The 50,336-nt window shown below is 45.8% G+C and carries 46 protein-coding genes and 1 pseudogene (1 of these 47 only partly in view); 44 read left to right on the top strand and 3 right to left on the bottom strand.

Annotated features, from left to right (window positions below):
* Nucleotides 1-134: 134 nt before the first annotated feature.
* Both DXC01_RS09325 and DXC01_RS09320 read left to right on the top strand, forming a co-directional pair.
* Nucleotides 135-1,046, top strand: coding sequence for an ABC transporter permease (locus DXC01_RS09325; RefSeq protein WP_118252424.1), 912 nt, complete (start codon nt 135-137; stop codon nt 1,044-1,046).
* Between the two features lie 2 nt (nt 1,047-1,048).
* A complete protein-coding gene (locus tag DXC01_RS09320; protein WP_118698786.1) occupies nt 1,049-1,837 on the top strand; it encodes an ABC transporter ATP-binding protein in 789 nt (262 codons plus the stop codon).
* Nucleotides 1,838-1,854: 17 nt separating this feature from the next.
* Here DXC01_RS09320 and DXC01_RS09315 read toward each other — a convergent pair whose 3' ends face one another.
* The gene (locus DXC01_RS09315; protein ID WP_118698785.1) at nt 1,855-3,183 is read right to left on the bottom strand and encodes a tRNA(Met) cytidine acetate ligase; all 1,329 of its coding nucleotides are present in this window, start codon (nt 3,181-3,183) and stop codon (nt 1,855-1,857) included.
* A 263-nt stretch (nt 3,184-3,446) separates the two neighbouring features.
* Here DXC01_RS09315 and pta point away from each other — a divergent pair, with 263 nt between their 5' ends.
* From pta to DXC01_RS09115, 42 genes and pseudogenes are all read left to right on the top strand, one after another.
* Entirely contained in the window at nt 3,447-4,454 is a 1,008-nt protein-coding gene (pta, locus tag DXC01_RS09310) for a phosphate acetyltransferase (RefSeq protein WP_118252388.1), read from the top strand.
* A 59-nt stretch (nt 4,455-4,513) separates the two neighbouring features.
* Nucleotides 4,514-5,704, top strand: coding sequence for an acetate kinase (locus DXC01_RS09305; RefSeq protein WP_022215450.1), 1,191 nt, complete (start codon nt 4,514-4,516; stop codon nt 5,702-5,704).
* A gap of 196 nt (nt 5,705-5,900) precedes the next feature.
* Nucleotides 5,901-6,428: a YceD family protein gene (locus tag DXC01_RS09300; RefSeq protein WP_022215449.1), complete on the top strand. Its 528-nt coding sequence runs from the start codon at nt 5,901-5,903 to the stop codon at nt 6,426-6,428.
* Nucleotides 6,429-6,431: 3 nt separating this feature from the next.
* Nucleotides 6,432-6,614: a 50S ribosomal protein L32 gene (rpmF, locus tag DXC01_RS09295; protein WP_005425421.1), complete on the top strand. Its 183-nt coding sequence runs from the start codon at nt 6,432-6,434 to the stop codon at nt 6,612-6,614.
* 105 nt (nt 6,615-6,719) lie between these two features.
* A complete protein-coding gene (locus DXC01_RS09290) occupies nt 6,720-8,141 on the top strand; it encodes a hypothetical protein (protein ID WP_118698784.1) in 1,422 nt (473 codons plus the stop codon).
* Between the two features lie 79 nt (nt 8,142-8,220).
* On the top strand, nt 8,221-8,901 hold the full coding sequence (locus DXC01_RS09285; RefSeq protein WP_022215447.1) for a hypothetical protein: 681 nt from the start codon (nt 8,221-8,223) through the stop codon (nt 8,899-8,901).
* Between the two features lie 2 nt (nt 8,902-8,903).
* Complete coding sequence (locus tag DXC01_RS09280; RefSeq protein WP_022215446.1) at nt 8,904-11,084, top strand: serine/threonine protein kinase; 2,181 nt, start codon at nt 8,904-8,906, stop codon at nt 11,082-11,084.
* A gap of 3 nt (nt 11,085-11,087) precedes the next feature.
* Nucleotides 11,088-12,788 (top strand): serine/threonine protein kinase, encoded by a 1,701-nt coding sequence (locus DXC01_RS09275; RefSeq protein WP_118698783.1) that lies wholly within the window; start codon nt 11,088-11,090, stop codon nt 12,786-12,788.
* A gap of 11 nt (nt 12,789-12,799) precedes the next feature.
* Nucleotides 12,800-14,413, top strand: coding sequence for a serine/threonine protein kinase (locus DXC01_RS09270; RefSeq protein ID WP_158583626.1), 1,614 nt, complete (start codon nt 12,800-12,802; stop codon nt 14,411-14,413).
* Nucleotides 14,414-14,421: 8 nt separating this feature from the next.
* Complete coding sequence (locus tag DXC01_RS09265) at nt 14,422-14,862, top strand: hypothetical protein (RefSeq protein WP_118698782.1); 441 nt, start codon at nt 14,422-14,424, stop codon at nt 14,860-14,862.
* A 2-nt stretch (nt 14,863-14,864) separates the two neighbouring features.
* Nucleotides 14,865-15,746: a hypothetical protein gene (locus DXC01_RS09260; protein ID WP_022215442.1), complete on the top strand. Its 882-nt coding sequence runs from the start codon at nt 14,865-14,867 to the stop codon at nt 15,744-15,746.
* 99 nt (nt 15,747-15,845) lie between these two features.
* Nucleotides 15,846-17,192, top strand: coding sequence for an MATE family efflux transporter (locus tag DXC01_RS09255; RefSeq protein WP_022215441.1), 1,347 nt, complete (start codon nt 15,846-15,848; stop codon nt 17,190-17,192).
* Nucleotides 17,193-17,201: 9 nt separating this feature from the next.
* Nucleotides 17,202-19,040: an ABC-F family ATP-binding cassette domain-containing protein gene (locus DXC01_RS09250; protein WP_118698781.1), complete on the top strand. Its 1,839-nt coding sequence runs from the start codon at nt 17,202-17,204 to the stop codon at nt 19,038-19,040.
* A 193-nt stretch (nt 19,041-19,233) separates the two neighbouring features.
* Nucleotides 19,234-19,644, top strand: a complete 411-nt coding sequence (gene tnpA / locus DXC01_RS09245) for an IS200/IS605 family transposase (RefSeq protein WP_022215439.1) — start codon at nt 19,234-19,236, stop codon at nt 19,642-19,644.
* Nucleotides 19,645-19,662: 18 nt separating this feature from the next.
* On the top strand, nt 19,663-19,806 hold the full coding sequence (locus DXC01_RS20595) for a hypothetical protein (RefSeq protein WP_243111586.1): 144 nt from the start codon (nt 19,663-19,665) through the stop codon (nt 19,804-19,806).
* 156 nt (nt 19,807-19,962) lie between these two features.
* Nucleotides 19,963-20,295 carry a zinc ribbon domain-containing protein gene (locus DXC01_RS20590; protein ID WP_243111585.1) on the top strand — a complete coding sequence of 111 codons (333 nt, stop codon included), beginning with the start codon at nt 19,963-19,965 and terminating at the stop codon, nt 20,293-20,295.
* Nucleotides 20,296-20,411: 116 nt separating this feature from the next.
* Nucleotides 20,412-21,470, top strand: a complete 1,059-nt coding sequence (gene plsX, locus DXC01_RS09235; RefSeq protein WP_022215436.1) for a phosphate acyltransferase PlsX — start codon at nt 20,412-20,414, stop codon at nt 21,468-21,470.
* 1 nt (nt 21,471) lies between these two features.
* Nucleotides 21,472-22,161, top strand: a complete 690-nt coding sequence (gene rnc / locus DXC01_RS09230) for a ribonuclease III (RefSeq protein WP_227222598.1) — start codon at nt 21,472-21,474, stop codon at nt 22,159-22,161.
* Between the two features lie 19 nt (nt 22,162-22,180).
* On the top strand, nt 22,181-25,741 hold the full coding sequence (gene smc / locus DXC01_RS09225) for a chromosome segregation protein SMC (RefSeq protein ID WP_118698779.1): 3,561 nt from the start codon (nt 22,181-22,183) through the stop codon (nt 25,739-25,741).
* 15 nt (nt 25,742-25,756) lie between these two features.
* Entirely contained in the window at nt 25,757-26,710 is a 954-nt protein-coding gene (ftsY, locus tag DXC01_RS09220; protein ID WP_173906901.1) for a signal recognition particle-docking protein FtsY, read from the top strand.
* Between the two features lie 39 nt (nt 26,711-26,749).
* Nucleotides 26,750-27,961, top strand: a complete 1,212-nt coding sequence (gene ilvA / locus DXC01_RS09215) for a threonine ammonia-lyase (protein ID WP_118252402.1) — start codon at nt 26,750-26,752, stop codon at nt 27,959-27,961.
* A 105-nt stretch (nt 27,962-28,066) separates the two neighbouring features.
* Nucleotides 28,067-29,980, top strand: a complete 1,914-nt coding sequence (locus DXC01_RS09210) for a BMP family ABC transporter substrate-binding protein (protein WP_118698777.1) — start codon at nt 28,067-28,069, stop codon at nt 29,978-29,980.
* A gap of 17 nt (nt 29,981-29,997) precedes the next feature.
* Nucleotides 29,998-30,618, top strand: coding sequence for a metallophosphoesterase family protein (locus tag DXC01_RS09205; protein ID WP_118252404.1), 621 nt, complete (start codon nt 29,998-30,000; stop codon nt 30,616-30,618).
* A 516-nt stretch (nt 30,619-31,134) separates the two neighbouring features.
* Nucleotides 31,135-31,386 carry a type II toxin-antitoxin system Phd/YefM family antitoxin gene (locus DXC01_RS09200; RefSeq protein ID WP_118252405.1) on the top strand — a complete coding sequence of 84 codons (252 nt, stop codon included), beginning with the start codon at nt 31,135-31,137 and terminating at the stop codon, nt 31,384-31,386.
* Nucleotides 31,387-31,531: 145 nt separating this feature from the next.
* A pseudogene (locus DXC01_RS21455) lies at nt 31,532-31,627 on the top strand (DUF7724 family protein); the annotation flags it as partial.
* Nucleotides 31,617-31,838 carry a DUF7723 family protein gene (locus tag DXC01_RS09195; protein ID WP_118252406.1) on the top strand — a complete coding sequence of 74 codons (222 nt, stop codon included), beginning with the start codon at nt 31,617-31,619 and terminating at the stop codon, nt 31,836-31,838. The pseudogene DXC01_RS21455 and the gene DXC01_RS09195, both read left to right, overlap by 11 nt.
* A 31-nt stretch (nt 31,839-31,869) precedes the next feature.
* Nucleotides 31,870-32,085, top strand: coding sequence for a DUF4160 domain-containing protein (locus tag DXC01_RS09190; RefSeq protein WP_243002381.1), 216 nt, complete (start codon nt 31,870-31,872; stop codon nt 32,083-32,085).
* 130 nt (nt 32,086-32,215) lie between these two features.
* Complete coding sequence (gene ylxM / locus DXC01_RS09185) at nt 32,216-32,539, top strand: YlxM family DNA-binding protein (protein ID WP_022215428.1); 324 nt, start codon at nt 32,216-32,218, stop codon at nt 32,537-32,539.
* Nucleotides 32,540-32,542: 3 nt separating this feature from the next.
* Nucleotides 32,543-33,889: a signal recognition particle protein gene (ffh, locus tag DXC01_RS09180; protein ID WP_022215427.1), complete on the top strand. Its 1,347-nt coding sequence runs from the start codon at nt 32,543-32,545 to the stop codon at nt 33,887-33,889.
* A gap of 50 nt (nt 33,890-33,939) precedes the next feature.
* On the top strand, nt 33,940-34,185 hold the full coding sequence (gene rpsP, locus DXC01_RS09175) for a 30S ribosomal protein S16 (RefSeq protein ID WP_005424344.1): 246 nt from the start codon (nt 33,940-33,942) through the stop codon (nt 34,183-34,185).
* Between the two features lie 60 nt (nt 34,186-34,245).
* On the top strand, nt 34,246-34,476 hold the full coding sequence (locus tag DXC01_RS09170) for a KH domain-containing protein (RefSeq protein ID WP_005424345.1): 231 nt from the start codon (nt 34,246-34,248) through the stop codon (nt 34,474-34,476).
* A 58-nt stretch (nt 34,477-34,534) separates the two neighbouring features.
* A complete protein-coding gene (gene rimM / locus DXC01_RS09165; RefSeq protein ID WP_022215426.1) occupies nt 34,535-35,041 on the top strand; it encodes a ribosome maturation factor RimM in 507 nt (168 codons plus the stop codon).
* Nucleotides 35,042-35,806, top strand: a complete 765-nt coding sequence (gene trmD, locus DXC01_RS09160; protein ID WP_022215425.1) for a tRNA (guanosine(37)-N1)-methyltransferase TrmD — start codon at nt 35,042-35,044, stop codon at nt 35,804-35,806.
* Nucleotides 35,807-35,808: 2 nt separating this feature from the next.
* Nucleotides 35,809-36,834: a tRNA preQ1(34) S-adenosylmethionine ribosyltransferase-isomerase QueA gene (gene queA, locus DXC01_RS09155; RefSeq protein WP_022215424.1), complete on the top strand. Its 1,026-nt coding sequence runs from the start codon at nt 35,809-35,811 to the stop codon at nt 36,832-36,834.
* Between the two features lie 154 nt (nt 36,835-36,988).
* Nucleotides 36,989-37,570: a DUF6553 family protein gene (locus tag DXC01_RS09150; protein ID WP_118698776.1), complete on the top strand. Its 582-nt coding sequence runs from the start codon at nt 36,989-36,991 to the stop codon at nt 37,568-37,570.
* 45 nt (nt 37,571-37,615) lie between these two features.
* Nucleotides 37,616-40,540: an insulinase family protein gene (locus tag DXC01_RS09145; RefSeq protein ID WP_118698775.1), complete on the top strand. Its 2,925-nt coding sequence runs from the start codon at nt 37,616-37,618 to the stop codon at nt 40,538-40,540.
* A 25-nt stretch (nt 40,541-40,565) separates the two neighbouring features.
* Nucleotides 40,566-41,474, top strand: a complete 909-nt coding sequence (gene era, locus DXC01_RS09140; RefSeq protein WP_022215421.1) for a GTPase Era — start codon at nt 40,566-40,568, stop codon at nt 41,472-41,474.
* 3 nt (nt 41,475-41,477) lie between these two features.
* Nucleotides 41,478-42,230 carry a DNA repair protein RecO gene (recO, locus tag DXC01_RS09135; protein WP_118698774.1) on the top strand — a complete coding sequence of 251 codons (753 nt, stop codon included), beginning with the start codon at nt 41,478-41,480 and terminating at the stop codon, nt 42,228-42,230.
* Between the two features lie 78 nt (nt 42,231-42,308).
* Nucleotides 42,309-43,703: a glycine--tRNA ligase gene (locus DXC01_RS09130; RefSeq protein WP_118698773.1), complete on the top strand. Its 1,395-nt coding sequence runs from the start codon at nt 42,309-42,311 to the stop codon at nt 43,701-43,703.
* Nucleotides 43,704-43,983: 280 nt separating this feature from the next.
* A complete protein-coding gene (locus tag DXC01_RS09125) occupies nt 43,984-45,234 on the top strand; it encodes a 6-phosphofructokinase (RefSeq protein ID WP_022213186.1) in 1,251 nt (416 codons plus the stop codon).
* A 166-nt stretch (nt 45,235-45,400) separates the two neighbouring features.
* Nucleotides 45,401-48,031 carry a pyruvate, phosphate dikinase gene (gene ppdK / locus DXC01_RS09120; protein WP_118698772.1) on the top strand — a complete coding sequence of 877 codons (2,631 nt, stop codon included), beginning with the start codon at nt 45,401-45,403 and terminating at the stop codon, nt 48,029-48,031.
* 116 nt (nt 48,032-48,147) lie between these two features.
* Nucleotides 48,148-49,521 (top strand): MATE family efflux transporter, encoded by a 1,374-nt coding sequence (locus DXC01_RS09115; RefSeq protein WP_118698771.1) that lies wholly within the window; start codon nt 48,148-48,150, stop codon nt 49,519-49,521.
* An 84-nt stretch (nt 49,522-49,605) separates the two neighbouring features.
* Here DXC01_RS09115 and DXC01_RS09110 read toward each other — a convergent pair whose 3' ends face one another.
* Both DXC01_RS09110 and DXC01_RS09105 read right to left on the bottom strand, forming a co-directional pair.
* Nucleotides 49,606-50,040, bottom strand: a complete 435-nt coding sequence (locus tag DXC01_RS09110) for a GGDEF domain-containing protein (RefSeq protein WP_243111584.1) — start codon at nt 50,038-50,040, stop codon at nt 49,606-49,608.
* Between the two features lie 236 nt (nt 50,041-50,276).
* Nucleotides 50,277-50,336 carry the 3' end of a cobalamin B12-binding domain-containing protein gene (locus DXC01_RS09105; protein ID WP_264466901.1) on the bottom strand. Its footprint extends 390 nt past the window's final position, so only the last 60 of its 450 coding nucleotides appear in the window; its start codon lies beyond the right edge, outside the window; its stop codon occupies nt 50,277-50,279.

The following is a 50,336-nucleotide window of genomic DNA, read 5'->3' as shown; positions in this document are numbered from 1 at the left end:
GATAGCACATTTTGTTGAAGTTTCTTTATATTTTATTTTATCTAGCACAACAAGTTAAAGTAACTGTGAGGGTACTGAACAGTTACAAAATAAAACCAAATTAACTGGAGGAATTCACCGTGACGATTGCAACCATGCTCTCCCTTGGAGAGACAGCTCTGAAGCTTGGACTGATCTGTTCTCTGACCGTCCTTGCTCTGTTTCTTAGTTATTCCATGCTGAATGTCTGCGATCTTTCCACTGACGGCTGCTTTACTTTTGGAGCAGCCGTAGGTGCTGTCGTGGCAGTCAGCGGTCATCCGTTCCTGTCTATTCTGGCGGCCATGCTCGCCGGTGTGGGTTCCGGATTTGTGACTGCGATCCTGCAGACGAAGCTTGGCGTTGACAGCCTGCTCGCAGGAATCATCGTAAATACAGCGCTTTATTCTGTGAACATTGCGGTGATGGGAGGTTCTTCCCTCATCAATATGAACAGGACTACGACCGTATTTACCATGATGAAAGATGCGCTTGCAGGTACACCATTGAAGGGAAGAGAGGATATCCTCATTGCTGCGATCGCGGTGATCCTTGTCATCGTATTTCTGGTATTTTTCCTGAAGACAAGACTTGGTCTTGCGATCCGTGCAACCGGAAATAACTCTGATATGGTCAAATCTTCCTCGATCAACCCGGTATTTACAACGATCATCGGACTGTGTGTAGCCAACTCCTTTACCGCACTTTCCGGATGCCTTCTGTCCCAGTCACAGAAATCTGTAGATATCAACATCGGACAGGGAATGGTCACGATCGCACTGGCATCCCTGCTGATTGGAGGCACGATCCTCGGCCGCGGCGGAATCTTTGTAAGAGCCGTAGGAATGGTCCTTGGTTCCTTTATTTTCCGTCTGGTTTATACGATCGCGCTTCGTTTCAACATGCCGGCGTTCATGCTGAAACTCGTATCATCTGTCATCGTTGTCCTTGCGATCTCCGGCCCATATCTTAAGAAACAGTGGCCGCAGATCCGCCGCAGACTGACACACAAAAAAGGAGGCAGATGATCATGTTAAAAATCAGCCATATCTCAAAAATATTTAATCCGGGAACCGTCAATGAGAAAAAAGCGATCACAGATCTTTCACTTGAATTAAAAAAAGGTGATTTTGCAACGATCATCGGTTCCAACGGAGCGGGAAAATCCACTCTTTTTAATGCAATCTGTGGTGACTTTATGACAGATACAGGTGCGATCGAGCTGGACGGCAGAGATATTACTTTCATGCCGCAGCATGCACGCGCAAGAGAGATCGGACGTCTTTATCAGGATCCGATGCGTGGAACAGCCCCGGGCATGACAATCGAGGAAAACCTTGCTCTTGCAGCAGGCAAGGGCGGCTGGCTTTCCCATACGACCCGCCAGGAAAAAGAAAGATTTCGTGAAGAATTAAAGAAACTTGATATTGGTCTGGAAAAACGTATGAGCCATCCGGTAGGACTTCTTTCCGGTGGCCAGAGACAGGCACTTACCCTTCTGATGGCGACGATGAACCCGCCGAAATTACTTCTTCTGGACGAGCATACCGCGGCACTTGACCCGGGAACCGCTGAGAAAGTCCTGAACCTGACAAGACGTATTGTAGAGAAACATCAGCTTACCTGCCTGATGATCACACACAATATGCAGTCAGCGATCGACCTTGGTAACAGGATCCTGATGATGGACTCCGGAAATATCGTGCTTGATATCGGAGGAGAAGAAAAGAAAAATATGACCGTAGATGGTCTGCTTGAGAAATTCAAGACAGGAGCCGGTAAGGCTCTTGATAATGACCGTATCCTTCTGTCAGACTAAAATAACAGCAGCTGGCCCTAGATCAGGACCAGCTGTTTTTGATATTCATGGATGAATTTTTTGCCGCTTTTCTGGCAGAGTAGTTTTTCATAGAGATTTGAAGCGAAGGTTGTTTCTGCAAGCAGTTTCAATCCAATCTCATCGAGGAGGCTGTCTGCGTCTGCGAGTTTGGTGAGAAGCGGGATCGAGCTGCTGTGTTTGATTTCTTTCAGCAGTGTACTGCTTTCTTTGCGGAAACCGAGGACACGGGCGTAGGGAACGATAGGCGGTACATCCCGGATATCAAGGATGATATGGAGCAGTGCGCGCTGGATCCTGGTCTGAGTGAGTTCCTTTGTCTTGAGAAGAGAAGCAGCCTGAAGGAAACCGTTGATCTCATTTGAACGGTTCACGATCCTCTCGGCGAGATCTCCGGAGACATCCAGATAATTGCAAAAACTGTCCGCATTTCCCTTTAATATACAATAAGAAAGAAGTGGGTCAAAGGCATCTTCTGTCAGGTATTCATTCTTCCGCAAGGAAGAGGCAAGGAGTGTGCAGACCTCATCTGGAACCTGCGCGGCGATCCGGGAGATTGTTTCCTGCGTGAGATCGGATTTCAGAAGTTCGCGGATCGCAGAGGCAGACGCGAAGAGAATGTTATCGGCAGTAGTATCTGCAGAAACAGATGCAAAAGGAGCATCTGTGGAAACAGCGGCCGGAATCGTTTCGTGATATCCCATGCCCTGACGTTTCAGGGTGACTGGTTTTATATTGCTTTCAAGCCGCAGAAGTGCCTTGCAATATTCAATTCCAAGAATATTGTTCGGAGAATTCAGGATCTGCGCAATCTGATTCAGGAGCGGAGTCAGCACACCGTCAAAATCATCTCCTGTAAAGTTGCGGGGATTTCTGAAATATTCCATCAGTGCCTGGCTTCTGGCAGCAGGAAAGGACAGTCCTTTTCCCAGAAATTCTTTCAGTAATCGCCGGTATTCTTCTGGTTCCTTTACAAGAATTTCCGCAAGCTCCTGCAAGGCAGAAACGTCACCGTATTCGCTTCCGAAACAAAGTTTATCCACAACATGTAGCCCATCCAGCATGGAAACTCCGCCCATGGCAAAAGCTTCCGCGCTGGCAGTGCTTACCGACACCGGCATTTCAAGCACGAGATCCGCACCACATCGAAGTGCCATCTCAGCCCGCACATGTTTCGAAAGGAGCGCCGGCGTGCCCCTTTGCACATAATCGCCACTCATGGCAACGATCACATAATCTGCCCCCAGTTCTTTTTTGCAGTAATCTATCTGATATTTATGTCCCCTGTGAAACGGATTATACTCCGCAATGATCCCGGTTACTTTCATAATAAAATCCTTTCTGCCCACGGCAAAAGTTATCTGGTTTTTCTATTGTAGCATAAAAAATAACAGCCGGACAAATATTTTGTTTTCAGACTTTCGTGATTTTGCCCGGATTGCACTTTAAAAAATACCGCTCTTTGGAAGAATCTACATGTCAACTACTTGAAATGCACAAATTCTGGGGGTATAATGAACTTAGCTGTGAGGTCATATTCTGGATACTCACACGGTCATATGACCGAAATAACGAAAGGAGCCATTTAATCATGGGATTTGTTGATTTACTCAAAGAAAGAGCCAAAAAAAGCATCAAAACTATCGTACTGCCAGAAACAGAGGACATGAGGACTCTCGAGGCAACTGATAAGATTCTGAAAGAGGGAGTTGCCAAGATCATCCTCATCGGAAACGAAGAAGAAATCAATAAGAAAGCTGCTGAAGGCGGATTCGATATCTCCGGAGCAACAATCGTTGACCCAGAGACATCTGACAAAACTCAGGCTTACATTGACAAATTTGTAGAACTGAGAGCTAAGAAAGGTATGACACCTGAAAAAGCAAAAGAGATCCTTCATACTCAGTACCCATACTATGGTGTAATGATGGTAAAAATGGGCGATGCAGACGGTATGGTATCCGGTGCATGCCACTCTACAGCAGACACACTTCGTCCATGCCTGCAGATCCTCAAAACAAAACCAGGAACCAAACTGGTATCCGCATTCTTTCTGATCGTAGTTCCGGACTGCGAATACGGCGCAAACGGAGCATTTGTATTTGCTGACTCTGGTCTGAACCAGAACCCGACTCCGGAAGAACTTTCTGCAATCGCAGCATCTTCTGCAGAATCATTCCAGCTTCTTGTTGAGGAAGAACCGATCGTTGCTATGCTTTCACACTCCACAAAGGGAAGTGCAAAACATCCAGACGTAGACAAGATGGTAGAAGCTACAAGAATCGCAAAAGAAGAACATCCGGAACTCAAACTGGACGGAGAATTCCAGCTTGACGCAGCGATCGTACCAAGCGTTGGTGCATCCAAAGCTCCGGGAAGCGAAGTTGCCGGTAAAGCAAACGTTCTGGTATTCCCTGACCTTGATGCAGGAAACATCGGATACAAACTTGCTCAGCGTCTTGGCAAAGCAGAAGCATACGGACCTGTTACACAGGGTATCGCAAAACCAGTCAACGACCTGTCTAGAGGATGCTCTGCAGATGATATCGTTGGTGTTGTTGCTATCACAGCTGTACAGTGCCAGGCAGAAGACAAATAATTTTGCACAAACAATAAATAATATTACATATTGAAATATATGGAACAGGAGATATTAAGATGAATGTATTGGTAATCAACTGCGGAAGTTCCTCTCTGAAATATCAGCTCATCAACTCTGATACAGAGGATGTTCTGGCAAAGGGTCTTTGCGAAAGAATCGGAATCGACGGAAGACTGGTTTATCAGAAAGCCGGATCTGACAAAGAAATCACAGAGTGTGCAATGCCTACACACAAAGAAGCGATCCAGTTCGTACTGGATGCACTGACAAACGACAAGACAGGTGCGATCAAGAGCCTTAAAGAAGTAGATGCGATCGGACATCGTATCGTCCACGGTGGCGAGAAATTCGCTTCCTCAGCAGTGATCACAGACGAGATGATCGCAACAGTAGAAGAGTGCAACGATCTTGCACCACTTCACAACCCGGCAAACCTGATCGGTATCCGTGTCTGCGCAGAACTTATGCCAGGCGTACCGCAGGTTGGTGTATTTGATACAGCTTTCCATCAGACAATGCCTGCAAAAGCATATCTGTACGGACTTCCGATCGAATACTACAAGAAATACAAAGTAAGAAGATATGGTTTCCACGGAACCTCCCACAGCTTCGTATCCAAACGTGCTGTAGAATTCCTCGGCCTTGACAAAGACAACTCCAAAGTTATCGTCTGCCACCTTGGAAACGGATCTTCCATCAGTGCTGTTCAGAACGGCAAATGCGTAGATACTACAATGGGACTTACACCACTTGAAGGCGTTGTTATGGGAACACGTTCCGGTAACATCGACCCGGCAATCGTTGAGTTCATCGCAAAGAAAGAGAACCTTGACCTTGCAGGTGTTATGAACGTTCTCAACAAGAAATCTGGTCTTCAGGGTATGTCAGGAGTCGGCAGTGACATGCGTGACATCAGAGCAGCGATCGAAGCAGGAAACGAAGACGCTAAGAATGCATACGATGTACTCTGCTATGGTATCGCTAAATTCGTTGGCGGCTATGTAGCAGCTATGAACGGTGTAGATGCGATCGTATTTACAGCTGGTATCGGCGAGAACGTAGGAGCACTTCGTAAAGATGTATGTAACTACCTTGGATACCTCGGAGTTGAGATCGATGACACTGCAAACAACACATTTGGAGAAGAAATCGTTATTTCCACACCAAACTCCAAAGTCAAAGTTGCAGTTATTCCTACCAACGAAGAACTTGCAATCTGCAGAGATACAGTAGCACTGGTTAAGTAATGCCAGGGTTCATGACTCAAATATAAGAAATAAGAGAGGGAATTTACCGTATCGGCAGATTCCTTCTCTTTATCTATGCTAAATACAGTATACCCTGTCAGATTTTCTGGCAGAAAAATACAAAATAATTTAAAAATCAGATTGACAAACCAAGGTCATCTATGTATAATTGATAAGGTGTGAGTAGGAGATAATTATGCAGATTCATTTATCAGAGATTATTGATAGTGAAGGAAAGGTCATTCAGATCACTCCTGAGCTTGAACTAGATACAATTTCATTTCAGTTGGGAGAATATCCGATCCTGGATAAAACTCCGGTAAAACTTACCATTGCCAATACCGGCAATAAGGTACTGGAATTAACCGGTAACGGAAGTGTCACGGTCGGTATTCCGTGTGACCGCTGTCTTGAACAGGTTTCCGTTGAGATTTCATACAGCATTGAGCGCAAACTGGATATGAAACAATCTGATGAAGACAGAGTAGAAGATCTGGATGAGAATGACTATCTCACGGGAATAGACCTGGATGTGGACCGGTTGGTCTATCTTGAGGTACTGATGAACTGGCCTTTGAAGGTTCTCTGCAGGGAGAACTGCAAAGGAATCTGTAGCCAGTGCGGGAAGAATCTGAACCAGGGACCCTGCGGATGTGCAGAGGAACCAAAGGATCCACGTATGGCCGCCATCAGTGATATATTTAGTAAATTTAAGGAGGTGTAACCTATGTCCATATGTCCAAAGAACAAATCATCCAAAGCTAGACGTGACAAAAGACGTGCTAACTGGAAAATGAGTGCTCCGAACCTGGTAAAATGCAGCAAATGCGGCGCCCTGATGATGCCTCACAGAGTTTGTAAAGAGTGCGGAAGCTACAACAAGAAAGAAATCGTGAAAGTAGAAGACTAATCACAACAATAAGAAGCAGGATCCTTGCGGGTTCTGCTTTTTTTTGTTGTCTGAAAAGGAATAAAAAGGTATAATTTTATTTATCACGGGAAATGGAGGAGAATCATGAAAAAGAGCAGCCTTTTTGAAAACCTTGTTATGAACTTTTCTATAGATACAGAGGAACTCTCCAAAACAGAGGAGAAGAAGCTGAAATCTGTTCCAACAAGACTGGAGATTCTGGCAGAGGGATTTGCATCCAGATGGGATCTTGACCAGGTGAACCAGAAGCTGGAAGAAAGTGGATGTGAGAAACTCTATGCGAGAAGTTTTTATGAAGCGTGTCTGATCTATGCATTTGAACGACAGATGGGATATGAAGAATGGAAAGAACTTTTTTCCGAGGGAAGGAAGATTTTTGAGGAATCGGACGGAGCACAGAAGCGTTTTTTCAGGGGTGGAAAGATTACATTAAAAGAACTTGAGGAATATATGGAGGCAGAGTCTGTCTCTGAAGAACTGGAGACAATGCTTCTGACGAGATCACTGGAAGAAAAAATCATACAGAGCGATTCAGCGGAAGAATTCTGGTCTTTTGTGCAGGAAAATATAGAGAAATTTTCTTCTGTAAGAGAGCGTGCAAGATATTATTTCTGTAAATATCTTTATTTTTACATACAGGATCGCTGTGACCGATACTATGAAAGCTGTATCCGGGAAGAAAAACTCCGCAATCAGTATGGAAACATGCTTGAGAAGGGAGAACGCGGCAGAGAAGAGAAATTTGCTCTGGAAGAACTTGCCTTTTTGAAACCGCTGACAAAATTAAAAAAGGACGCGGATAAACAGAAAAACAACATGTCTCTGGAGGAAAAAAAGGAATATCTCGAAAACACTGCCCTGACACCGGGAGGCATTTTTGATGAATTCAATTATTTTTATTTTGGCTATGTATCGGTCGACTGGATGGAAATTCTTTTTGAACTTTATGGAAACTTTGATCAGTGGCCACAGAACATGAAGATCCGCGTTGCACATTCACTGGGACTTTGCAGCCAGAACCCGTCTTCTGAGGAATGGAAAACTGCTTCACAGAAACTTTTCCAGATGGAAGAAGAACAGCGAAAGAAAGAAGAGGCAAAAGATTTTGTCGGAGGCAGAAACGAAGGAGAACGCAAAAAAGCTTATCAGAGAGGTCGTTCCGGAGAGGATTTCTTCCGGGAATTTATTACAGGCGGAAGAGATATCAACAGGGCGACCCTGATCAGCTTCCTTTTGTTTGTCAAGGTCAGAGTTCCGCTGGACGATGAGAACAAGATCACAATGAACCGTCTCAACCGTATTCTGATGAATTGTGGATTTTCTGTTCTGAAACCAGACCAGGAGTTTGACCGGTTTGTGATCCGTTTTCTCCGCTCTACAGAACCGCTGGATGTTCTGGAAGAAGAGGTGGAGAAGCAGGTGATCCAGGGAAAGAATTTCTATCTCTACAAAGTATACCGTGATTCTTACTGCCATCAGAAAGAATTGCTGGATTATCTTGTGTAAAAAACAAATTTTCCAAATGGTCTTATATACTGTAATCATATAAAGAACACAGGAAATAAAGCAAAGGAGAGGAAAGAGAATGAAAAAGATCAGAACATTTTTTATCAGAACAATCTTAGGAATTATGGCGGGACTGTTTTTGAGTGCAGGAATCACAGCAACACCGGTACAGGCAGCCGGAATCAGTTATCAGAAAGCAGTTCGAATGTACAACAACAAATTAAGCTACTGGGGAAGAAGAGGCACACGCCTGAATATCAACTACGATTTAAGAAGCCGTTCCGGCTGGAAATATAATGACTGCGGAAAGAATGTTTCCATGAAAACAGTGCATTGTGATAATAACCTCCGCTACATTTTCCGTGATGTAAATGGCGACAATATTCCGGAAGCATTTTTCTACAGTGAACGCGCAAGAGTAATGCTGGTCTGGACAATTTACAGAGGACAGGTACAGCCGGTTGCAACCATGCGTACTTCCTATTTTGGACCTCAGAAGCTTCTTTACAATAAAAGAGAGAAGACATTTATCGTAAAGACCCTTATCACAGGAAGAAGTGTTTCCAGAAATATTTTTAAGATCAAAGGACGTACACTTTATATCAATCTTACCATGTCTGATTATGTCGGACAGCGTCAGTCAAATGGCAGGATCAAAGTAAATTACTGGATTGACGGAAGATCCGTATCAAAGAGCAGATACCAGAGCTACTATAATGCATATTTCCGCTACCACGCAGCCTACTCCTGGGGACCGTGAAAATGAAAGAAAGCGTTATAGAAGAACAGAAACTGGAGTTATATCATCTGCTGAAAGACCGTTATCTGATTGGTGATCTTCTCAAAAAAGGAGAACACAGCCGGATTTACCGTGCATATGATACGGTATTGGATCAGGAGATCACGATCAAAGAATTTGTTCCTGAGAATCCTGATATGGCGGAAACAGATACCGGGAACTTTATAGAGGAAGCAGGAAAATTCTTCGGAGTTTATGAGTATCAGGGAATTGCAGAAGTGACAGATGTTTTCCGCGACGAGGAACATGCTTATATGGCAATAGAATATCTGCCGGGGAAAAATCTCAGAGAGTACCTGAATGCTGAAAAAAAGGGCCAGATCACAATAGAGGAAGCATGGACACTGCTTTTTCCTGTGTTGGATACAGTTTCCTGGATGCACAGCAACGGTATGGTTCACGGTGGCATCAGGATGAGCCGTCTGATTTTTGATGAGAATGACAGATTATGTCTGACGGGGATCGGTGACTGTTTTCTGAGAAACAGAGAGTCAGAGGCAAATGGTCCGTGGACGGATGTAAGAGCCGTGTCAGAAATCCTGTACGAATGTCTTACCGGCAAGTCTCCATTGCAGGCAGGATGTCTCTGGAACAAAAAGAAAATCAGATCAGTCAGTATCTGGACTACCGTCAGCAGCAGGGTAGATGAGACGCTTCTGCGCGAATTGAATTATGGGATTGGAGGCGGCTGTTTCGGATTCTATGCACTGGCAGAACAGCTTGGAATGCAGAATGAACCTCTGGCAGTCTATCTTGGAGCAATTCAGTCTGTGTGGGGCGAATCCTGGCTGAACCTGACAGAAAAGTATCAGAAAGAAGCATATCTGGACGAAGAACACGCATTTTTGACCAGGAAACAATGGAGAAATATTCTGAACATAACGGGGATTTTTCTGGTGAGTATTGCTGTCGCAGGGTGTGTGGGTTTCTGGTATACCCATACACATGAACGGCAGATCTTGGAATGGCAGATTCAGAAAGACCGCACAAAATATCACAGGATATCCGGAAAGGAAACAGATGGATTTGCAATTGGAGACATTCATCTTAAGAAATTAATGGAACAGACACTTGGAATTTCGCTGGAAGAAAAAAGCCGCAATTCTTATTCGGAGATGCCCTATCAGGAAAGCTGTACTTATGCATCGCCGGAAAAAGCAGGAAAAGAGCAGATAGAAATTTTCAGTGACAAAGAAGACAGAAGGGTAAATTCCTGTGAAGTTGTTCTTTCGAAAGAAGAAATGGAGCTGTTTTTTCAGGAGATTTTTTCGCAGATCATTCCGGAAACTTATCTGACAGAGGAAGAAATTGAGAGAACTTTTGACAGAACCCAGGATGGCTTTTACCGCTTTGATGCACATGGAAAATTTCAGATGACATTGTGGAAGAAGAAAAGTTATGGGGAAACAGAAAAAGAGCAGGAATGGTATCATTTAAGCCTTACTGCCTGTGCCAGAGAACCGCAGGATGAAAAGGAAGCAGCGGGAAGCTATGCAAGAGATTCCAAAGAATACAGGGAATTCATGGATTTTGTAAAAAAACATGCAGTAAAGACAGAAATGATATCAGATACGATTATTTATAAACTGGAAGAGGAAGCGGTGCGGAACTGGAACCAGCCATCTAATGTGCCACTTCTGAAAAAGACCAGAACGGATTTTATGCGGGCGCTGGAAAAATCCGGCTGCAGTTTTGAGATAAAATCCGAAAAAGATATTTTCCAGGTGACAGATGCCGGAATTGGTGCGCTGAAAGCGGAATTTGTGCGGGAGGTGCGGATTGAAACAACAGAGGGAGAGAGAATTTTTCTTCAGTATGATTTTCTTTCAGAACGAATTGTCCAGATCTGTCTGGGTTCTGTTGATTCTGCGAGAGAGTGGAATTATGGACTTGGAGCCGAACTGATCGGGGCACTTTCTGATGACAACAGGAAATCAGAAGAAAAGCTTGCGAAAGAACTGAAACAGAATGCATCAGAACTGGAAGCTTCCTCGCTGGCACAGGAGAATTGTGGTGATCTCAGCTGGATGATCCTTACAGATGATGATCGGGTACCGCGGCTTATTCTTGCACCACACGGACTTCTGGATGACAAAAGTTTTCCATATGCGGCAAGCCGATGGCAGCAAAAGGGAGAGGACTGACCTATGGAAGAAATGGTAAAAAGCGGTTATCTTATCCGGGAACAGATCGGGCAGGGAGCTTTCGGAGTGATTTACCATGCTCTGGATGAAAAGAACCACCGGGAAGCTGCGATAAAAGTCTGGAAGGCAGGAAGTGAGACAGAAATCTTTTCATATGAAAACAGTCCTTTTCTGCGGGAAGAACGCATTCCCGGGATCGTAAAGATTTATGATTATTTTGAAAAAGCCGGAATGAATTTTCTGGTCATGGAATATCTGCCGGGTGGGACTCTGAAAGAACAGATGAGCACGATCCGCAGCGAAAAATCTCCTGAAAAAATCCTGGATTTATTTAAACAGGTGATGGAGGGGCTGGCTTTTCTGCACAGCGAAGGGCTGGTTCATTGTGATTTAAGCCCGGATAACCTGATGTTTGATGAAACGGGGAATCTGAAGCTGATTGATCTTGGAGCCTGCCGTGGAAGTGGGATTTCCTGCGAGAAAAAATTTCTGAAAGATGGATACAGTGCACCGGAGCAGTACACGAACACAGAGCGGATTGGACCATGGACGGATGTTTACGGACTCTGCGCGGTTCTTTATGAAACATTGAGTGGGGAGAAAATCCCATCGGCAGCACAACGCCTCCAGAAAGATGAACTGAGACCTCTTTCTACATACATTAAAATAAACCGACAGGTGGAGCTGGCAGTTATGCATGGTCTGCGGCTGGAAATACAACAGAGATATTTCAGTATAGAACTTCTTCTTCATGGATTTGGAACCGCGGCCGAAGAGCTGGAAGCCCTTGCAGGAAGTACCCGTCATTTCTGGGGGCAGAAATGGATTCAGATCAGTGGGCAGGGAATCGGATATCATTGTGAAGGCCAGAAGCGAAGCCGGCGTATGGTAAGGAGAATTGCGCTGGGAACGATGGGAATTGTTCTGGCGGGAGCTTTGTTTTATGGTGGTGATCTGTGGTTCCAGAATCATTATCCGGTACAGTATTTCAAAAGAAAGGCCGATAATGCCAGAAAGGCAGGCGTTGCCAGAGAGGATGACAGGCTGGTTTCCAGTCTCAGCCAGAATTACAGCAAGATTCTGGAACAGCTTACAGAGTATGCACCGGAAGCCGGAGAGAAACTGGAAGCAGGCAGTATTTCCTGCGAACTTACGGAAGCGCAGCTGCTTAAATGGAATGTGCCGGATAACTTCGGACGGAAAATGTATCTTGACAAAGAGTCGATCAGAAAAGCACTGTTTCTGGAGATGGGATTTTACAAAGAAGATATTCAGATAAAAACAGACAAAGACTGCACAGGTTTTGTCAGCCGCAGTGTGGACGGATCTTATGAAATGCTTAAGAATACTTCCAGTGCAGAAGAGACATATCGTGTGCAGTTTCCCGAGAAAGAAACAGAAACATACAAAATCGTCTATGATCCGACAGACAAAAGAGTGATCAGCCTGTATGGAAGCATGACTGATCCCAGGCGGCTGGAAAGTTTTGTGAAAGCATTGTTTCCGGTCTGCTGTCCGGAGGGATATCTGACGACAGATGAGATTGGAGATATTCGGGAACAGCTGAATGAATCAGAAGACAGTATCATTATTCAGGCGGCACCTCACGGCTGGATCAATTTTTTTAGTCGGATTGATGCAGAGAATAAAGTGGTACAATATTATGTCAAAATAGCTGCTTCTGATGCAGGACTTCTTCACTGATGGAAAAAGATATGGGAAAAACAACACAAAAAAGATATGTAGGAAATAATCGATATTGTCTGGAAAAAACACTTGGAAAAGGTGGTTTTGGAATTACCTGGCTTGCAGTCGACCAGGAAAATGAGCAAAAAGTTGTAATAAAAGAATTGTGTCCTCCGCCTGGAGAAACAAGGGAAAAAGAAATCCGAAATTTTCTTCGTGAGGCGAGAGTGATGGCTTCTCTGCATTCTGTAAAAGAAATCGTAAAGGTTTTAAATTATTTTGAGGAACAGGGAAATGCGTATATTGTGATGGAATACCTGAGGGTGACAAGTCTGAGATATTATCTGGAATGCCAGGATGAACCGTTGTCTTTTGAAAAAGCGCGGAATCTGCTCCTTCCGGTTATGGATGGACTGGAACAGATGCATAAGAAACATATCCTGCACAGAGACCTGACACCGGATAACCTGATGCTTCGGGAAAATGGCAGTCTCTGTATTATAGATTTTGGTTCTGCACGGGAAATTACAGAGGATGACCGGACAAAGACGGTTCTCTTTAAAAGCGGGTATGCTCCACCGGAACAATATCAGGCACATGGGAAACAGAAAGCATGGACGGATGTTTACAGTCTCTGTGCGGTGCTTTATGAGATGATCACAGGAGCGATTCCGGAAGACTCTCTGCTCCGCAAAGAAAAGGATACCCTGTATCCACCATCTATGTATGGGGCAGAGATCACACCGGAACAGGAAAAGGCACTGCTCAGAGGAATGGCACTGGATGGTCATGACCGTTATGCTTCTATAAAAGAACTGAAAGAAGCACTTCTGGAGGAAAAGAAACCGGAATGGTCCACAAATCAAAAGGAAAAGAATAAAAATCAGAAATTCAGAATCCGTACAGCAATGATTCTGGGAGCGTGCATGACAGGTGTTCTGATGGCGGGGAACAGCCTGAGGGAGAAAGAACAGGAAGTGCATTACGCAGGAAATTTTGACAGAAGGGCAGAAGAAGCACAGAAATTCCTGGAATTGATTCGGACAAATGCAGTTTCTTCGAAGGAAACAGAGGATGGGAAAAGCATTATTTATGAACTTTCAAAAAAAACAGTCAGCGAATATGGGTATCCATGTAACAGAGTTCGTTTTTCAAGAACAGATAAGGATCTGGATGCATATCTGACACAGGAAAATTTTTCTTATAAAAAAGAAGAAAAAGAAACGGAATGTACGGCAGCAGTCAGTGAATATGGACTTACAGAAACGGATTTTCACCAGGATACAGAGTATCAGATAGAAGATTTCTGCACGATCACAGCAGAAAGAGATCTGGTCAATGGGGATATTCTGGAACTTACAATGACGTGCCAGAAAGGAAAGGGAATTGAACCGGGAGAACTGGCTTCGAAACTTCTTTTGTTTCTTGCAGATGCAGAAGACCCGGATAACAAAACTGCCGGAGATCTTATTGCAAAAGACCGGGAACTCCAGAATCAACAAGATACAGGGAGCATTCATATGTATCAGTGGGAAGAGGGGATTCTGATTTTCAGAGAGAGCCGGGAAGATTTCCTGAAAATCCAGATCGTTCCGCGAAAAAAATACCAGTTTTTTCAGGAAAGCGCATATTCGGCAGAGTAGGAGGAGCAATGGAAAAGAAAACTACAGAATTTGTTTATATCATAGACCGCAGCAGGTCAATGCATGGGAAAGAAAAAGAAATCATAGAACGCTTTAATCACTGGCTTACACAACAGAAGCAGAAAAAAAGTCCGTTTCTGGTAACGCTGGCACTGTGCAATGAAGAATGTGAACTGCTTTATTGCCGGATGCCGCTGAAATATGTGAAACCACTGGATACTTTTACCTATTATACAAAAGGTTATACTGCCTATACGGACCGGGCAGAAGAAGTACTGGATCTGGTCTGTGATCTCATGCCGCCAGCAGAAAGACAGGAAGTAAGCCTGCATCTGATCACAGACGGGCTGGATAATTCTAGCGCAGAAGAAGACCGGGCAGAGTTCAACGAAAAACTGGAAACTCTGGAAAAAAAGGGATGGAAAATAATGAAAGAAAAGGAGATATAGTTATGAAAAGAAGTTTTAAGGCAATAAGTGCAGCAGTGGCTGCAGCAATGACGATTAGCGGAATGGCAGCAGTTCCATGTTATGCAGGAATCAAGATTCCGTTTATTGGGGAAATTGGCGGATCGTCCGTAGAAGATCCGGAACTGGAATCCATGTTTGGAAGAAGCCTCAAAGAAATGGCAGGGAAATTTGACGGTATGTCTGAACCTTACTGGAATATGGGCGTGACCAGTTCTTCTAATGGGCAGGTGACTTTATTCAGTGCAGATTCCAGTAATGGAGGAGATGGCATTACACAGATTCAGCTTACAGGGAGCGGGAATCCATACTGGCTGATGGGAGTAGATACCGGGATGTCATACAGCGATGCAGGAAATGAACTGTCAGGAAAGGGATTCCGGTGCATGCCGTCAAAACCGGTCTACTATGACAGAAACGGCAATTATGTGGCTCTGGACGGACAAGATAATAATCTGACGGTGACAATGTCGCATGTCACACTGGGATCACACACAGACAAAACAGAAGTTTCTCAGTATATGGGAGAAAACCTGCGGGAGATTTTTTTTGAAATAGATGACGTAGGTGCAAGGACAGAAGGAGAAGATACCGTAGTAGAAAATGATCAGGTAATGTTTTATGCCAGAGGACAGGCAGTGGAGCTTTCTGATCTTACAATATCCAAAATCGTACTTAAGCAGTCAGGAGGAGAATATTGCATGTACGGTTATCAGCCAGGTGATGCATGGGATTCACTGTATCCGGGAATGCAGGAAGGCGGCAGCGGTGAGTGGTTCGATCCGGCAGGAAATGTCTTTTCCATGTATTCTTCCACAGACCCGTTAAATCCGCAGATCGTATTGTCTGATCCTTCTCAATGGTAAAAATACATTGCTTTTCCCATTTCCCTCTGCTATACTGACAAGGATAAGGATGAGAAATCGAATGGACTCGAAAGAGTATGAAATGGGGGAGTTATGTAAATGGATGAGAAGAATCAGATTACGGAAGGTGTGATCTGGAAACAGCTTCTGATCTTCTTTTTTCCGATCGTGATCGGGACATTTTTTCAGCAGATATATAACACGGCCGACAGCATTGTTGTCGGTCGTTTTGTAGGTAAGGAAGCTTTGGCGGCTGTCGGCGGTTCGGTAAACCAAATTGTGAACCTGGTCGTGGAAGTTTTTGTCGGACTGACGTCCGGTGCGTCCGTGATCGTGGCGCAGTTTTACGGGGCAAAAGATAAGAAGAACCTGAATAAGACACTTCATACATCTTATGCATTTGGTATTGTGACAGGATTTGTGGTGGCTGTGGTCGGACTTCTGGTTACAAATACAGTGCTTGAGCTTATGAAGACTCCGCAGGAACTGATGGCAGATTCCAGGCTTTATCTTCATATTTATTTCTGCGGCATGATTTTTAATATCATTTATAATATGGGGGCGTCCATCCTCCGCGCAGTGGGAGATTCCAGAAGACCGCTGTACGTGCTGATGGTTACCTGCGGGCTGAACATTGTCCTTGATATCCTGCTTGTGGTGATTTTCCGTCTGGGTGTTATGGGCGTTGCGATCGCGACTGTGAGCTGTCAGGGAATCAGTTCCATTCTGGTCACGGCAATGCTTATGAAAGAACATCCGCTGTTCCAGCTGAAACTAAGGGAGATCCGTTTTTACAGAGTTTCCCTTAATTCTGTCCTTCGGATCGGTATTCCTGCGGCACTGGAAGCGACCATGTATACCATCGCCAACCTGATCATTCAGGTGTTCGTAAATGAACTGGGAACAGATACCGTCGCAGCGTGGGGAACTTTTGCAAAGATCGATGCGGTTTACTGGATGGTCGTAAATGCATTTGGCATTTCCATCACGACTTTTGTAGGGCAGAACTACGGGGCAGGTAAGGTAAAAAGAATGCGAAAAAGTGTCGGCATCTGTCTTGGGATGTCATATGCCGGTGCGATTCTTGTAAGTGGAGTGCTGTATGCGCTGGCAGGCCCGCTTTATCGGCTGTTTACGACAGATGAAAATGTTGTACGGATCGGTGTGGATATGATGCATTTCCTTCTGCCATCCTATTTCATGTATGTGGTGATCGGGATCCTTTCCGGTGCACTTCGAGGGGCAGGCAGGGTCCTTGTGCCGATGCTGCTCACCTGCGGAGGAGTCTGTCTGATCCGTATTGTGTGGATGTTCGGTGTATTTCCGGGACATCCGGGGATCAATACGATCATGCTGAGTTACCCGGTATCCTGGGGCATCACGGCAGTTTTGTTCATTATTTATTATTTCAGAAAATTTCCAAAAGTAAAAAACGTACAGGAGTGAGATTATAGAATGAATGTTTTGAATCTGGAGCATATCAGTAAAGTTTATGGAGATAAAGTGATCTTTGATGACATTTCCTGCGGGATCCATCAGGGAGACAAGATCGGGATCATCGGCATCAATGGAACAGGAAAAACAACCTTCCTTCGGATCCTTGCCGGACTGGAAGAAGCAGATGAGGGCCAGGTGATCACGCAGAACGGACTTCGCATCACCTATCTTCCGCAGCACCCGCAGTTCCCGGAGGGCGCAACGATCCTTTCCTATGTGACGCAGGGGCAGAAGGAACAGAGCTGGAATCCGGAGACAGAGGCACATATGGTTCTCAACAAACTGGGGATCGAAGACCATGAAGAAGAGATTGAACATCTCTCCGGTGGTCAGAAAAAGCGTGTGGCGCTGGCGGCAGTTCTTGTAAACCCAACGGATGTCCTGATCCTGGACGAGCCGACCAACCATCTGGACAATGAGATGGCTTCCTGGCTGGAAGATTACCTTAACCGTTTCAAGGGCGTTGTGATCATGGTAACACATGACCGATATTTCCTTGACCGTGTGACAAACAAGATCCTCGAGATCAGCCATGGCAAGCTTTACAGCTACGAGGCAAAATATTCAGAATTCCTGGAACTCAAGGCGCAGAGAGAAGAGATGGAGATGGCTTCCGAACGCAAGAAACAGAGTATCCTGCGCATGGAGATCGAGTGGGCCAAGCGTGGCTGCCGTGCGAGAAGCACCAAGCAGAGGGCACGTCTCGACCGTCTGGAGGCAATGAAAAATTCCACAACCCCGGTGCGCGACAAAAACGTAGAGATCGACTCCGTGGAGACAAGAATGGGCAAAAAGACGATCGAACTCCATCATATTTCCAAGCGTTTTGGTGACAGAATCTGCATCCGTGATTTTGACTATATCGTGCTCAAGAACCAGCGTCTCGGTATCATTGGACCGAATGGCTGTGGCAAATCCACCCTGCTCAAGATCATCGCAGGCATTATCGAGCCGGACAGCGGTGAGGTAGAGGTCGGAGATACCATCAAACTGGGATATTTTTCCCAGGAGATCGAGGATATGAACAGCAGCCAGCGAGTGATCGATTATATCAAAGATGTTGCTGAATTTATCCCGACGAAGGACGGACTTATCAGTGCGTCGAAACTTCTGGAGCAGTTTTTATTTGACCCGGCGATGCAGTATGCGCCGATCGAGAAGCTTTCCGGTGGAGAAAAGAAGCGTCTCTATCTCCTTAAAGTCCTGGCTGCGGCACCGAACGTCCTTCTTCTTGACGAGATCACGAACGATATCGATATCCCGACACTTACGATCCTGGAAGATTATCTGGATTCTTTTGCCGGAATCGTTATTGCAGTATCCCATGACCGATACTTCCTTGATAATATCGCAGACCGTATCTTTGAGTTTGACCGCGAGGGAAATCTTACCCAGTACGAGGGCGGCTATACAGATTATCTGGAGGCAAAGAAGCGCAGAGAGGGAAGCAGTGATGCAGGAAGTGCTGAGCCTTCCAAGGTAGCAAAAACTGCCGAAGAAGCACCAAAGGCAGAAAAAGATTCTGTCAAGACCTGGAAACAGAACCGTCCGTCCAAACTCAAATTCAGCTACAAAGAACAGCGGGAATTTGAGACCATCGATGATGATATCGCAGCGCTGGAAGCACGAATCGAGAAACTGGACGCGGAGATCATGGCAAATGCGACAAATTCCGGCAAGTTAAACGAGCTTACCCAGGAAAAAACAGAAGCAGAAGCGCAGCTGGAAGAAAAAATGGACCGCTGGGTTTACTTAAACGACCTCGCAGAGCAGATCGAAGCCCAGAATAACAATTAATAAATTATGCGGTTTTTATTGATTTTCGTCGAGTTCTTTAGGATACTAAGCGGGAATCATCGGTAATTCAATTGCCGAGATAAAAGCGTGAATTGTGCATGTCTGCACATGTATATAATTATATTAAATATATAAAAGAAAATATGTTCGATATATTATTGATGTTAAAACAATCTTATGCTATATTATATGTATGAAAGAAAATCTCATACATTACAGGACTTGCGTATGCAATATCAATTACCATATGGTGTGGTCAGTAAAATATCGACGTAAGATATTAAGTACAGAGATCGAATCTTATCTGCAGGAGCTGGTACAGGAGATTGCAGCAGATAAGGGATTTACGGTTCATTTATTTGAATGTGGAGAGGGGGACCATATCCATTGTTTTGTATCTGCACCACCCAAGTTATCCATAACTGCTATTGTTAAATATCTGAAAGGGATCACAGGAAGAAAATTATTTGAACGTTTTCCGGAAATAAGGAACCAGCTGTGGAAAGGAGAGCTGTGGAATCATTCCTATTATGTGGAAACCATCGGATCTGTATCAGAAGAAAATATCCGTCGTTATATCGAACGTCAGAGCAAAGCCTATTGAAATCCAGGAGGGAAAGAAATGCTGCTGTCGCAGAAGACGTCTGTAAAGATCAGTCAGAAAAAAACCATAAAAGTGATCTGTGGTACAGGCAACTTCCATCCCAGACGGCACAGGAAACTTGCAAACTGCTGGATAAAGCCTGGAAATCTTTTTATGCTTTAAAGAAGTCCGGAGGGGTCAGGGAGCCAAACCCGCCCCGTTTTAAAAAACAAAATATGCGGATCACCTATATGCAGATGGGGATCGTGCACGAAACTGGCACAGACAGGATACGGCTGTCACTGCCAAAGGAACTGAAGATCTATATGGAGAAGGAGTATGGGACACAGAATGAACCAGAAATTCCATGGACTGCCTTACAATAAATTGTATATCATGCTGGAATATAAGCTGAAGATGTATGGGATACGTCTGGAAAAACAGAAAGAATCATACAGCAGCCAGTGCAGTCCGGTGTCACCGGAAGTATCAAAAAAATATGCAGAGCCATCCAACCGAAAAAAACGTGGATTGTATGTGGCGGGGAAAAAAGAAACAGCTGTCCGTAACCGGACTGAAACAGCCCCAAATAATAAAAGTAGCTGCGTAGCAAAAAAGCAAGCAGTAGTAGTGGCATGGACCCACCCTGAAAAATGCGGTATCCCGCTTTGATTCAGATGCTCTGGTAATTTGTTGCCGAGTAGTTCACTATGATAAAGTGTAAATCTTTTATATTTTCAGAACAGATTTGTAATTTGACATAAACAAAAACAGCAGGAGGAAAAATTATGGCAGAAGTAGTTAGAGTAGTTGTAGATGCCATGGGTGGCGACTACGCCCCGGTGGAACCTGTAAAAGCAGCCGTGGAAGCAGTCAAAGAGCGGGATGATATTCAGGTGATCCTGACAGGTGTGGAGGATGTCGTCCAGGCAGAACTTAAGAAATATCAGGATTATCCGAAGGACAGGATCCAGGTGGTCAATGCCACAGAAGTAATTGAAACCGCAGAGCCTCCTGTATTTGCAATCCGCAAGAAGAAAGATTCTTCGATCGTAGTGGGACTCAAGATGATCAAAGAAAAGAAAGCCGATGCATTCGTTTCTTCCGGAAGTACCGGAGCTGTCCTGGTTGGCGGACAGGTACTTGTCGGACGAAGCAAAGGTGTAGAACGTCCGCCTCTTGCCCCGCTGATCCCGACAGCCAAGGGAGTATCCCTCCTGATCGACTGTGGTGCCAATGTAGACGCAAGACCGTCTCATCTGGTACAGTTTGCCAAGATGGGTTCTATCTATATGGAAAATGTAGTAGGCATCAAGAATCCGCGTGTTGCTATCGTAAATAACGGCGCAGAGGAAGAGAAGGGAAATGCACTGGTCAAAGAAACTTTCCCTCTTCTCAAGGAGATCGAAGGCATCAACTTCATCGGAAGCATTGAGGCAAGAGATATTCCGGCAGGTTATGCAGATGTCATCGTCTGCGAGGCTTTTGTCGGAAATGTCATCCTCAAACTGTATGAAGGTGTCAGCTCCGAGCTGATCCACAAGATAAAAGAAGGAATGATGAGCACCTTAAAGAGCAAGATCGGTGCGCTCCTCGTGAAACCGGCACTGAAACAGACACTCAAGAGCTTTGACGCGACAGAGTACGGCGGAGCACCGCTTCTGGGTCTCAAAGGACTTGTAGTCAAGACACATGGAAGTGCGAAATCAGTCGAGATCCGCAATGCGATCTTCCAGTGTGTGCAGTTTAAACAGCAGAAAATAAATGAAAAAATCGCCGAGCGTATTCTTCCGCCTCATTATGAAGCCCCAGAAACACCGGCAGCAGAAAAAGAAGGACAGAAATAATATGGAAGAATTGGAACAGATCATAGGATATACTTTTCAGAATAAGAAACTTTTGAAACAGGCACTGACACACAGCTCCTATGCCAACGAGAAAAAGCTTGGCAAACTTGGGTGTAATGAACGTCTGGAATTCCTGGGCGATGCGGTACTGGAACTTGTCAGCAGTGATTTCCTGTATGCACGTTTTCCGCAGATCCCGGAGGGAGAACTCACCAAAAAGAGAGCCAGCCTTGTGTGCGAGCCGAGCCTTGCCTACTGTGCGAGACAGTTCGGACTCCCGAAATTCCTTCTCCTTGGACGTGGAGAGAACATGACCGGAGGACGAAACAGAGATTCTATCGTATCCGATGCGACCGAGGCACTCCTTGGCGCGATTTACCTTGACGGCGGATTTGAGCCGGCGAGAGAGTTTGTGCTGAATTTTATCCTGAATGATATCGAGAGCAAGCAGCTTTTCTATGACAGCAAGACGATCTTACAGGAGATCGTTCAGGAGAAAGGACTCCAGCCGGTAGAGTATATTCTCACAGAGGAAAAAGGTCCGGATCATGACAAGCAGTTCAGCGTAGAAGTAAGAGTAAACGGTGAAGTGTACGGATGTGGCACCGGCCACACCAAAAAAGCCGCAGAGCAGGCGGCAGCTTACCAGGCGATCCAGGAGAAAAAGCTGGAAGCTGTAAGCGTCAAATGAAATAAATTGCAGGTGAACTATGTATTTAAAAAATATTGAAGTATATGGCTTCAAATCGTTTGCCCAGAAGATCAATTTTGAATTCCACAACGGGATCACCGGTATCGTCGGACCGAACGGAAGTGGAAAGAGCAATGTCGGCGATGCCGTCCGCTGGGTTCTCGGAGAACAGAGCGCGAAGCAGCTTCGAGGCGGCAATATGCAGGATGTCATTTTTTCCGGTACAGAGTCCAGAAAGCCCTTAAGTTTCGCATCGGTGGCGATCACACTGGATAACAGCGACCACAAGCTTCCAGTGGATTTTAATGAAGTGACTGTCGCGAGACGGCTGTACCGTTCCGGGGAAAGTGAGTATCTGATCAATGGCAGCAGTTGTCGCCTGAAGGATATCCAGGAGATGTTTTATGACACCGGTATCGGTAAGGAAGGCTACTCCATCATCGGACAGGGACAGATCGACAAGATCTTAAGCGGCAAGCCAGAGGACCGCAGGGAGCTTTTTGACGAGGCAGCGGGAATCGTAAAATTCAAACGAAGAAAAAATACCACGATCAAGAAGCTGGAAGAAGAACGCCAGAATCTTGTCCGTGTGACAGATATCTTGAGCGAGCTGACCAAACAGCTCGGTCCATTGGAGAAACAGTCCGAGACAGCAAGGATCTATCTTGCCAAGCGGGAGGAACTTAAGACACTGGATGTCAATCTTTTCCTTCTGGAATACGAGCAGAGCGTTCAGAATCTGGAAGAACTGGAGCAGAAACTTTCGAATGCCCAGAGAGAACTTGACGAAGCCCAGAAAGCCTATGACCGCACCAAAACAGAATACGAACGTCTGGAAGAAGAACTGGAAACGCTGAATGAGCGTCTGGATTCTCTTAAAGAGGAACAGCAGCAGAATGCCCTTGGAAAGCAGCAGTTTGAAGGTCAGATGCAGGTCCTCGAGGAGCAGATCCTTGCGGGCAGACAGAGCAGTGAACATTTCAAATCCCGACTGGCAACGCTCAAGGAAGAACTTGCACATCGCCGGGAAGAGCAGGAAAACTTAAGCGAAGAGAAACTGGCGATTCACGAAAAGTTAAAAGAGATCCGAAAGAATCTCAAGGAGGAAGAGAAAGAACTCGAAAATATCGCTTCCAATGTAGAAGAATGCACCAGTGCGGTGGAGGACGGCAAGAATGAGATCATCGAGATCCTCAACAGCCGTGCCACGACCAAGGGAAAAGCGCAGCGATTTGATGCGATGATCGAGCAGCTCGATATCCGTAAGGCAGAAGTAAGCCAGAGGATTCTTCGCTTAAAGAGCGAGGAAGAAGTCCTCGAAAATGATCGCAGCCGTTATCAGCAAGCTTATGACGAGATCACAGCTTCGATCCAGGAAGGCAATGAGGAATGTACCCATTTAAGTGGAGAAGTACAGAAACTTCAGACGAAACTGCAGGAACAGAGCAGGGAGATAGAGGCAGGACAGACCGCCTACCACAGAGAGGCATCCCGTCTGGAATCCCTGCGGAATATCACAGAGCGTTATGACGGTTATGGCAACAGTATCCGGAGGGTCATGGAACAGAAGGCAAAAGAACCGGGTATCCGGGGCGTTGTCGCAGATATCGTCCATGTGCAGAAGGATTACGAAGTTGCGATCGAGACAGCACTTGGCGGAAGCATCCAGAATATCGTAACGGACAATGAACAGACGGCGAAGCGGATGATAGGTTTCCTGAAGCAGAACCGTTATGGCCGTGCGACCTTCCTTCCACTGTCGAATATCAGCGGAAGAGGCGGCTTTACACAAAGAGATGCGCTGAAGGAACCGGGAGTGATCGGAACGGCGAACACACTGGTCCAGGCAGATGCAGAATACAGTGAACTGGTACAGTATCTTCTCGGCAGGGTTCTGGTGGTGGACAATATCGACCATGCGATCGCGATCGGCAAGAAATACCGCCACAGTCTCCGAATGGTCACGATCGAAGGTGAATCCTTAAGCCCGGGCGGTTCCATGACCGGTGGTGCGTTCCGTAACAACAGCAATCTCCTCGGCCGCCGCCGTGAGATAGAGGAGCTGGAAAAAAACGTCGCACTTCGTAAGAAAGAACTGGAAACGACCCAGCGATCGATCCTTAAAAACCGTGAACAGCGAAATAAACTCCGTGACACGATAAACGAACTCCAGCAGAAGCTCCGTGGACAGTACATCGAGCAGAATACCGCGAAGATGAACCTCGAACAGCTTCAGGAAAAGGCACAGGAGATCCAGAAAAATTACCGTCAGATCGACCGCGATCAGGATGAGCTGAGACATCAGGCATCGGAGATCCGTGAGGATCATAAGAATATTGCAAAAGAGCTCGAAGATTCCCAGAAAGACGAGAAAGAGCTGGAAACCTTTATCGAGACGAAGCAGGCCGAGCTGGATGAATGGAAAGCAGAAGAGACTGCCAAACAGAAGAAACTGGAGCAGATTCGTCTGGATTCTTCCGCGCTGGAACAGCAGGAACATTTCCTTCAGGAAAACTTAAGCCGACTGCAGTCAGAGATCGAGGCTTTTGAAAGGGAATCCGAGGACCTGCTTACCAGTCTCGCCCAGAGCGGAGATGAGATCACCCGAAAAGAAGGCGGCATCCAGGACCTCAAAAAAGCGATCGAAGACTGCCGCAAAAAAGACGAACAGCTTCTTGTACAGAGACAAAAATGCGAGGCAGAGAAGGAAGAGAGAACCGAAAGCCACAAGGCATTTTTTGAAAAAAGAGACCGTCTTTCTGAGAAGACCACACTTCTGGACAAAGAATGTTTCCGTCTGCGCAGTCAGGCAGAAAAGGTCGAAGAACAGCGGGAAGGACGGATCTCCTACATGTGGGAAGAGTATGAGATCACTCCAAATAACGCGCTTTCTTACAAAAAAGAAGAGCTCGATGATTTTCAGGAGATCAAAAAAGACGTTGCCCGCATCAAAGAGGAGATCCGCAGGCTCGGTTCCGTCAACGTCAATGCGATCGAAGATTACAAAGAACTTCTCGAACGTCACACTTTCCTGAAGACCCAGTATACGGATCTTGTCAAGGCAGAGGAGACACTGGAGAATATCATCCAGGAACTGGATGAGGGAATGCGGAAGCAGTTTGCCGAGAAATTCCAGGATATCCAGAGGGAATTTGACAAGGCATTTAAGGAACTGTTCGGTGGAGGAAAGGGAACGCTGGAACTGGCAGAGGGAGAAGATATCCTCGAAGCCGGTATCCGGATCATCTCACAGCCGCCGGGCAAAAAACTTCAGAATATGATGCAGCTTTCCGGTGGAGAGAAAGCTCTGACCGCGATCGCGCTTCTGTTTGCGATCCAGAACCTGAAACCGTCCCCGTTCTGTCTTCTCGATGAGATCGAGGCGGCACTGGATGACTCCAACGTTGGACGCTTCGCATCTTATCTTCAGAAGTTGACGAAAAATACACAATTTATTATAATAACACATAGACGCGGCACGATGAATGCCGCAGACCGGTTATATGGTATCACCATGCAGGAGAAGGGCATATCCACCTTGGTTTCCGTAGACCTGGTCGAGAACCAGTTAACCAGATAACGAGGAGGTATGAAAATGGCTGAAGAAAAAAAAGGATTTTTTAAACGTCTGGTCAACGGCCTTACCAAAACAAGAGACAATATCGTTGCCGGATTTGATTCGATTTTCAGTGGTTATTCCAGCATTGATGAGGATTTTTATGAGGAACTCGAAGAAATCCTTATCATGGGAGATATCGGGATCAACGCAACATCAGCAATCATAGAGAAACTGAAAGAACAGGTTTCCGAACAGCATATCAAGAACCCGGCAGAGTGCAAGCAGCTTTTGATCGACGGGATCAAAGATCAGATGCGTGTCGACAGTACAGAATACGCATTCGAAAACCAGAAATCTGTGATCCTTGTGATCGGTGTCAACGGAGTAGGAAAGACAACTTCCGTTGGTAAACTTGCCGGCAAACTCAAAGATCAGGGAAAGAAAGTCATCCTTGCAGCAGCAGATACCTTCCGTGCGGCAGCAGGTGAGCAGCTTGCACAGTGGGCAAACCGTGCAGGTGTCGACCTTATCGGCGGACAGGCAGGAGCAGACCCGGCATCTATCGTATATGATGCGGTGGCAGCAGCCAAGGCAAGAAATGCAGATGTCCTGATCTGTGACACCGCAGGAAGACTTCACAATAAGAAAAACCTTATGGAAGAACTCCGCAAGATCTACAGGATCCTTGAGAGAGAATATCCGGAGGCATATCTGGAAACGCTGGTCGTTCTCGACGGAACAACAGGACAGAATGCCTTGGCACAGGCAAAGCAGTTTGCAGAAGTTGCCAACGTAAACGGAATCATCCTTACCAAACTGGATGGCACAGCAAAAGGTGGTATTGCAGTGGCGATCCAGTCAGAGCTTGATATTCCGGTCAAATACATCGGTGTCGGCGAGCAGATTGATGACCTGCAGAAATTCGATGCAGATGCGTTTGTCAATGCACTGTTTGACGTAGACGAGAAAGATTTTGGTACAGAAGAATAAATAAACTGTTCACAGAAACAGAACGAGGAGGAGCAAAAGATGCTTACATTAGAGAGCTTTGAAGAGGCAGCAGAGATCGTAAAACAGGTAACACAGGAAACAAAGCTGATCAAGAGCGCATATTTTTCAGAACTGACAGGAAACAAGGTTTTCCTGAAACCGGAGAACATGCAGCGTACCGGCGCATACAAAGTGCGTGGCGCATACTACAAGATCAGCACACTTTCCGAAGAAGAGAGAGCGAAGGGACTGATCGCTGCATCCGCAGGAAACCATGCACAGGGTGTTGCTTATGCAGCACATAAATTCGGTGCAAAGGCAGTCATCGTTATGCCGACTACCACACCGCTTATCAAAGTAGAGCGTACCAAGAGCTACGGCGCAGAAGTCATCCTCAAAGGGGATGTTTACGACGAAGCCTGTGCTTACGCGCTGGAACTGGCAGAAAAAGAAGGATACACTTTCATCCATCCATTCGATGATCCGGCTGTTGCAACAGGACAGGGAACCATCGCCATGGAGATCGTTCAGGAGCTGCCGCTGGTAGATTATATCCTGGTTCCAATTGGAGGAGGCGGACTGGCAACAGGTGTTTCCACTCTTGCCAAGCTTCTGAACCCGCACATCAAAGTCATCGGTGTAGAGCCATCCGGAGCTGCCTGCATGAAAGCTTCCATTGAGAAAGGCGAAGTTGTCACTCTTCCTCATGTAAATACCATTGCAGATGGTACTGCAGTACAGACACCGGGCGAGCACATCTTCTCGTACATCCAGGAGAATCTGGATGACATCATCACGATCGACGATGATGAGCTGATCGTTGCTTTCCTTGATATGGTAGAAAACCACAAGATGATCGTTGAGAACTCTGGACTTCTGACAGTTGCAGCACTCCGTCATCTGAACTTCACTGGCAAGAAAGTCGTATCCATCTTAAGTGGTGGAAATATGGACGTGATCACCATGTCTTCTGTTGTTCAGCATGGTCTGATCCAGAGAGACAGAATCTTTACTGTTTCTGTCCTGATCCCGGACAAGCCGGGTGAACTGGTACGTGTTGCATCCATCATTGCAGAAAACCAGGGCAACGTCATCAAACTGGATCACAATCAGTTTATCAGCACCAACCGTAACGAGGCAGTGGAACTTAAGGTAACACTGGAAGCATACGGAACAGAGCACAAGAATAAGATCGTTCAGGCTCTGGAAAAAGCAGGATGCAGACCGAAAGTGATTCGCGCAAGTCTGTAAAGTATAAGAAATTCTGATAAAAGAAAAGCAGGGGATTCAGACCGGGGAGGTCCGGATCCCCTTTTGGCCAAATAGAATAACCACTTAAAAAGGGGGTAATTTTTTATGACATATGTATCAGAAGATTATATAAAAGCATATAAAATGGGCAAAAAAGATTATCAGGCAAGGATGATGCGAGGCGAAGTCCCGACGCTTAAAGTCCTTGATGATATCCTCCCGTCCAGAGGTTCTTATTCTGAAGTTCCGCTGGGACTTGTCCAGATCCCGATCGATCAGATCGTAGGAACAAAGAGCGGCGGCAGAAGCAGTGCGTTTTCCGGAAATTTCATGCCGATCCTCAGGGAAAACACGGAGTTTGCCTACAAATGGAGTGTACTGATCGACAGTCACCTCAAAGAAGGAATCCATGACCCGGTCAAAGCTTATGAGTACATGAATAAGTTCTATATCGAAGAGGGAAACAAGCGTGTCAGCGTCCTGAAATACTGTGATGCTGTCTCTGTTCCTGGAAACGTGACAAGGATCCTTCCTGCAAGGACTGACCAGAAGGAAAACAAGATCTACTATGAATTTGTGGATTTTTATGCGCTTTCTCAGATCAATTATATTTATTTTTCCAAACTGGGAAGTTTTGCGAAGCTGCAGGAAGCAGTAGGAAAAGGCCCGAAAGAACTCTGGACGGACGATGACAAGCTGAATTTCAGTTCTGTATATTCCAGGTTTGCAGCAGAATATGAGGCTGCCGGCGGTAAGAAGCTTTCGATCACGACGGGGGATGCATTCCTGGCATTTCTAACAGTTTATGGTTATGAAGCGCTCTGCCAGAAGACAGTAAGCGAACTCAAGACCCTGGTCGCAAAGAGCTGGGAAGAGTTTGAACTTCTCGAACATGACAATGTCATTGACCTGAAACTTGACCCGAACAAGGAGAAAAAGCCTCTGCTCAACCGCCTGCTTCCACTCAGTGCACCGAAACTTAAGATCGCTTTTCTCTATGCAAAGACACCGGGAACTTCCGCATGGACTTATGCACATGAACTGGGAAGGCTTCATCTGGAGCAGACTTTCCCAGAGGAAGTTACGACCATGTGCTATGAGAATCTGACACCGGAACTTGCAGAAAAAGCGATCTCCGATGCGATCCAGAAGGGCTGCAATATCATTTTCACAACGACACCGGAGTTTGTACAGGCAAGTGTGCAGGCCGCGATCGCCAATCCGAATGTAAGGATCCTGAACTGTTCGCTGAACACTTCCCACCGTTACATCCGTACCTATTATGCGCGTATGCATGAAGCGAAATTCCTGATGGGAGCGATCGCCGGTGCGATGGCGGAGAATGGCCAGCTTGCGTACATTGCAGATTATCCGATCTTTGGAACGATCGCAAATATCAATGCCTTTGCCCTGGGCGCCAAGATGGTGAACCCGAGAGCAAAGATCTATCTGGAATGGTCCACGCTTAAGGATGTTGACCTGGGACGTACAATGGAAAATGTGCAGAAAAAGGGTGTGACTGTTGTTTCCGGTAAAGATATGGTGATCCCGGAAGAGACTTCCAGATATTTTGGACTTTATCATCTGGAAAACGGCGAGCCGCACAATATCGCCATGCCTCTGTGGCACTGGGGTAAATTTTATGAGCAGCTGATCCGCACGATCATGGATGGAACCTGGAAATATGACGATAATTATGAAACAAAAGCGATCAACTACTGGTGGGGACTTTCTGCTGGCGTTGTAGATGTCATCCACTCCCAGAATCTGCCGATCGGAACGAGACGTCTGATCCGGCTTCTCAAAGACAATATCACAAGGGGAGAATTCAATCCGTTCTCGGGAGTTCTGTACTCTCAGGATGGAATGGTACAGTCAGATCCGAACAAGGCTCTTTCTCCGGAAGAGATCATCACCATGGACTGGCTGGCAGAAAACGTTGTCGGCTCGATCCCGACACGCAAAGAATTAACAGATCAGGCCAAACCGGTTACACAGCAGTCTGGTCTTGAGAATTAGAGGGGAAACGCAAATAAATGAAAATACTTGCCATAGCAGATGAAGAATCCAAGTATCTGTGGGACTATTTCGAAAAAAGCAAACTGGAAGGAATCGATCTTATCATTTCCTGCGGAGATCTGGACCCGAGATACCTTTCCTTCCTTGCCACATTTACATCGGCACCGGTGCTCTATGTTCACGGAAACCATGATGACAAATACGAAAAGATCCCACCGGAAGGCTGCATCTGCATTGACGACAAACTTTTTGTCTATGAAGGAATAAGGATTCTGGGGCTTGGCGGCTCCATGAGATACAAACCAGGTGTCCATCAGTACACGGAATGGGAAATGCAAAAAAGGGTGCTGAAACTTTACCCGAAGATTTGGTTTCGGGGAGGTTTCGATATCCTCGTGACCCATTCCCCTGCCTACCAGCTAAACGACGGCAGAGACCTCCCGCACCAGGGCTTCAAGATCTTCCGCCGCCTCATGGGAAAATACCACCCCAAATACTTCCTCCACGGACACGTCCACATGTCATATGGAAGAAAACACAAACGCTACGACAAATACGAAGAAACCAACGTGATCAACGCCTTCGACCGCTGCGTCTTCGAATTCGAAGCCGAAGAACCCGGGAAGGAGCTGGAATAAAGATTATTTGTCAAGAAAAAACACTTGATATAGATTCCTGAGAAAGGCAGGAAATACAAGGCTTTGCGGGAGATGGAATTTGATTCTGTGACAAATTTGTGACAAATGGAGAAAAATTCATAGAAATACCGAGATCAGGCATATTGATTTCCAGAAATACATATGCTATAATTGCCATAGGCAAAAAAAGAAGTAATAATGTTCAATGCAAAGCGAAAGCCCTCAGTACTGGGAATACTGGGGGCTTTCTTTTTGTGCTTTTACGGTGCGCTAACCGAGGCTAGTTGCTGTTGTTATCGCTTGTCTAACCATTTGTTGATGAGGTGGCAAACCACACCAGCCGCAACAGCGATTAAAAAAGAAGTAATTGGATCCAATACAAAGCACCTCCCCTCTGTTGCCAGATTTGGGAGCAGCAACGTATATAGTATAGCATAAATAAGAACAAATTGCTCTTTGGCGCGTGAGCTAAAATCATAACAGCAAGAAAAATACTATGAGAAGGCTGGTGAAATTATGTTAGCAGTAACTTATTCTATAATCAGAAATAAGTTAAAGGATTATTGCAATCAGGCAACAGACAATCACGAGACAGTCATTGTTACTCGTAAAGGTGAAAAGAACGTTGTAATCATGAGTCTTGAAAAATATAATCAGTTCGAAAAGGCTGCCCGCAATGCAGAATATCTTGCCATGATAGATCGAGGAATTACTCAGTTGTTAGCAGGAAAAGGCCAGGAGCATGAACTAATTGAGGCGGATGAATGAGTTCTGATTAATGTTCAATGCAAAGCAAAATTCCTCAGAGTGGCAGATCTGAGAGACTTTTTTGGGGGAGGATTTTGAGAAAGAATGGGATAAAGGTTATCTGGTTGTAATGGCGAAGTACAAAAATCTGAATGAGGTAGAGTAGTATATTGATCTTGTTCCGATTCTTCAAAATTTATATTATGATGTAGATGAATTCCTTACACCGGTAAAGGAGGTTCAGATTGACTATGCAGCTTGATATTAAAAAGATAGCAGATGCAGCAGATATGATCATTAATGGGTATGCGTATACTCAAGAGGGAAAATATATTCGTATGCTTAATCTGAATAAACCAAACCATGCAGCGGTTATATATGATAATAAGATAGTGGAAACTAATATGGATGATATCGAAAATCAGATAGTACTGGATTATTATTTGAACAATAAGCAGTTTATGGAGGATTAGCCATGCCCAAACAGGCAAGTTATTTAGCGAAATGTCAATGATACAGTACACTAGTGACAGAAAACTGACAGAAGCAGGATCAGCGAAATTCTTTGTAAAAAATAATGGAGATACAACTTTAGAAAGACAGGGAAGTTTGACTGACCGTGAAGTAAGAAAAATCAGAGCTTTTATTAAAGAACACTATAAAGAAATGTACCTGAAATGGATTGAGATTGCTGATACCGGTTTTTATGGTGAAAAATAGTAAACATTAAGCAATTATAAAAAGATATGTGAATTTTGTGGTAAAGATGAAATAAGAAAAATTAACTTTGTCAAGAAAAAACACTTGACACCCGCACCAAAATAAGTTATGATACCCAAGGTGGTTACAAATGGAAAAAATTGTGGAACAGACATTGTTATATGATTTTTATGGAGAATTGCTTACAGAGCGGCAGCAGCAGGTATATGAGAGCGTTGTTCTGGAGGATTATTCTCTGAGTGAGGTGGCAGAGGAACTAGGGATCAGCCGCCAGGGTGTTCATGATATGATCAAGCGCTGCAATCATACACTGGAAGAATACGAGGGCAAGCTTCATCTGGTAGAGAAGTTCCTGAGTATCAGAGAGCAGGTCCGTCGGATCAAACAGATCGCAGCCACTTATCAGGCACAGGAGATCACAGAGATCTCCAATGAAATTTTAGAGGAGTTATAACGCATGGCATTTGAAAGCTTGACGGAAAAATTGCAAAATGTATTCAAAAAGCTGAGAAGTAAAGGCCGACTTACAGAGGAAGATGTTAAGATTGCTCTGAAAGAAGTCAAGATGGCTCTTCTTGAGGCGGATGTAAACTTTAAGGTCGTGAAGCAGTTCACGAAATCTGTACAGGAACGTGCAGTCGGACAGGATGTAATGAACGGACTGAATCCTGGACAGATGGTGATCAAGATCGTTAATGACGAACTTGTAAGCCTGATGGGAAGCGAGACAACAGAGCTTCCACTGAAACAGGGAAATGAGATTACCGTACTGATGATGGCAGGTCTTCAGGGTGCAGGTAAGACAACCACAGTTGCCAAACTTGCAGGCAAGCTCAAATCCAAGGGAAAACGACCGCTCCTAGTCGCATGTGACGTCTATCGTCCGGCAGCGATCACACAGCTTCAGGTCAATGGCGAGAAGCAGGGCGTAGAAGTTTTTTCCATGGGAGACAAGCAGAACCCGGTTGACATTGCAAAGGCAGCAATCGAGCATGCCAAAGCCAATCAGCAGAATGTAGTTCTTCTCGATACCGCAGGCCGTCTTCATGTTGATGAAAACATGATGCAGGAACTTGCAGATATCAAGGCGAACATACAGGTAGATGCAACACTTCTCATTGTAGATGCAATGACAGGTCAGGATGCGGTAAACGTAGCCAAGACTTTTGTTGATAAGGTCGGGATCGATGGTGTGATCCTTACCAAGATGGATGGCGACACCCGAGGCGGTGCGGCACTTTCCATCAAAGCAGTAACCGGAAAGCCGATCCTCTATGTAGGTATGGGTGAGAAGCTTTCAGATCTGGAGCAGTTCTATCCGGAACGTATGGCTTCCAGAATCCTGGGAATGGGAGATGTGATGAGCCTCATCGAGAAAGCAGAGGCGGCACTCGACCAGGATCAGGCAGCAGAAATGCAGAAGAAGCTCAAAAAGATGGACTTCGACTTCAACGACTATCTGACCAGTATGGAGCAGATGAACAAGATGGGCGGTATCGGCAGCATCCTCAACATGCTCCCGGGAATCGGCAACAAGGCCAAGGATCTCGAGGACATGATCGATGAGAAAGCACTTGACCGTACCAAAGCGATCATCCTTTCCATGACCCCGGCAGAGCGGACCAATCCGGGAATCCTCAATGTATCCCGCAAGAACCGCATCGCCAGAGGCGCAGGAGTTGACATCGCAGAAGTCAATCGTCTGGTCAAACAGTTTGAGCAGAGTAAGAAACTCATGAAACAGATGCCTGGAATGATGGGCGGTAAAATGGGTAAAAGAGGCGGCTTCAAGCTTCCTTTTTAAATAAATCAACCAATAAAAATACAAAGATATCATAATGGAGGAAACAAAAAATGGCAGTTAAAATCAGATTAAGAAGAATGGGACAGAAAAAAGCACCTTTTTATAGAATCGTAGTTGCAGATTCCCGCAGTAAACGTGACGGAAAATGCATCGCTGAGATCGGAACATACGACCCGAACATCGAGCCAAGCGCATACAAAGTAAACGAAGAAGAAGCTAAAAAATGGCTTGCTGCTGGTGCTCAGCCAACAGACGTTGTTGCAAGAATCTTCAAAGAGGCCGGAATCGAGAAATAAGAAATACTTTACGGAAGGTATTTCTAAAGTCCTGTCATAGACAGTACAGGGAGGTATGTAATGAAAGAATTAGTTGAAGTAATTGCAAAATCTCTTGTCGAGCATCCGGATGAGGTGGTAGTCACCGAAAACGAAAAAGAAGATGCAGTTATCATTGAACTGAAAGTAGGCCCTTCCGACATGGGAAAGGTCATCGGAAGACAGGGACGTATTGCCAAGGCAATCCGTACAGTAGTTAAGGCGGCTTCTTCAAAGAGCAGCAAAAAAGTAATTGTAGACATTCTGCAATAAAGAAAGAATCGGAGCTGTGGAAACATAGCTCCTTTTTACATCTTAAAGGGAGTTTTTTATGGAAGATTTATTAAAGGTCGGAGTGATCACTACCACACATGGAGTGAGAGGCGAAGTAAAGGTATATCCTACCACAGACGATGCAGAGCGTTTTCTGGATCTGGATTATGTGATGCTGGATACAGGAAAAGAATACCGCAGACTGGATATCAAGAACGTAAGATTTTTCAAAAACCTTGCGATCCTCAAATTTGACGGCATCGACAATATCAATGATATCGAGAAATACAAAGGATGCAGTCTCTGGATCCCGAGAGAAGAAGGCCAGGAGCTCGGAGAGGATGAGTACTATATTGCGGATCTTCTGGGAATGAATGTGGTATTAGAAGACGGAACAGAATTCGGGACACTCAAAGATGTCATGGAGACAGGAGCAAATGATGTCTATATCATCAACTCCAAAGAACACGGCGAAGTGCTCCTTCCGGCGATCAAAGAGTGCATTTTGAATGTAGATCTGGAAAGCAATACAATGACCATACATTTGATGAAGGGACTTATATAAATGAATTTTCATGTTTTGACACTTTTTCCGGAAATGATCCAGCAGGGAATGAACACCAGCATCATCGGACGCGCAATCACAGGAGGCTATCTTTCTGTGGAAGCCATCAACATCCGCGATTATGCGTTCAACAAACACCAGAAAGTCGATGATTATCCTTACGGCGGCGGCGCAGGTATGCTGATGCAGGCAGAGCCTGTCTACCTCGCTTACCAGTCCATCGAGGAAAAAATCGGCTACAGACCGCGCGTGGTCTACCTGACTCCACAGGGCAGCGTCTTTAACCAGACTATGGCGAAAGACTTTGCCAAAGAAAAGGATCTGGTTTTCCTGTGTGGACATTACGAAGGGATCGATGAGCGTGTACTTGAAGAAGTAGTCACAGATTTGGTTTCCATCGGCGATTACGTGCTCACAGGCGGCGAGCTTCCGGCAATGGTCATGATGGATTCCATTTCCAGAATGGTCCCGGGAGTCTTAAGCAACCAGGAATCCGGCGAGACGGAATCTTTTGCCGGAAATCTTCTTGAATATCCACAGTACAGCCGTCCAGAAGAATGGCACGGCAAAAAAGTCCCTCCTGTCCTTTTATCGGGACACCATGCCAATATCGAAGCATGGCGGAGAGAGCAGTCCATTCTGCGCACGGCGAAAAACCGACCGGATCTTCTCAAGAAGGCAGACCTCACCAACAAAGAATGGAACCAGGTCCGCCAGTGGAGAAAACAATGGAAAGAAGAAAAAGAACAGAACGATAAGGAGTAATTATGAAAACATCAGATTTTTATTATGATCTTCCGAAGGAACTGATCGCACAGGATCCGCTGGAAGACCGCAGTTCTTCCAGGCTTCTTCATCTTTCTATGAAAGACGGATCCATGGAACACAGACATTTTACAGACATTCTGGACTATCTGAATGAGGGAGACTGTCTGGTCATCAACGATACGAGAGTTATCCCGGCGCGTCTGTACGGACACAAGGAAGAGACAGGAGCCCTGATCGAGATCCTGCTTCTGAAACGCCGCGAGAATGACATCTGGGAATGTCTCGTAAAACCAGGCAAGAAAGCAAGACCGGGCGCAAAGATCACTTTTGGAGACGGAATCTTAAAGGGTGAGATCATCGACATCGTTGATGAAGGAAACCGCCTGATCCAGTTCCACTATGACGGAATCTTTGAGGAGATCCTGGATCAGCTTGGCGAGATGCCTCTGCCTCCGTACATCACACATAAATTAAAAGACAAGAACCGTTATCAGACCGTATATGCCAAGAACGACGGCTCCGCAGCAGCACCGACAGCCGGACTTCACTTCACGAAAGAACTTCTGGAGCAGGTGAAGGCAAAGGGCGTCAAGATCGCACATGTGACACTTCACGTAGGACTTGGAACCTTCCGTCCGGTCAAAGTAGATGATGTAGAACAGCATCATATGCATTCAGAATTCTATATGGTAGAAGAAGATCAGGCAAAACTCATCAACGATACCAAGAAAGCAGGCGGACGTGTGATCTCCGTAGGAACCACAAGCTGCCGTACCCTGGAATCAGCAACCGGTGAGGACGGGATCCTTCTCGCAGGAAGCGGCTGGACAGAGATCTTTATCTATCCGGGCTACAGATTCAAGATGATCGACGGACTAATCACCAACTTCCACCTGCCGGAATCCACCCTGATGATGCTGGTTTCCGCTCTTGCAGGCAAGGAAAACATTATGGCAGCTTATGAGGAAGCAGTACGCCAGAAGTATCGCTTTTTCTCCTTCGGCGACGCCATGCTCATCCTGTAAATCTTGACAAATTAGGGACAAGCTATTTCTCACAAAGAGGACTACCCTTTTTTCTCCATATTTGCTATAATAGGCATATTGGAGGAAAGAGGGTTTTATTTTTTTATCTTCTAACACCGTGGCAGAATAAAATACCCAAAGGAGAAGGATATATATGGATACACCAACAATCGCACAATATTATAGAGAAACAGACCCGGCTAAACGTAAGGAACTTCTGGAGCAGGCAATTGCCGAGGAAGGCGCTACAGAGGAGAATCAGGCCCGCAGGGAGATCTGGGATGCCCGCTACAGCATGAAATCTGATCTTGGAGGTCAGGCAGATGGTTATCTGAAGTTCTGGATGACGATCGAATTCAACCGTACTTCCGGAAACAGATGGTTTACTTCCAAAGGTGCGCGTAAGGGACTTCAGAAGGAACTGGATCAGGTGCACTTTCATGAACTTGCAGCGAAAAGTGAACTGCACAGAGAACTCATTTATCGGGAGTGCGAACACCTTGTGAAGTTGTACATGGATCTCTGCCAGACAGACAAGAGTTATAATACAATACTCTGCGGACTTGTGACAATGAAGCGGGATGATGTCAAATCAAAACTCCAGAGAGATATTTATGAGACTGCTGTCAAAGTACCGAGAGAACTTGATATGGAACAAGAACTGGCACTGCTCACCAGAGCTGCCCGCAAAGTCTACGAGGATTATTTCCCGGGCGAGGGCGGACTGCCGGAATAAATTCCGCAAAATAACAAATACTACATATAAAAAACGGAGGCATCAATGAATTTAAACGAAGTGACTGCATACGAAGTCATCCAGAAAAAAAAATTAACTGATATCCGTTCTACAGGCTACCTGCTCCGGCACATCAAGACCGGAGCGAGGGTAATGCTCATTGAGAACGATGACGAAAACAAAGTGTTCAATATCGCTTTTCGAACCCCGCCGAAGAACAGCACAGGCGTTGCCCACATTCTGGAGCACAGCGTGCTTTGCGGATCCAGAGAATTTCCACTGAAGGATCCTTTTGTGGAACTGGTCAAAGGCTCTTTGAACACTTTTTTGAATGCCATGACTTATCCGGACAAAACCTGCTACCCGGTGGCAAGCTGCAACGATCAGGATTTCCAGAACCTGATGCATGTTTACCTGGACGCAGTTTTTTACCCGAATATTTACAAGAAAGAAGAGATCTTCCGCCAGGAAGGATGGAGCTACCATCTGGAACAGCCGGAAGGACCACTGACATACAACGGGGTTGTTTACAACGAAATGAAGGGAGCTTTTTCCTCTCCGGACGATGTCCTGGAGCGTGACATCATGAACTCTTTGTTCCCGGATATCACCTATGGCTGTGAATCCGGCGGAGATCCTGACAATATCCCGGATTTAAGCTACGAGGAGTTTCTTGATTTCCACAGAACGTATTATCACCCATCCAACAGCTATATTTATCTGTACGGAAATATGGACATGGTGGAGAAACTTGACTTTATCGACAAACATTATCTTTCCGCTTATGACAGCCTAAACGTAGATTCCGAGATCAGAGAGCAGAAGCCTTTTGCCGCAATGCAGGATCTGACCATGGAATATCCAGTTGCAGAGAGCGAGGGTGAGGAGGACAATGCATACCTTTCTTACAACGTTGTAGTGGGAACTGCTATGGACAGCCTCACCAGCATTGCATTTGAAGTCCTGGATTATGCACTCTTAAGTGCGCCGGGCGCACCGCTCAAGCAGGCACTTCTTGATGTCGGCATCGGTAAGGATATCTACGGTGCTTATGAGGATGGTATCCGTCAGCCATATTTTGACATTATCGCAAAGGGCGCAAATGCGGACAAAAAAGACGAATTTGTTTCCGTTATCCGCAAAGTCCTTCAGGATGTCATCACATCCGGAATTGACAAGAAAGCTCTGGAAGCCGGAATCAACTGCATGGAATTCCGCTACAGAGAGGCAGATTTCTCTTCCTATCCGAAGGGGCTGATCTATGGACTCGATATCCTTGGCAACTGGCTCTATGACGATGAACATCCATTTGCACAGGTAGAACTGATCCCGGTATTTGAGAAGCTGAAATCCCTCAAGAACACAGGATACTTCGAAGAACTGATCCGGAAATATCTCCTCGATAATCCACACGGATCTGTACTGACCCTTGTACCATCCAGAGGTCTTGCTGCAAGAAAGACAAAAGCCCTGGAGGACAAACTTGCTGACTACCTGAATGGAATCTCCGAGGAAGAAAAACAGCAGATGGTACAGCGCACGAAGGATCTTGAGGCATACCAGGAAGCTGAGGAAGATCCGGAAGCAGCCAAATGCATTCCGATGCTTAAGCGCGAGGATATTCGCAAGGAAGCAGATAAATTCTACAATGAAGAACTGGATGTGGACGGAAGTCTTTTCCTGTATCACGACGTTCCGACCAATGGAATCGGCTATCTGGATCTGATGTTTGACCTTAAGAGCCTTTCACCGGATAAAGTACTATATCTCGGACTCCTGAAATCCGTACTCGGTTATGTGAATACCGCACATTACACCTATGGAGAACTTTCAAATGAGATCAATGCCGAGACAGGCGGGATCGTGTGCGGCGTGGAAGTGTTTGACCGCGCAGACTCTGTCGATGAATACCGTGCATTCTTCGGAGTGAAGGGCAAGGTAATGTACCCTAAGACAGATGTTATGTTCCGCATGATTCGTGAGATCCTCAATACCTCTGATGTGACAGACACCCGCAGACTTCATGAGATCATCTCAAGAGTCAAATCAAGAGCACAGTCAAGTCTGGTGAGTGCAGGACATTCCACAGCTGTACTCCGTGCTGCATCCTATGGTTCACCGATGGCTGCGTTCCAGGATGCGATGGCAGGAATCGCTTACTACCAGTTCATCGAGAAACTGGATAAGGAATTTGAAGAGCGCAAGGATGAGATCATTGAGAACCTTAAATCCCTGATGACTGAGATCCTCCGCCCGGAAAACTTAAGCGTCAGCTACACCGGCGAGAGAGAATCTCTGGAAACGATGCAGAAACAAGTCAGAGAATTAAAGAAAACTCTTCATCAGGAAGCAGTCGAAACTTCTCCGGCACCGATGATCTGCGAGAAAAAGAACGAAGGCTTCATGACCTCCGGACAGGTACAGTACGCGGCACAGGCAGGAAACTTCCGCAAGAAAGGCTTTGCATACACAGGTGCACTCAATATCCTCAAAGTCGCTTTAAGCTACGATTATCTCTGGATCAACATCCGTGTCAAAGGCGGCGCTTATGGCTGCATGAGCGGATTCAAATACAGTGGCGAGAGCTTCTTCGTATCTTACCGTGATCCGCATCTGAAACGCACTTACGATGTTTTTGCAGGAATCCCGGATTATGTACGTGGATTTAAGGCTGACGAGCGTGAGATGACAAAATACATCATCGGAACGATCAGCGGCAAAGACGTACCGAAGACTCCGCAGATGAAAGGCAATGCATCCAAGGGAGCATACTTCTGCGGCGTGACAGAAGAGATGATGCAGAAAGAACGTGACGAGATCCTGAATGCACAGGCAGAAGACATCCAGGCACTGGCTCCGCTGATCGAGGCGATCCTGTCCGATGAAGAGATCTGTGTTGTAGGAAGTGAACCAAAAGTACAGAAAGAAGAGACACTCTTTGGAAGCATCAGCCCGCTGATCAACGGCTGATCCAGGGAGCAGTTTAGGAGTAAATATGAAAGATAATTTTAAATCCGGATTTACAGCGATCATCGGCCGTCCAAATGTCGGAAAATCCACATTGATGAACCATCTGATCGGTCAGAAGATCGCGATCACATCCAAGAAACCGCAGACGACCAGAAACCGTATCCAGACCGTATATACCTGTGAGGACGGTCAGATCGTCTTCCTCGATACCCCTGGTATCCACAAGGCAAAAAACAAGCTGGGCGAGTACATGGTCCAGGTAGCAGAGAGAACACTCAAAGATGTCGATGTGATCCTTTGGCTGGTAGAGCCGACGACCTTTATCGGCGCAGGAGAACGTCACATTGCAGAGCAGCTTAAGGGCTTACATCTGCCGGTCATCCTTGTGATCAACAAGGTCGATACCGTTGACAAGGACGAGATCCTCAAGGCGATCGACACCTACCGCAAACTTTATGAATTTGATGAAATCATTCCATGCTCTGCACTGCGCAACCAGAACACAGAGGATATCGTCCCGTGCATTCTGAAATACCTGCCATACGGACCGATGTTCTACGATGAGGACACCGTAACAGACCAGCCGCAGAGACAGATTGCCGCAGAGATCATCCGTGAGAAGGCACTTCACGCGCTTGATGCTGAGATCCCGCACGGAATCGCAGTCGCTATCGACAGCATGAAAGAGCGTCCTGGCAAAAACAACCTCGTAGACATCGAAGCAACGATCATCTGCGAGAGAGACTCTCACAAAGGAATCATTATCGGCAAACAGGGTGCCATGCTCAAAAAGATCGGCAGCAATGCCCGCTATGAGCTGGAACGCATGCTGGATGCCAAGGTCAACCTGAAGATCTGGGTCAAAGTCCGCAAAGACTGGCGTGACAGTGACTTTATGATTAAAAACTTTGGTTACGACAAGAAGGAAATCTGATAAATGAGTGATCTGATCACCGTGCAGGGAGTTGTGATCTCTGCGATGCCGATCGGCGAATATGACAAGAGAATCGTTCTGCTGACCAGAGAGAGGGGCAAGATCTCCGCTTTTGCCAAAGGTGCAAGACGGCCGAACAGCCCGTTTTTGGCAGCAGCAGATCCTTTTGTGTTTGGAACTTTTACCCTGTTTGAAGGCAGGAGCAGCTATAATCTGAACCAGGTGTCCGTATCCCACCATTTCGTAGAACTGGCGGCGATGCAGCCTGGGGTCTATTATGGCTATTACTTCCTGGAACTGGCAGATTACTTCGGGCGTGAGGGAACGGACGAGAGGGAGATGATGAACCTTCTCTATGTCACAGTCAAAGCCCTTCTGAATCCGAAGATGGACAACCGTCTGATCCGCTGCATCTTTGAACTGCGGACGATGGTAGAGGAGGGACTCTGCCCGGAGCTTTTTCAGTGCGCGCAGTGCGGACGTGAGGAGATTCCGGAAGGACAGGTGTTTTTTTCGCAGGATCTCCACGGCATCCTGTGCCAGAAATGCGCATCCGGACAGAAAGGAACTCTTCGGATTTCGCCTTCGGCACTTTATGCCATGCGCTTTATAGCGACAGCACCGATGGGAAAGCTGTATACTTTTACTGTGAAGGATGAAGTGCTTCTGGAACTGGAGCACATCATACATAGATATACGGCTGCAAACACGGACAAAAGGTTCCGAAGTCTCCAGATTCTGGAGGTTATGAAATAAAAAAGTTGAAATATATTGAAAATGCGGTATAATGAGAACACTTAGGTTTTCACCAATAAAACAATGAGGAGAGATATCATGGAAAAAACAATGGAGAAAATTGTTGCTCTGGCAAAAGCCAGAGGATTCGTTTATCCTGGTTCAGAAATTTATGGAGGTCTTGCAAATACCTGGGACTACGGTAACCTTGGCGTTGAACTCAAGAACAACGTAAAGCGCGCATGGTGGCAGAAATTTGTTCAGGAATCCCCGTACAATGTCGGTGTAGACTGTGCGATCCTAATGAATCCGCAGACATGGGTAGCATCCGGTCATCTTGGCGGATTCTCCGATCCTCTGATGGACTGTAAGGAATGCCACGAGCGTTTCCGTGCAGACAAGCTGATCGAGGATTTCTGCGGAGAGCATGACATTGCGATCGAAGGAAGCGTAGATGCATGGTCCCAGGAGCAGATGATGAACTTCATCAAGGATCACGAAGTTCCGTGTCCGTCCTGCGGCAAGCACAACTTCACAGATATCCGTCAGTTCAACCTGATGTTTAAGACATTCCAGGGTGTAACTGAGGACGCCAAGAACACTGTTTACTTAAGACCTGAAACAGCACAGGGTATCTTTGTAAACTTCAAGAACGTACAGAGAACATCCCGTAAGAAGATTCCGTTTGGTATCGGCCAGATCGGTAAATCTTTCCGTAACGAGATCACACCGGGTAACTTCACATTCCGTACCCGTGAGTTCGAGCAGATGGAACTTGAATTCTTCTGCGAGCCGGATACAGACCTTGAGTGGTTTGCATACTGGAAGAAATTCTGTCTTGACTGGCTGAGCTCCCTTGGTCTTAAGGATGACGAAGTCCGTTACCGTGACCATGACAAGGAAGAACTGAGCTTCTACAGCAAGGCTACTACAGACGTAGAGTTCCTGTTCCCGTTCGGATGGGGCGAGCTGTGGGGAATCGCTGACAGAACAGACTATGACCTGACACAGCATCAGAATGTATCCGGTCAGGATCTGACATACTTCGACGATGAGAAGAAACAGAAATACATTCCTTACGTTATCGAGCCTTCACTTGGTGCTGACCGTATGGTACTTGCATTCCTGTGCAGCGCATACGATGAGGAAGTTCTGGATGCAGAGAAGAACGACGTTCGTACAGTCCTTCACTTCCATCCGGTACTGGCTCCGGTCAAGATCGGTGTCCTTCCGCTTTCCAAGAAGCTGAACGATGGTGCAGAGAAAATCTTCCAGCAGTTAAGCAAGAAATACAACTGCGAGTACGATGACCGTGGAAACATCGGTAAACGTTACAGAAGACAGGATGAGATCGGTACTCCGTACTGCATCACTTACGACTTCGAATCTGAGAATGACGGAGCAGTTACTGTCCGTGACCGTGACACCATGGAGCAGGTTCGTGTCAAGATCGGCGAGTTGGAAGCATACTTTGCTGACAAATTTACATTCTAAGTTCTGAGGACTCAGAAACTTTCATAAGAGAATGACGACAGGCATTCGCTGTGCACTGCGCTGATACGCAGACACGGCAGATGCCTGATTTTTTTGTGGCATTCTTCTATTTCTTTTATAATCCATACAGCATATACAAACAAAACTATACAAAATAGATAATAAAAACAAAAGATATATACAAAAACATATAAAAATACACAAATCTTCTTGACGAAAACGGATAATATTGGTAAAATTTAACTATTATATATCCGACAACAAAAAAGGAGATGACAGTATGGCAAAAAAACGCAATATCATTGTAGGACAGTCCGGAGGTCCTACCGCAGTAATCAATTCCAGTCTTGCAGGTGTGTACAAGAACGCCATTGAGCGAGGTTTCGACAAGGTATATGGAATGCTGCACGGAATTCAGGGACTTCTGGATGAACAGTATATCGATCTTTCTACACAGATCCACTCAGAGCTGGACATTGAGCTTCTCAAGAGAACCCCGTCCGCGTTCTTAGGTTCCTGTCGTTTTAAACTTCCTGAGATCCACGAAGACAAGACCATCTATGAGAAGATCTTTGGTATACTGAACCGTCTTGATATTGATGCGTTTATCTATATTGGCGGAAATGACTCCATGGACACCATCAAGAAGCTTTCTGATTTCGCAATCCTGACCGGCCAGAAGCAGAAATTCCTTGGCGTACCGAAGACCATTGACAATGACCTCGCACTGACCGACCATACACCTGGTTTTGGAAGTGCAGCCAAATACATCGGAGCTTCCACCAAGGAAGTGATCCGTGACGCACAGGGTCTTACCTACAAGAAGAGCATGATCACGATCATGGAAGTCATGGGTCGAAATGCAGGATGGCTCACCGGCGCAACTGCACTTGCGAGAACAGAGGACTGCGACGGACCGGACCTTATCTACCTTCCGGAAGTTGCATTTGACATTGAGAAATTCCTTGTCAAAGTCAAAGAACTCCTCAAGAAGAAATCTTCCGTTGTGATCGCTGTATCCGAGGGAATCCGCCTCGCTGACGGACGCTATGTCTGCGAACTTGGAAGCTCCGGAGATTACGTGGATGCATTCGGCCACAAACAGCTCGCAGGAACCGCGACATACCTTGCCAACTTCCTGGCAGCAGAGTGTGGCTGCAAGACAAGGGCTGTAGAGCTTTCTACCTTACAGAGAAGTGCTTCCCATATGGCATCCCGTGTCGATATCGACGAGGCATTTATGGTAGGCGGTGCTGCAGTGAAGGCAGCAGATGAAGGCGACACCGGCAAGATGATCGTCATCGACCGTGTTTCCGATGACCCGTACATGGCAAAAACAGGCATCTATGACGTACACAGGATCGCCAACGAAGAGAAGGTCGTTCCGAGAAACTGGATGAACAAAGATGCGACTTATGTCACCAAGGATTTTGTCGATTATATCAGCCCGCTGATCCAGGGAGACTACCAGCCGATCATGGTAAACGGTCTCCCGAGACACCTTGTGCTCAACCTTAAGAAGAAACGTTAAAGTAAAATATGAAATGGAGAAAGGTTTTTACATATTATGACAAAAACTTTCCCCATTTTTTGACAGTTTAACCTTGACTATTTGTACTAAAGTCTATACAATAATTATGTGCGTAAAACATAATTTTTTTATGTAAAAGAACAAATAATTAGGAGGAAATGTAAAAATGGCAAAATGGGTTTACATGTTTACAGAAGGTAACGCTGATATGAGAAACCTTCTGGGTGGTAAAGGTGCTAACCTTGCTGAAATGACAAACCTTGGTCTTCCGGTACCGCAGGGCTTCACAATCACAACAGAAGCTTGTACTCAGTACTATGAAGATGGAAGACAGATCAACGACGAGATCATGGGTCAGATCATGGAAGCAATCACCAAAATGGAAGGAGTTACCGGTAAAAAATTCGGTGACAAAGAAAATCCTCTGCTTGTTTCCGTTCGTTCTGGTGCCAGAGCATCCATGCCTGGTATGATGGATACTATCCTGAACCTTGGTTTAAATGAAGAAGTAGTTAATACTCTTGCTGAAAAATCAAACAACCCACGTTGGGCTTGGGACTGCTACAGAAGATTCATCCAGATGTACTCTGACGTAGTTATGGAAGTTGGTAAGAAATATTTCGAAGAGCTGATCGACGAAATGAAAGTTAAGAGAGGCGTTAAACAGGACGTTGAGCTTACAGCTGAAGACCTCAAAGAACTTGCAGAACAGTTCAAAGCTGAATATAAAGAAAAAATTGGTGCTGAATTCCCAACTGATCCGAAGGAACAGTTAATGGGTGCTATCAAAGCCGTATTCCGTTCCTGGGACAACCCGCGTGCAAACGTATATCGTCGTGACAACGATATCCCATATTCCTGGGGAACCGCTGTTAACGTACAGATGATGGCATTCGGTAACATGGGAGATGACTGTGGTACAGGTGTTGCCTTCACACGTGACCCTGCTACAGGAGCTAACGGTCTGTTCGGTGAATTCCTGACAAACGCTCAGGGTGAAGACGTTGTTGCTGGTGTTCGTACACCTATGCACATCACCGAAATGGAACAGAAATTCCCGGAAGCATTCGTACAGTTCAAACAGGTTTGCAAAACTCTGGAAGACCACTACAGAGATATGCAGGACATGGAGTTCACTGTAGAGCACGGTAAACTTTACATGCTGCAGACACGTAATGGTAAGAGAACTGCTCAGGCTGCTCTGAAGATCGCTTGTGACCTTGTTGATGAGGGAATGAGAACAGAAGAAGAAGCTGTAGCAATGATCGACCCACGTAACCTTGATACTCTGCTTCATCCGCAGTTCGATGCAGCTGCTCTGAAAGCTGCTACACCGATGGGCAAAGGTCTTGGAGCTTCTCCAGGAGCTGCTTGCGGTAAGATCGTATTCACAGCTGATGACGCTGTTGAATGGGCAGAAAGAGGAGAGAAAGTCGTTCTGGTTCGTCTTGAGACATCTCCAGAAGATATCACAGGTATGAAATCTGCTCAGGGTATCCTGACAGTTCGTGGTGGTATGACTTCTCACGCAGCAGTAGTTGCCCGTGGTATGGGTGAGTGCTGTGTATCCGGATGCGGTGATATCGCTATGGATGAAGAAAACAAGAAATTCACACTGGCTGGTAAAGAGTTCCACGAAGGAGACTTCATCTCCATCGATGGTACAACAGGTAACATCTACGACGGAATCATCCCGACTGTAGACGCTACGATCGCTGGTGAGTTCGGCCGTATCATGGCTTGGGCTGACAAATACAGAACTATGAAAGTTCGTACAAACGCAGATACACCGGCTGACGCTAAGAAAGCAGTTGAGCTTGGTGCAGAAGGTATCGGTCTTTGCCGTACAGAGCATATGTTCTTCGGTGAGGGACGTATCGATGCATTCCGTGAAATGATCTGCTCCACAACAGTAGAAGAAAGAGAAGCAGCACTTGCAAAAGTTCTTCCATATCAGCAGGAAGACTTCGAAGGACTGTTCGAAGCACTGGAAGGCAACCCGGTTACTATCCGTTTCCTGGATCCGCCGCTTCATGAATTCGTTCCTACAGAAGAAGCTGACATCAAGAAACTTGCTGACGCTCAGGGCAAAACTGTTGAAGAGATCAAGACAATCATTGATTCTCTCCATGAGTTCAACCCGATGATGGGTCATCGTGGATGCCGTCTTGCAGTTACCTATCCGGAAATTGCCAAGATGCAGACAACAGCTGTTATCCGTGCAGCAATCAAAGTTCAGAACGCTCATCCGGATTGGACAATCAAACCGGAGATCATGATCCCGCTTGTTGGCGATATCAAAGAGCTTAAATATGTTAAGAAATTCGTAGTAGAAACAGCAGACGCTGAGATCAAAGCAGCTGGTTCCAACCTTGAGTACGAAGTTGGTACTATGATCGAGATCCCGAGAGCAGCTCTTACAGCTGATGATATCGCTAAAGAAGCTGACTTCTTCTGCTTCGGTACAAACGACCTTACACAGATGACATACGGCTTCTCCCGTGACGATGCAGGTAAATTCCTGAACGCTTACTACGATGCTAAGATCTTCGAGAACGATCCATTCGCTAAACTTGATCAGGTTGGCGTTGGTAAACTCATGAAGATGGCAATCGAGCTCGGAAGACCGGTTAACCCGAACCTTCATGTAGGTATCTGTGGAGAGCACGGTGGAGATCCGTCCTCTGTAGAATTCTGCCACAAGATCGGTCTTAACTATGTATCCTGCTCACCGTTCCGTGTACCGATCGCTCGTCTGGCAGCAGCTCAGGCAGCAATCGCTGAGAAGAATGCATAAGGAATAGATTGTTCTAAATTAGTATAGATTCTAAGTTTATACATTGTGTCCAAACGGAGTAATACCGACCCCCACAGATTCATTCTGTGGGGGTCTTTTAAACTCATTAACATAAAATGGGGGGAGTAATCTTGAAAAATAACAAATACGAAATCGACATGTGCAATGGCTCAATCATGGACAAGCTGATCTCGTTTTCGCTGCCATTGATGCTGTCCGGTATTTTACAGCTGATGTTCAATGCTGTGGACATCATTGTTGTGGGGCAGTTTGCGGGAAGCGAATCGCTTGCTGCGGTTGGCTCGACGACAGCTCTGATCGCTGTTTTTACGAATTTATTTATTGGAGTCTCTCTTGGAGCGAATGTACTTGCTGCACGTTTCTATGCTTCCGGCAAGCATAAGGAGATGTCTGAGACCGTGCATACCGCCATTACACTTGCTCTGGTAAGCGGTATTATTATGGCGTTCGTCGGACTGATCTTTTCCAGGCTGGCACTTGAGATCATGGGTACGCCGGATAACGTTATTGCTCATTCGACGCTGTACATGCGTATTTATTTCCTGGGAATGCCATTTTTCATGCTTTACAATTACGGTGCAGCTATTCTGAGAGCGGTTGGAGACACAAAGCGTCCGCTGTTTTATCTGATCATATCAGGGGTTGCAAATGCCTGCCTGAATATGCTTCTTGTCATTGTTTTTCACATGGGCGTGGCTGGTGTTGCAATCGGAACAGTAGTTTCCCAGTGCATTTCCTGTATTCTGGTACTGCGCTGTCTGTATCGTTCGGAAGGAAGCTATCAGCTTCGTTTCTCGAAACTCACGATCAAAAGTTTTTATCTGAAACAGATCTTTCAGGTAGGAATCCCGGCAGGAATCCAGAGCACAGTCATCAATATTTCCAATGCACTGCTGCAGTCTTCCGTAAATTCCTTTGGCTCGATCGCCATGGCAGGTTATACGGCAGCCAATAATATCTTTGGATTTCTGTATGTGTCTGTCAATGCGATTACGCAGTCCTGCATGAGTTTTACAAGCCAGAATTATGGCGTACGCAAGACGAAGCGTATGGACAAAGTCCTGATGGACTGTATCATTTTGTCTTTTGCAGTTTCTTTTACCCTGGGATGCGGCGCGTATTTCTTTGGCGATAAATTGCTGAGACTGTATACAAGTGACCCGGATGTTATCCAGTGCGGTATTGAAATCCTTGCATACACAACAGTTCCTTATTTCTGCTGTGGTATCATGGATCTGATCCCGGGAGCACTCCGCGGAATGGGTCGCTCCGGTGTACCGATGATCCTGTCGATTATAGGAACCGTAGGAACACGTATCGTGTGGATCTTCGGATTATTTCCACACCACAGAAGCCTGTCGTTCCTCTTTATATCTTATCCGGTATCCTGGATCATCACGATCATTCTGCAGGTGATCTGCTATTATTTTGTAAGGAAAAAAGTACATAAGACGATATTAGGAATGTGACGGACCGATTAAGTCCGTCACGTTTGCTTATCAGGGAATTTCAAGAAAAGCTGCGGCCGGAGCCAAGGAAACTCCGGCCAAGTTTCAGAAGATCGACAGGCATTTCAGCAACCATGGAAAGCGAAGACTCTCCGGTACCGAAATCATCCATTTCGATAAAAAACCATCTTCTCGAAGTGTATTAAGGATATGTGTGAGAGCAAGGCTTTTGAGCATACGGTCACCGGAAACCCTGCCGTAGATTTCATTTACCAGTTTAAAACGTTCGATATCAAGTGCAATGATATCATAAACCTGATCCGGATGTTCCTGGATACATTTCTCGACCCTGCGGTAAAAAGCAGACGCGCTGTAAAGTGCAGTCAGATCATCCTGTTCCAAAATCGCGATGGCATTACTCGCCTGCCGGATCTCTGCCAGGAGGCTCTGAAGCTTCTTGTTGCTCTTCATCAGGGCACGCTGAGAATTGATGAGCTGATTGTTCATCTGCTCGATCTGGAAATATTCATCTGTATACATTGGATGGAGCCTCTGCTTCGCCCAAGAGAGAGAATCTGTGTAAGTCTCTGTAAAGTCGACAAAATCCTGCTGATTCTGGATCAGAGCCAGAAAGACCAGATAATATTCCGAGAATGTACAGATGATGACAGGGATTTCCTGCCGGATATCCGGGAAATATGCAGTTATGATGTTGGTTTGCTGAGAATCGGCAAGCCCAGGTTCATCCAGACAGCCGGGATCGCTGATAAGATCTTTCAGACAGGTACCCGTCTGAATTGGAATCTCAGAAGAACAGTGGAGGATCTCATTTCAGT

This window comes from Blautia sp. OM07-19, assembly GCF_003481595.1.
Classification (GTDB): Bacteria; Bacillota; Clostridia; order Lachnospirales; family Lachnospiraceae; genus Blautia_A; species Blautia_A intestinihominis.
The sequence above is the reverse complement of the archived record's forward strand: the minus strand, read 5'-3'. Positions and strand labels throughout refer to the sequence as shown.

Bases quoted from the DNA above. Each gene is read 5' to 3' on its own strand.
- era (WP_022215421.1), top strand. From the start codon at position 40,566: ATGAAAGATAATTTTAAATCCGGATTTACAGCGATCATCGGCCGTCCA.
- DXC01_RS09115 (WP_118698771.1), top strand. From the start codon at position 48,148: ATGGGGGGAGTAATCTTGAAAAATAACAAATACGAAATCGACATGTGC.
- DXC01_RS09195 (WP_118252406.1), top strand. From the start codon at position 31,617: ATGCAGCTTGATATTAAAAAGATAGCAGATGCAGCAGATATGATCATT.
- DXC01_RS09110 (WP_243111584.1), bottom strand. From the start codon at position 50,040: ATGTATACAGATGAATATTTCCAGATCGAGCAGATGAACAATCAGCTC.
- DXC01_RS09145 (WP_118698775.1), top strand. From the start codon at position 37,616: ATGAATTTAAACGAAGTGACTGCATACGAAGTCATCCAGAAAAAAAAA.
- DXC01_RS09290 (WP_118698784.1), top strand. From the start codon at position 6,720: ATGAAAAAGAGCAGCCTTTTTGAAAACCTTGTTATGAACTTTTCTATA.
- DXC01_RS09305 (WP_022215450.1), top strand. From the start codon at position 4,514: ATGAATGTATTGGTAATCAACTGCGGAAGTTCCTCTCTGAAATATCAG.
- DXC01_RS09170 (WP_005424345.1), top strand. From the start codon at position 34,246: ATGAAAGAATTAGTTGAAGTAATTGCAAAATCTCTTGTCGAGCATCCG.
- trmD (WP_022215425.1), top strand. From the start codon at position 35,042: ATGAATTTTCATGTTTTGACACTTTTTCCGGAAATGATCCAGCAGGGA.
- rpmF (WP_005425421.1), top strand. From the start codon at position 6,432: ATGTCCATATGTCCAAAGAACAAATCATCCAAAGCTAGACGTGACAAA.
- recO (WP_118698774.1), top strand. From the start codon at position 41,478: ATGAGTGATCTGATCACCGTGCAGGGAGTTGTGATCTCTGCGATGCCG.
- DXC01_RS20595 (WP_243111586.1), top strand. From the start codon at position 19,663: ATGCTGCTGTCGCAGAAGACGTCTGTAAAGATCAGTCAGAAAAAAACC.
- DXC01_RS09315 (WP_118698785.1), bottom strand. From the start codon at position 3,183: ATGAAAGTAACCGGGATCATTGCGGAGTATAATCCGTTTCACAGGGGA.
- DXC01_RS09260 (WP_022215442.1), top strand. From the start codon at position 14,865: ATGAAAAGAAGTTTTAAGGCAATAAGTGCAGCAGTGGCTGCAGCAATG.
- rimM (WP_022215426.1), top strand. From the start codon at position 34,535: ATGGAAGATTTATTAAAGGTCGGAGTGATCACTACCACACATGGAGTG.
- DXC01_RS09320 (WP_118698786.1), top strand. From the start codon at position 1,049: ATGTTAAAAATCAGCCATATCTCAAAAATATTTAATCCGGGAACCGTC.
- DXC01_RS09190 (WP_243002381.1), top strand. From the start codon at position 31,870: ATGTCAATGATACAGTACACTAGTGACAGAAAACTGACAGAAGCAGGA.
- DXC01_RS09265 (WP_118698782.1), top strand. From the start codon at position 14,422: ATGGAAAAGAAAACTACAGAATTTGTTTATATCATAGACCGCAGCAGG.
- plsX (WP_022215436.1), top strand. From the start codon at position 20,412: ATGGCAGAAGTAGTTAGAGTAGTTGTAGATGCCATGGGTGGCGACTAC.
- DXC01_RS09125 (WP_022213186.1), top strand. From the start codon at position 43,984: ATGGCAAAAAAACGCAATATCATTGTAGGACAGTCCGGAGGTCCTACC.
- DXC01_RS09200 (WP_118252405.1), top strand. From the start codon at position 31,135: ATGTTAGCAGTAACTTATTCTATAATCAGAAATAAGTTAAAGGATTAT.
- queA (WP_022215424.1), top strand. From the start codon at position 35,809: ATGAAAACATCAGATTTTTATTATGATCTTCCGAAGGAACTGATCGCA.
- rpsP (WP_005424344.1), top strand. From the start codon at position 33,940: ATGGCAGTTAAAATCAGATTAAGAAGAATGGGACAGAAAAAAGCACCT.
- smc (WP_118698779.1), top strand. From the start codon at position 22,181: ATGTATTTAAAAAATATTGAAGTATATGGCTTCAAATCGTTTGCCCAG.
- tnpA (WP_022215439.1), top strand. From the start codon at position 19,234: ATGAAAGAAAATCTCATACATTACAGGACTTGCGTATGCAATATCAAT.
- DXC01_RS09325 (WP_118252424.1), top strand. From the start codon at position 135: ATGCTCTCCCTTGGAGAGACAGCTCTGAAGCTTGGACTGATCTGTTCT.
- DXC01_RS09285 (WP_022215447.1), top strand. From the start codon at position 8,221: ATGAAAAAGATCAGAACATTTTTTATCAGAACAATCTTAGGAATTATG.
- DXC01_RS09130 (WP_118698773.1), top strand. From the start codon at position 42,309: ATGGAAAAAACAATGGAGAAAATTGTTGCTCTGGCAAAAGCCAGAGGA.
- ppdK (WP_118698772.1), top strand. From the start codon at position 45,401: ATGGCAAAATGGGTTTACATGTTTACAGAAGGTAACGCTGATATGAGA.
- DXC01_RS09270 (WP_158583626.1), top strand. From the start codon at position 12,800: ATGGGAAAAACAACACAAAAAAGATATGTAGGAAATAATCGATATTGT.
- DXC01_RS09150 (WP_118698776.1), top strand. From the start codon at position 36,989: ATGGATACACCAACAATCGCACAATATTATAGAGAAACAGACCCGGCT.
- pta (WP_118252388.1), top strand. From the start codon at position 3,447: ATGGGATTTGTTGATTTACTCAAAGAAAGAGCCAAAAAAAGCATCAAA.
- ilvA (WP_118252402.1), top strand. From the start codon at position 26,750: ATGCTTACATTAGAGAGCTTTGAAGAGGCAGCAGAGATCGTAAAACAG.
- DXC01_RS09255 (WP_022215441.1), top strand. From the start codon at position 15,846: ATGGATGAGAAGAATCAGATTACGGAAGGTGTGATCTGGAAACAGCTT.
- DXC01_RS09275 (WP_118698783.1), top strand. From the start codon at position 11,088: ATGGAAGAAATGGTAAAAAGCGGTTATCTTATCCGGGAACAGATCGGG.
- rnc (WP_227222598.1), top strand. From the start codon at position 21,472: ATGGAAGAATTGGAACAGATCATAGGATATACTTTTCAGAATAAGAAA.
- ftsY (WP_173906901.1), top strand. From the start codon at position 25,757: ATGGCTGAAGAAAAAAAAGGATTTTTTAAACGTCTGGTCAACGGCCTT.
- ylxM (WP_022215428.1), top strand. From the start codon at position 32,216: ATGGAAAAAATTGTGGAACAGACATTGTTATATGATTTTTATGGAGAA.
- DXC01_RS09280 (WP_022215446.1), top strand. From the start codon at position 8,904: ATGAAAGAAAGCGTTATAGAAGAACAGAAACTGGAGTTATATCATCTG.
- DXC01_RS09300 (WP_022215449.1), top strand. From the start codon at position 5,901: ATGCAGATTCATTTATCAGAGATTATTGATAGTGAAGGAAAGGTCATT.
- DXC01_RS09250 (WP_118698781.1), top strand. From the start codon at position 17,202: ATGAATGTTTTGAATCTGGAGCATATCAGTAAAGTTTATGGAGATAAA.
- DXC01_RS09210 (WP_118698777.1), top strand. From the start codon at position 28,067: ATGACATATGTATCAGAAGATTATATAAAAGCATATAAAATGGGCAAA.
- DXC01_RS20590 (WP_243111585.1), top strand. From the start codon at position 19,963: ATGGGACACAGAATGAACCAGAAATTCCATGGACTGCCTTACAATAAA.
- ffh (WP_022215427.1), top strand. From the start codon at position 32,543: ATGGCATTTGAAAGCTTGACGGAAAAATTGCAAAATGTATTCAAAAAG.
- DXC01_RS09205 (WP_118252404.1), top strand. From the start codon at position 29,998: ATGAAAATACTTGCCATAGCAGATGAAGAATCCAAGTATCTGTGGGAC.